Source organism: Arenibacter echinorum (assembly GCF_003259375.1).
Classification (GTDB): domain Bacteria; phylum Bacteroidota; class Bacteroidia; order Flavobacteriales; family Flavobacteriaceae; genus Arenibacter; species Arenibacter echinorum.
In genome coordinates this window covers 57,672-115,342 of the sequence record NZ_QLLN01000006.1, presented here as the reverse complement: position 1 = coordinate 115,342, position 57,671 = coordinate 57,672, and the positions used below count along the sequence as shown (strand labels likewise).

The window sequence follows — 57,671 nt, the reverse complement described above, 5'->3', positions numbered from 1 at the left end:
TGACCTGTGTTTGGTTTCCCACAAGGATTTCCTGTGGTTTAAAACCAAGATAGGAAAATGTTAAGATGGATTGTGGACCTTGTACGTTTATGTAAAAATTACCGTCAAAGTCGGTTTGTGTCCCTGTAGCGGTTCCTTTTACTACGACAGAAGCTCCTGGTAATGGAACTCCATTGTCATCGAAAACGGTTCCTTGGACCGTTATATTTTGAGCATGGGCAAAATGGCCTATGCTCAAAATTAGAATTAGTAAATAAAAAAACGGTTTTTTCATTGATCTAGTTTAAATTAATAATCGGTTGATGTTAAAGTTTGAAAAATTCTTGTGGAGTTAATTTTTTTAAATGCTTCTGTTCATATTCTATTTGGGTTTTATTTTGATGTAGTGTCGGCTACTTTTTAAACCCATTCCATTTTCATGAAATGGGTTTTGAAAAACAACTAACTCAAACAACTCAATGGGTAATTCAATATTCACAACTTAATATGTGTCCTTTATCCAGTTATATGGTTTTCTTTTTATCCAAGTACCTCTGGTAAAATCTGGGAAATCCTGTGGTTCCCCATTGTTTTCTATAGATAGTTCGGAAAGTGGTGTAACCGCACTCCATGCAGCAGCATCATATGCATCCATAGGTGGCGCAATATTTTCTTTGGCCGACTCTATAAAGGCGTTCATTACATAAAAATCTATACCTCCATGACCAGCTTCCGTAGCACTGCTTCCGTATTTTTTCCAAAGTGGATGGTCATATTTTTCGAACCAGGAATCCATATTCTCCCATCCATGGCCCTCAGTGGTGCCCTCAATATGGATTCGTTGCGTGTGGTAGTCGAAGTCTGTAAGTCCTTGAGCTCCCTGAACTTTGAATCCTAAGGAGTAAGGGTGGGGATTATTTACATTATGGGTAACTATGATGGTCTCCCCATTGGAGGTTTCTATAGTAGAGGTAATGATATCTCCCTGCTTAAATTTTAATTTGGCATTGGGGTGATTTTCACCTGCAGTATCTACAATGTATTTATGTAGTCCAACACCTTTGGTGGCATGTGAGGTAAGCGATAGAAAACGATTGCCCCTGTTGATATCTGCCATAACAGCTACTGGTCCAAGACCATGGGTTGGATAGACATCTGCATTTCTCAATAAAGAGTGTTGTGTCCTCCAGGCCGATTCGGAAATACCTTTGGCACCAAATTCGGCACCTTTTCCGTAGGCCGTTTTACCGTCATTGAATTTTACCCCACGCAGATCGTGCTGATATCCACATCTGAAATGCAATAGTTCTCCAAAGACATTCTGTTTAACCATATTTAATACGGCAAGCACATCCCGTCTGTAGTTTACATTTTCCAATATCATGAGGTGGGAACCAGTTTCTTCATGTGTATTCACCAAGTCCCAACATTCCTCAAGCGTATTGGCAGCCGAAACTTCAAGGCCGGTATATTTCCCGGCTTTCATGGAGTCTACCGCCATCTTGGTATGCCATAACCATGGAGTGGCAATGACCACTGCATCAATTTCTGCCAGTGCCAACAGATTTTTGTAATCCTGCTCATTTTTTCCGAAGGCCTTGGCCTTTTTTTGCCCAGCTTTTATAATATGATCTTGTGCTATATCGATGCGGTTTTGGTCTATGTCACAAATGGCAGTTACCACAACATCCGTTCTTTTCAATAGGTTGTCCAAATGATTGGTTCCCCTTAGTCCAACACCAATTACACCCACTCTTATTTTTTGGGTATCTTTTATAAGGCCTTTTCCTAAACTTAGATTAGGCAATAGCGCTATACCAGCTCCTGTAATGGCCGTTTTCTTAATAAAATTTCTTCTTTGGTTCATATTTTACGTAATACAGATACTTGTTGTTAATGTTCCGCAAATATTAATATTGTGTTAATTATTTAAGTGTTCTTTATTGGCGTTCTAGGGGTAAATTTTCGGATTATTTCGATATTTGAAGTTTTTTTCCACCTTTTTGCAAAAAATACCTCCTTTAAGTTGACGCCAATATTGGGTACATTTGTTTCGGAAAGAATTAGGAAGGATTAATTGAAATTTAAGTAGCTTGAACAAGAAGTTAAATAGGAATAAAATTTATGCTCTATATGTATTGGGTCTGTTTTGCTGGTCCTATGTATCAGGACAGCATTCTTCCAATTTTATCCACCTTTCCAGTAAATTGGATAACCGTAATATAAAGGTTACTCATACCGTTCAGGATAGCCTTGGTTTTGTTTGGTTGGCACATGCAGAAGGTATCTCCAAATACGATGGTTATAATTTTGAATTCACTCCCAAGGAGTCAATTTTTGGGGAGGACACTTCTTCAGATGAATTAAAAAAAATATTTAGGGATGCCAAGGGGGTAATTTGGGCCTTATCCATGAATGGGCAAATATCCTATTTGGAGAAAAATGGAAAGTTTTTATCCATAGACTATTCCGTTAAGGGATTTCAGAAGAAGCAAAAGGTCACTATTGTCAACGAGGACAATGGTGTTATTTGGCTGGCCACCGAAAAAGGGTCAATATATTCCTATAACCACAGCAAGGGAATTTTGGATAGCATTACCACGATTCCAGTTAATTCTTTAGGTCTCAATGAAGTTAATTCCCTGGTCGTTAGAAAATCCGACCAACTTATAGTAAGCACCTATAAGGGGCCGCTTTATATTTATTATTTGGGAACCAAACGTCTGGAGACCTTGGAGGTACCCTATGACTATACCTTGGCAGATAACAACCTTCTGCTCCTTGACAAAAAAAATAGACTATGGATCGGTTCGTCCTATGTGGGGCATGGGATAGTGGTTTATGATTTTGATAAAGAATCCTTTGTTCAGGACGAGATTATAAATGAACAATGGCGTAGTCAGCTAAATGAGTTATTTATATCAATGTATTGTGATGTAAATGGTTTTATTTGGTTGGGAACGGATGGGAATGGCCTGTACAGGTTGGACACGGAGTCTGGGGAATTGACTATATATAAACACAATCATCTTAATGGGTTTTCCTTAAGTACCAATACCGTGATCGGTATAAATGAAGATCTGAAGAACAATTTATGGGTACTAACCAATTATGGGGATTTAAACATATTAAGAAATAAGAATAATCAGATAAACTATCATTCTGGGGGGGTAAAGGGAAGCCCTGCACGGGTGTTGTCTTCCTTTAGAGCGAATGATGGAACACTTTGGATAGGGACAGATGGGGACGGTATTACCAAGGTGGCCACAAATGGAGTTGAAGAGCAATTTTTCAACAATTTGGCCCAAAGTAAGGGGTTTTATATCCACTCTATCAATGAGGACAGTAATGGTAATATTTGGATAGGGACCTATAAAAATGGACTGTGGGTGTATAATACCCGTAATGGTAGGTTCTCTAAGCTGCCTTTGAGCAATTCCAAGAACAATATGGTTTTGGACGTTCGATTTATTTTTAAAGACTCCAAAGGTAGATTATGGGTGACGACCGACATGGGAATTTATTTGTTTTCGGAAAGAAACAAATTGTTGGCACGTTTTGAAAATGGGACAGCCGGCTTGGTTGGGTCTATTTCCCAGTCTGTTGTAGAAGATACCTTAGGGACAGTTTGGCTTGCTTACAATGGAGGAGGGTTATTTAGGTTCAATGAGGACGGAATCGATATTGCCAAATCCAATTTTACCCGGTTTAAACATGTTAACGATACTTTAATTACAAATAATAATTATGATATCTGGTCTATTGCGGCAAGTAATGCGGATGCCATATGGTTGGTAATGGTAAGTGGAGAGTTGGTGAAATTCAGTATTGAAAATCAACAAGTTGAAAAAATAAAAATCAAGGGAATATATGATAACACCATTTTTAGGTCCGTAATATTGGAAGACCTTGATAATTTATGGTTGGGTTCAACCACAGGTATTTGGCATATAAATATTAGGGATTCTATATCGCGGGTGTTTCAAAAAATAGATGGACTTCAAGATGATTCCTTTATGCAGCGAAGTGCGTTTTTGGGATGGGATGGAAATATATATTTTGGGGGGCTAAATGGGGTAAGCTACTTTAAACCTAATCAAATCAAAAAAGAAGAAACAGTAGCTAAATTATTCATTGAAGATATTGATATCCTCAACCAGCCTGCAATAAATGTTATTCCGGAACAAATTACCGATGGGGTGGAGGCCTTGGAGGTATTGGAACTAGATCATGATCAATCATCATTTTCCTTTCGTTTTTTGGCAATAGACAATGTGTTGTTTTCCAATTACAATTATGCCTATAGACTTAAAGGGTTTAATGACAACTGGATAGATTCCGAAAAGGAACGTCTGGCAACTTATACCAATATACCTCCCGGGAATTACGTTTTTGAGGTGAAGGCCAGTACTGGTAATGGGGAATGGGATATAAAAGAAACATCGGTTGCTATACGCATTTTACGCCCATTTTGGAGATCAAATCTCGCCCAGATAATTTATTTGTTTTTAATTATTGGCCTACTTTATGGTATGGTCATCTGGATAAGACTTAGGAACAGGGTAATTGCCGATGAGCTGGAACATAAACATGAAAGGGAGCTTTATGCCCTAAAAATGGATTTCTTTGCCAAGATGTCCCACGAAATCCAAACCCCCTTGACCTTGATTTTGATTCCCTTGGAAAACATGTTACAACGTGCTATGAAAAGTGGCAATGTACTGTTGCAACAACGTCTCAGGTTAATTTCCAACAATGCGAATCGGTTGTCGCGAATTGTATTTGAATTGACTTCTCTACGGGACAAGGAATTGGAGAAGCTGGTATTACGAGCGGCGGAACACAATTTAGTTTCCGATCTATCAGAAATAACCAGCTCCTTTGAGGAGCAAGCCTTGTTCAAGGGTATCAATTTTAAATGCAGCTACCCCAGTGATGAGTTGAAAATGTGGTATGATAAAGATAAAATGGAACATATTTTCTTTAACCTTCTATCCAATGCCTTCAAATTTACACCTAAAGGAGGGACTATATTATTGGATGTAATTGTGGAGGACTGGGATAGAAATGTAAAAATATCCGTTACCGATTCGGGACCGGGTATTCCAAATGAGGAGCTAAAAAATATTTTTCAATTGTTTTATCAGGCAGATTCAGGGCAGCAAAAAATGGGAACAGGCATAGGCTTGGCCCTTACCAAAGAACTGGTAGATCTACACCATGGGAAGATCGATGTGAAATCGGACCCGGTTAAGGGAACTTGTTTTAGTGTAAGCTTTCCTATTGATAAAAATAAGAATGAAAGTGTACAAAATGAGTTAAGCTTGGAAGAGGCTATAATGGAAGTTGAGGAGGTTGAATATGAATTGAAGGAGGAGAATATAGGTACTAGTTCAGCTAAACTGGGGAAGACCATATTAGTAGTAGAGGATAATTATGAACTACAAATATCCTTGAAAGATATTTTTAATGATTACTATAATGTTCTCTTGGCAGAAAATGGGGAAGAGGGTTATGCCTTGGCTCTGGAGCACAACCCTGACCTAATCATTAGCGATATTATGATGCCAAAAATAGATGGTATTGAAATGAGCAAAATACTCCAAAGAAACGAGCTTACTACCCATATCCCAATTATACTTCTTACCGCCAAAAAAGCAGCAAAAAATAAAATTTTGGGATTGCGGGCAGGGGCGGTGGAATATATAAATAAACCCTTTAATATCAATGAACTGGTTCTAAAGGTGAATAATATCATTACCCGTAGTGATCGGTTAATTATGAAATATAAGAACGACTTGATTACTACCCCCAAAAAAGGAGGAAGTAGGTCCCAGGATGAAGTTTTTCTTGAAAATCTGGTAAGTCTTGTGGAAAATCAGATTAGTAATCCAGATTTTAAGACCGAGGATCTGTCACACGATCTAAACATGAGCTATTCTGCTATTTATAGAAAATTTCAGGGGTTGACAGGGAAGAAAATAGTGGATTTTGTTAGAACCATGCGTCTTAAAAAGGCGGCTGTTTTAATTAGCGATTGTAATTACTCCGTATCCGAGGCTGCATTCTTGGTGGGGTTTAACGACCCGAAGTATTTCTCGAAATGCTTTAAAAAGGAGTTTGGCAAGAGCCCTAGAAAGTTAAAGGGTAAAGTAGACCATATAGAGGGATTTAAATTAAAGTGAATAGGACAAAAAATTTAAAAATAACCATAACAATTACGATGATTAAAATGATGGCAATAACCAATGTTGGCTCCAAGTTTTTTAAAATGGCTACTAAAAGTAGTATGCTAAGTAGTAAAGGATATAAAAACTTATTAGGATTGGGCCTATTATTTATGGTAGGTTCCTGTACAACCTTGTCCAAGCAGGATAATTCAGAAGAGATATCCTTGGAAAAATTGAGCTTAACCGATAACATAAAGCCAGGAGGCAATAGCTGGGTAGTAAATGAAGTAAGAGATAATCGCCATCTTATTTCTGATGAGGGGATAAGGAATTGGAATGATGCAAATACGGTTATAAGAACTTATTTTAAAACTGATCAAGTAGGGCAATTGAATGTGGGGCTAAACCTTAAGGTTAATGATGGTATTTCCAAAATCAGAGTTTCCTTGGACGGAACCACCAAGGAGATTGAAGTATCCGATAAAGATTTCGAAACAGTTGATGTAGGGGTTTTTAAAATTACCACACCTGGTTATCACTTTGTGGAACTACAGGGAATGGAAAAAACAGCAAGCAATTATGGGGATGTCAATGAGGTACTTATAGGCGGACAGGCAGCCAATGGTAAGCTTACTTATGTAAAGGAAGATTTTTATTGGGGCAGAAGAGGGCCATCTGTACATTTAACCTACACCACTCCTGAAAATACAGACATTCTTTGGTTTTATAATGAAATAACAGTGCCCGAAAATGAGGATGTTATTGGATCCTATTATATGGCCAACGGCTTCGGAGAGGGTTATTTTGGCATGCAGGTAAATTCGGAGACAGAGAGGAGGATCCTGTTTTCAGTCTGGAGTCCGTTTGAAACCCAGGACCCCAAAAGTATTCCGGAAGAGTATAAGATTATTTTGCTAGGCAAAGGGGAAGGAGTAACTACAGGCGAATTTGGCAACGAAGGCTCTGGAGGACAAAGCTATAAGGTGTTCAATTGGAAAGCTGGCAATACCTATAGATTTTTATTAAAAGGCGAACCATCTGTAAATAATTCTACTGATTACACGGCCTATTTCTATGATGTAGAAACGAAAAAATGGAATTTAATAGCTAGTTTTAGAAGACCACATACTTCCACCTATTTAAAAAGACCACATTCTTTTCTAGAAAACTTCAGGACAGAAGTAGGCCATATTTCCAGAATGGGAGAATATACCAACCAATGGATTATGGATAGCAAAGGACAGTGGCACGAACTTACCAAGGCTAAATTTACGGCAGACGCCACCGCTAGGAAAGGTTCTAGGGAAGATTATGCAGGAGGGGCAATTGGAAACAAATTTTTTATGAAGAATTGTGGATTTTTTAATGAACAGACTATTATAGATACCTTTCATGAAAGGACGGCTAACGGTGTAGCACCTGCGATAGATTTTTCACTTCTTGAGAAACCAATACAACAGTAGCATATCAATTTAGAAATGTGTTAATTTGAAATTATTCCAAAGTATTGGCCTAAAGGGAATGTGGGAAGTTGATTGTATGGAGTATCGTTGATTCCTTGGAAGCCAGAATCCTTTACCAAAAACCAAAAACCAGAAATAAACTAAGAATGAAAAAAATAACCTTTTTAATCCTAATTCCATTAGTCCTATTTTCTTGTAAGGATGAAAGTAAAAAGGAAGGCCTTTCCGAGGAATCCCGAAAACCAAATATTATCTACATTCTCGCTGATGATCTGGGCTATGCTGAAGTTGGGGCCTATGGACAGGAAAAAATCGAGACCCCCAATATTGATGCCCTGGCCAAAGAAGGGATGTTGTTTACCCAGCATTATACCAGTGCTCCTGTGTGTGCCCCTGCACGTTATATGTTGTTGACCGGTACCCATTCCGGGCATGCACATATTCGTGGCAATGAGGAATGGGGAGAACGTGGGGAGGTATGGAATTATAGGGCCATGGCCAAAGATTCCGTTTTGGAGGGACAACGCCCTATGCCTGATAGCACCGTTACCATAGCTAAAAAGTTAAAGGAAGTGGGTTACGGTACGGCCATGTTCGGTAAATGGGGATTGGGCGCACCCCATACCAATTCCATTCCCACAAAAATGGGCTTCGATTTCTTTTTCGGATATAATTGTCAGCGACAGGCCCACACCTATTATCCATTGCATTTGTACAAGAATGAAAATAGGGTTCATTTAAACAATGATACCATTGCCCCAAATACCAAATTGCCTAAAGGAGCAGATATCAACGATCCGGAGAGTTATGCGCCCTATACATTGAACGACTATGCACCCGATCTTATGTTTAATGAGCTTAAAGGCTTTGTAGATAGAAATAAGGAGAACCCATTTTTTATCTATTGGGCCACACCAATACCGCATGCGGCCATACAAGCTCCACAAAAATGGGTGGATTATTATAAAAATAAATTTGGGGAAGAAGAACCCTACTTAGGGGAAAGAGGATATTTTCCTCATCAAAACCCCCGAGCCGGTTATGCTGCCATGGTTTCTTACCTGGATGAGAATATAGGAAAACTGGTTGCCAAATTGAAGGAGGACGGACTCTATGACAATACCCTTATTATATTTACTTCGGACAATGGGCCCACTTTTAATGGTGGAACCGACTCGCCTTGGTTTGATAGTGCAAAACCTTTTAGAAGTGAGTATGGTAGAGGTAAAGGCTTTGTTTATGAAGGTGGGATTCGGGTACCTATGATTGCAACTTGGCCAGGACAAATAAAAGCGGCCAGTAAAACGGATCATATTTCTGTACATTATGATGTAATGGCCACTTTGGCCGATGTTGCGGGTTATGAAAAACCAAGCTATACGGATGGGGTAAGTTTTTTACCCACCATGCTTTCTCAAGAGAATCAAAAGAAACACGATTTTCTTTATTGGGAGTTTCCGGAATATGGAGGACAGTTGGCTATTAGAATGGGCGATTGGAAGCTGGTAAAAACCCATCTGAAGGACACAAAGAATAAGCCTACCTTGGAACTGTATAATCTTAGAACAGATATAAAGGAAACAACAAACGTGGCGGATCAACATCCGGAAATACTGGAAAAAGCAGCCAAAATATTGGAAAGCCAGCATACCGAACCCAGCATTGAAAAGTTCAGGATACCAGCCCTCATGGAAGGTCTGTAAATCATTGGGGCCAATTGTGGCACTATTGATCAGTAACGGTGAAATATGTCTGGCGTGCTAATGTAAATATTAAATATCTTAAATTCATCTATAAGGATTATGAATAAAACCAGCATTGTTTTACCACTAGTTTTGCTTTTGGCGATATCCGTCCGAAGCCAAAATACGGGGATTATTCCACAGCCTTTAAAGGCTTATAAGGGAAAAGGTAGCTTTACTATTAAATCAGATACTCCCATTATAGCGGATAGTGCCAACTTGGAGAATGCCAATTATCTTAAAGAATTATTAATAGCTGAACATCAGAAGGAACTGAAGATCAATAAAGGAGGAGGAAACGGAATTATCCTAAACCTGGATCCCCAATTGGCCGAGGAATTGGGAGATGAGGGATATAAATTAAAGGTAGACAATAGTGCCATATCTATTTTTGCAGGAACTAGTAAAGGTGTATTCTATGGTATTATCTCATTGCAACAGTTATTGGAGAAAGATACGCTATCCAAGAAGGCGAATTTATCTGTTGCAGGAATTAACATTGAAGATCGTCCACGATTTGGGTGGCGTGCCTTTATGCTGGATGAAGCACGTTATTTTAAAGGAATGGAGCAGGTTAAAAAGTTGTTGGATGAAATGGCACTTCTAAAAATGAATGTGTTTCATTGGCATTTGACAGATGACCAAGGCTGGAGATTGGAAATTAAAAAGTATCCCAAATTAACACAGGTGGGGTCTAGCAGGTCCAATTCCCAGATTGGGGGTTGGGATAGTGAAGTAAGATCCAATGTTCCACATTCAGGATATTATACCCAGGAGCAGGTTAAGGAAATAATTGCTTACGCAAAAAAAAGACAAATAACAATAATTCCTGAAATTGAAATGCCAGGTCATGCATCAGCTGCTATAGCAGCCTACCCATGGTTGGGTACCATAGGAGAACTATCTGAGGTACCCACAGTATTTGGGAAGCTTCCAGATTCTTTTAATGTGTCAGATCCGAGGGTTTACGATTTTCTTGAAAATGTACTATCTGAGGTTATGGATTTATTCCCGAGTAATATTATCCATATAGGGGGAGATGAAGTAAAGTTCGATGCCTGGAAGTCATCAGGGGAAATTCAAGATTTTATGAAAGAAAATGGATTGGCATCTCCGGCCGATTTGCATATTTTCTTTACGAACAGAATTTCAAACTATTTAAATAAAAATGGACATCGAATGATGGGATGGAATGAAATTCTAGGAGAGAATGTACATGAATGGCAGGAATCTTCTGATATGGAGGCAAAAGAAAGTTTGGCAAAAAACACCTTGGTTCATTTTTGGAAGGGCAACTTGGACTTGGTGTCAAAAGCGGTACAAGAAGGTTATGACATCGTAAATTCTTATCATGAATATACCTATTTGGATTATTCCTACGAATATATTCCTTTGGAGAAAGCATATAGCTTTGACCCCATACCTGACGGATTGGAGGAAAGTTTTCACTCAAAAGTTATAGGAAGCGGGTGTCAAATGTGGGGAGAATGGATACCTGGAGCAAATGACATGGATAAAATGGTTTTCCCAAGATTGGCAGCATATGCAGAAGTTGGTTGGACATCCAAAAGGAAAAAAGACTATTCCGTTTTCCGTAGCAACCTCAATGAATTATTGACAAAATGGAAACATAAAGGGATTACTTTACCAGAAAAATTTGAACGTATAGATTTTAAAGAAAACAGATAAAGACAAATATCAGATGAGATTATTTATTGTTTATATTCTGTTGCAGAGTTGCTTCAATATTTGCATTGCACAGGATGACATTACTACTGATGAACTAAAAGGACATATTACCTATTTAACGGCCGATAAAAATTCGGGGAGATATCCCGGAGGAAAAATTAACAAAAGGATTGTCAGATATATAATAAAGGATTTTAAAAAGGCGGGTATATCTCCCTTTATGAAATCTTATAAGCAGCCCTTTGTGGCCCAATTAAGGGTAAAGAAAGGGGAGGTACCCAAAAATGCCGTTGAGACATGGAATGTTATAGGCTTTATCGAGGGTAATGATCCATTATTGAAGAATGAATATATTGTTTTGGGGGCCCATTATGATCATTTGGGAATGGGGGGTGGACCGTCATCAAAGTCGGATAAAATCAGGATACACCATGGTGCGGATGATAATGCAAGTGGTACTTCGGCATTATTGGAAATAGGGGAGAAGCTAATGGCCCAAAGGTCAGAGTTAAAAAAAAGTATTTTGTTGGTCGCTTTTGGGGCAGAGGAACAGGGACTTTTAGGCAGCAAATATTTTACAGACAATCCTATTGTTCCATTATCACAGATTAAATTAATGATCAATATGGATATGGTAGGCAGGTTAAACGATGCCAAGCAGGTCTATATGGGCGGAGCTGGAACCTTTCCAGGGGGCGTAGACTTAATGAAGGAATTGGGACCTCCATTAGGTTTGTCGCCTGTAGTTCATGCTGGCTCTGTGGGAGGTTCGGATCATGTTTCTTTTTATAAAAAAAATATTTCCGTACTTGGAATCCATACAGGTGGGCATCCACAATACCATACTCCAGAGGATACGGTAGAGCTGATTAACTTTGAGGGACAAAAACAGGTTTGCCAGTATATATTTAATGCCATTATGAAAATGGCGTCAACACCTAATGACATGAAATTTATTCCCCAAGGGGAATAGAATCATTTTGGTTCTTTACATTTGTGAGTATTAAAAACTATAGAATGCAAAAAATTAATGTTTTAGGTGCCCTTTTTATGTTGGCTTTGATGGTTCAATGTAAGGAGGATAAGAAGTCGGTCGATAAAGTTGAAGGTAGTGCTCCAATATCGGAGGTTGCGGAATCAGTGGTCGACACAACTCCTATTTTGATAGAAAAACCGGAAAATATAAAGGCACCCGACGGAATGGTTTGGATTCCGGGAGGTGAGTTTACGCAAGGTGCGGTACCCCAAGATAAAATGGCTATGGATCATGAAAAACCTGCCCACAAAGTTAAGGTCAATGGTTTTTTTATGGATGTTACAGAGGTGACCAATGCCCAATTTGCAAAGTTTGTTAAGGAAACAGGCTATGTTACTGTAGCGGAGCGGGCAATAGATTGGGAGGAAATGAAAACACAGGTCCCAGAGGGTACTCCCAAACCCCATGATTCCATTTTGCAGCCAGGGTCATTGACCTTTAAAAAAACTAAAACTTCTGTCCCCAACCTTTACGACTTTTCACAATGGTGGAACTGGACTATTGGGGCCAATTGGAAACAACCCAACGGACCTGGAAGTTCCATAAAGGGAAAAGATAACGAACCTGTAGTACAAGTTGCCTACGAGGATGCCCTGGCATATTGCCAATGGGCCGGTAGAAGATTGCCTACAGAAGCTGAGTGGGAAAGAGCTGCAAGAGGTAATAAAACGGAAAGTATCTATTTTTGGGGCGATGACGATTCCATTTTATCCCAAATGGCCAATACCTGGGAAGGCGAATTTCCGGTAACCAATGTTAAAGCGGATGGTTTTGAACAACGGGCAAAAGTTAAAACTTACCCTCCCAATGACTTTGGTCTTTACGATATGGCCGGTAATGTTTGGGAATGGACCAGCGATTGGTACAATACCAATTATTACAACGAATTGGGCGCATTGAATGGTCCCGTAGTAAACCCTCAAGGAGCAGCCACTGCATATAATCCCAATATGCCCTATGCCAAGGAGAAGGTAATGAGGGGAGGATCTTTTTTATGTAACGCTTCCTATTGTGCCAGTTACAGAATATCTTCCAGGATGGCCTCTAGCTTGGATTCTTCCTTGGAGCATCTAGGATTCAGGACTGTAGCTACTGTGGACATGCTTACAGAGGAATAACATTGTTTTCTAAAATATTTTAAGTTTTAAATCCCCTTTGGCTTGGCCTGGGGATTTTTTTTTGTTAGGAGGTTATAAGGATAGATTTTGGCAGAATACACGTTTATTATAAACGTAAATTATACATTTATAAAAGTTATTTTTTTATATTTGCAGCTTAATACACTAAAAGTATATGCCGTTTCCTATAAATTTCACCCCTGAGCTGATTGTTGAATCCCCTGGAAGGATCAATTTGATTGGGGAACACACAGATTATAACCTTGGGTATGTATTGCCTACGGCCATAGAGAAGAAAATTACCTTTAAATTCATTAGGAACAATTCGGATAAGGAATGTAACCTTTATAGTTTGGGTTACAATACAGGGTTCTCCCTTCAATTGGATAAAATTGCCCGGAGCAATGTGGAATGGGAGAATTATATTCTTGGCGTTTTAAATGAAATTTTGTTGAGAACTGATAAGTTAAGGGGGTTCGACTGTACCATTGAAAGTAAATTACCAATGGGTTCAGGGCTTAGTTCGTCCGCGGCCTTGGAATGTGGACTGGCATTTGGGCTCAATGAACTGTTTGATCTAGGACTTTCCAAAATGGATATAGTCCAGCTTTCGCAAAAGGCGGAGCATACTTTCGTAGGAACCCAATGTGGAATTATGGACCAATTTGCTTCCGTAATGAGCAAAAAGGGACATGTAATTTTGTTGGATTGCAAGTCGCAGGAGCATCAGCAAATCCCGATACATATTGATCCATATCGGATGATAATGCTGAATACCAAAGTGTCGCACAACCTGGCCTCCAGTGAGTATAATACGAGAAAGCGGGAGTGTGAGGAAGGCGTGGCCATAATTCAGAAACAATATCCGGAAGTAAGGTCGTTAAGGGATGTAACGGCTAATATGATTCAAGAATTTAAGCAGACAATGGATGCAACGCTTTTTAAAAGATGCAGTTTTATTGTTAGTGAAAATGATAGGGTTTTACAAACGGCAAATGCTTTAAAGGCCAATGATTTAAATCTTTTTGGAACCTTACTATACGAGGCACATGAAGGGATCAGCAAACTCTACGAAGTGAGCTGTCCTGAATCTGATTTTTTGGTTGATTTTTCCAAACAGTACGAGGCCGTTTTAGGGGCTAGACAAACGGGTGGTGGATTCGGAGGCTGCACCTTGAACATTGTGCATAAAGACAAGGTGGATGCGTTTGTTCGGGAAGCCACCAAGGCATATAAAGAGGCTTTCAATATTGAATTGGATGCTTTTGAGGTACAACCTAGTGCTGGAACACACATACGAAAAAAAACGAAATGACAAATAGTTTTAATGACAATCCCCATAGAAGGTTAAATATTTTAACGGGAGAATGGATTTTAGTTTCTCCCCATAGGACCAAAAGGCCATGGCAGGGAAAGACCGAAAAAAGTGCTACTAAAGACTTACCCGTGTATGAGCCTTCATGCTATCTTTGCCCCACTAACGAAAGAATGGGAGGGGAGTTTAATCCCAGTTACGAAAAACCATATTCCTTTGTCAACGATTTTTCTGCCCTATTGCCCAATGTAAAAGAAGAGTCTTATAAAAATGGATTATTGTTCGCCGAATCCGAATCAGGTATCTGTAAGGTAGTTTGCTTTTCGCCCAATCACTCCCTGACCTTACCTTTAATGGAAGTTCCGGACATTGCGGAAGTAATTTCACTTTGGCAAAAAGAATATAAAGAACTGGGTGCTAAAGTAGGCATTAATCACGTGCAAATTTTTGAGAATAAAGGGGACATAATGGGGTGTAGTAACCCTCACCCTCACGGACAAATTTGGGCACAAAATAAAATTCCACAGGAAGTCCAAAAGAAAATAGAAAGTCTTAAAGCTTATTGGGAGACCCACAGGAGAAGTATTTTGGAGGATTATATTGAGCAGGAATTAAAGTTGCAGGAGCGTATTATAGTCGAAAACGAGCATTTTGTAGCGCTTATTCCCTATTGGGCAGTATGGCCTTATGAGACTATGATCCTCCCCAAAAGAAAATTGGCACATATAGGTCTGCTTTCGGAATCGGAGAAGATTTCCTACGCCGAAATCCTAAAACAACTTACTATTAAGTACGATAATATATTCAACACTTCCTTTCCATATTCTGCAGGTATACATCAGGCACCTACAGATGGCACGGACCATCCGGAATGGCATTTCCATATGTCATTTTACCCACCTTTATTGCGCTCGGCTACTGTAAAAAAGTTTATGGTAGGTTATGAAATGTTTGCCAATCCACAACGCGATATTACGGCCGAACAGGCAGCTGAAACTATGAAGTCATTATCCAATGAACACTATAGCAGTTTAGGCTGAATTAAGTAAATTATAATACTCAAAAATTATAGAAATCCCCTCCGTGTATAGGAACAAAGGAGTTTAAAGGGGTAGTTGGGTTTCCAGGGAATAGCCCACTCGGCCCAATTCCTTTTTTGCCTTGTCCAATACAAAGGGGTTGTTGTAGACCAGTGATATTGTCTTATTGATAACATCAATATCCAATATTCTTAAATCCAAAATCCGACTTAGGTTTCTGGAAATAATGTTTTTGCTTTCTTCGGAAATAAGCTGTTCAACTTTAAGCAATGTGGTCATGGAATCAAGGTTTTTATTAATCTATACGAAATTAGGCATCCAAGTCCATGTCCAAAATGATTTAAATCAGTTTTGAGCAATTATATTATTATTACATTTTTAATGGCCTGGAGCATATATCTGGTTTGAGATTGATCAAACATTCGTTTTTTTATACCAATGGGAAATACAGCTTTTTGGTTCGTTTAACCCTAACTATATAGGTCCAATTTATTTTTTAGTTGGGTAATTTCATTTTGCATTTTTTCCATCCTATTTAAAAGTCGGGTAATAACCGCAATGCCTTCCAGGTTGATATCGAGATCGGAATGTAGTCTTAGTATTTTTTCCGCTTTCGGCAGTTGTTGAATAGGTATATAGTGTATGTCTTCTTTGACTATGACATCTACCAGTCCGTACTCATAAAGCTCCATTACGAAATGGGTTTCTATATTATGACTCGTACAAAAGTCGGTGATAAGTATATATTCCTGTTCCATAAGGATTACATTTTATGAATGTGATTGTTTGATGCCCTAGTGCGGGTTTCTCTTTTCATAGTTAAATTATTTTCTCAGATTGGCCAATTCCTGAAATAGTCCTTTTTCTTTGGCGGTTAAATTGGTTGGAGTAACAAGATTGTAGGTAATATATAAATCCCCATAAACATCTGGCTTTTTATATACAGGGAAGCCCTTGCCTTTTAATTTAACTTTGGTGCCGTTCTGCGTTTCTGGCTTAACATTTAATTTTACCTGTCCGTCAAAGGTATTCACCATTATTTCACCGCCCAAAAGGGCAGTGTATAAGTCCAGGTTTACCTTAGTATATAAGTTATTCCCATCCCTTTTAAAAGCGGTATCATTTATGATTCCAAAGGTAATATATAGGTCACCCTTTGGCCCCCCCTGATGTCCGGGCCCGCCATGACCACTAATTTTTATGGTTTGCCCATTTTCGATTCCGGCAGGGACGGTGATTCTAATATTTTTACCGTTTACATTAAGTGTTTGCTTATGGGGCGTAAATACATCCCTAAGGTGCAATTTTAACTCGGCGTTGAGATCCTGGCCTCTAAAACCAGCTTTGCTTCTTCCTGAAAAGCCACCAGAACCTCCAAACATAGATTCGAAAAAATCCGAGAAATCTTGTTCCCCATAACTTTGCGAATAACTTTGGCCACCACTTCCATAGGCCGATTGTTGAGATGCCCTAGCTTTTTCAAACTCTTCCGCGTGCTCCCAATCCTTTCCGTACTTGTCGTATTTTTTACGTTTTTCCGGATCGCTAAGTACCTCATTGGCTTCATTGATTTCCTTAAACTTTTTTTCGGCTTCCTTGTCATTGGGGTTAACATCTGGATGATGTTTTCTGGCCAATTTCCGATACGCCTTTTTTATTTCGCTTTGACTGGCGCTTTTGTCCAATCCCAAGATTTTGTAGTAGTCTATAAATTTCACTTAGCAGTTATTTATTTTCTTTATTCTTATCGATTGTCGAACCAAATGTAATGGATACTGGTAATGGGTATTTTAGCAATACATATTCCAAAAATATTGGACACCCTAATAAATATCAAGGTAAAAATATAAAAAACCACAATGTGTGAAACTGATTAAAATCATGAATTAATCGTTTTGTTCTCTTTAATTTTATTGGAAAATTGTTAGGAAAGGGACTTGAAGCTTATTTGGTTATGTGTGGTTCATAGTCCATTGAAGGTAAGTATTATATGAACTGCATAACACGGACTTACTTTTGCCATAATTTATTATAAATAAATAACGAAGAGATGAAAAATATTCTGATTCCCACTGATTTTTCCGACAATGCCTATAAAGCTATTTCCTATGCAGTTCGTTTGCTTAAAGATGAGAATTGTAACTTTTATTTTTTGCACACCTATACTCCTGCTATTTATCAGTCCGAGTATTTATTGCACAGTCCGGGACAATTGGGGTTGGGGGATATTTATCGTACAGATTCCGAAACAAAATTGGATGGTCTAAAATTAAAGGTCATTTCTGAATTCAATAACCCGAAACATCATTTTAAGACCTATAGTGCCTTTAGTGTTCTGATGGAGGCTATTGATGAACTGGTAGAAAGTAAAAAAATAGACCTTTTAATTATGGGAACCCAAGGGGCTACTGGGGCAAAAGAAATATTTTTAGGCAGTAGTACAGTGCATACCATAAAAAGGGCAAAATGCCCTGTATTGGCCGTACCTTTTGATTTTGATGTTAAGATGCCCACAAAAATTCTATTTCCAACCGACTATGAAATAGAATACAATTTTGAATTGATAAAGCAGGTATTGTTCATAGCCAAGGTGCATAAATCAACGTTGGATATTTTGCATGTACGATCCAGTTATGAGCTCAACGAAGAGCAGAAAAAGAACAAGAACACATTGGGTCATTTACTTTCGGAAACGAAACATAAATTTCATGAACTGCCCGATCAAGGTATCATAGAAGCCATTAATAGTATTCAATCCGAGTTGCATCCCCAAATGTTGGTAATGGTAAAGAACAAGCACAGCTTTTTGGAGAATCTTTTTTTAAAACCGGTAATAAATCAAATTGGTTTTCATTCAAGTATCCCTTTTATGGTTTTACCTTATCACTTGTTAGGATAGATAAATTAAGTAATATTAGTGAGCTTATATATTTCCCTTAAGGCAATGACAGGTTTCTTTCTTAAATAAACCTATTCCCAATTTTGCAACAAAAAGGAACATTTCCGTTACAAGGGTAGCATCCATAGTTTAAACAACTAGTTTTATAATAACTTTTTATAACTTTTCACTTAAGTTTTTTATTGAAAATCCTACTTTTGCTTTCTAACAAGTATAATAGAAGCTTTTTATTATGGCAGATAAAGTAGAGCGTTTAAAAACGTTGATTATTGGTTCGGGACCTGCAGGCTATACTGCGGCTATATATGCATCTAGGGCAGATTTAAAGCCGGTGTTGTACACTGGAATGGAACCAGGTGGACAATTGACTACGACAACAGAGGTGGATAACTTTCCTGGATACCCAGAAGGAATTGACGGACCTACAATGATGATTCAACTACAGCAACAGGCCGAAAGATTTGGTACTGAGGTCCGTATTGGTATGGCTACCGCTGTTGATTTTAGCGATGAAGTTGGTGGAATACACAAGGTTACCATAGACGATAGCAAGGTTATAGAAGCGGAAACCGTAATTATTTCCACAGGGGCAACGGCGAAGTATTTAGGTATCCCTAGTGAACAAAAGCTTCGTGGTGGTGGCGTTTCGGCATGTGCCGTATGTGACGGCTTTTTTTATAAAGGACAGGAAGTAGCTATTGTGGGGGCAGGGGATACTGCTGCTGAAGAGGCTTCTTATTTGGCCAATATATGTAAAAAAGTGACTATGTTGGTACGAAGGGACGAAATGCGTGCTTCAAAGGCTATGCAGCATAGGGTGAACAGCTTGGACAATATTGAAATTCGTTATAATACGGAAGTAGATACCGTTTTGGGTGATCAGGTAGTGGAAGGTTTAAGAATGGTGAATAATGTTACCGGAGAAAAAGAAGACATCGCCATTACAGGATTGTTTATTGCAATTGGGCATAAACCAAATACCGATATTTTTAAGGGACAACTGGAAATGGATGAAACTGGGTATTTAATTACCCAAGGTAAAACTACCAAAACTAGTAAGCCTGGCGTTTTTGCGAGCGGCGATGTCCAGGACAAGGAATATAGACAGGCTGTTACTGCTGCCGGTACCGGCTGTATGGCAGCACTTGATGCGGAACGATATTTGGCGACCATTGAAAGTCATCAAGAAGTTTCGTCCTAGACGATATTTGAAATAGGAGGTCTAAAATTCAATAAATCACTTGAATTATGGGCAATGGAAAAAGATCTGTGCACGGAACTAAGTTCCAAGTACAGATCGTTTTTTTAGTCATGGGGCGTAAATTTTTTATACCTCACTAGAAAGTCATACTAGAACCTAATTCTAGTTTAGACGTTTGTAGTTTTCAGAATTTATTCGGTTTCCATCCGCGTCTACAAAGATCTGGCTGTATTTATCCCCCTCCAATTGGAGCTCCATATGCCATTCCATATTTTCATTGGCAACTTTTTTCATGGATGCGGACATATACTCCAATTTTTCGGTCAAGGTACTATCTGTGGCTTTATAAGAGCCATAACCAAACCATTCAATGGAATCTGTAGGGACATATCGGGTCCACATTACCTTTCCATTATAATACATTTTAATTTGACGGTAGCCATCGGTTGGTGGTATGGTCTTTACAACATCGTTACCATCGTAATTGTTAAAACTTACTAATTCCCAAGTACCTTCCAGGGTTTTGGGGTTTTGAATTTTTGTGGATGCAATTTCGGTCGCGGATACCAAAAACAACATCAAGAAAACTATTCCAAGTATTTTTTTCATGGCGATTCTGTTTATGAGTTTAGATACTAATAAGTTACGACTTTTTTAGAATATTAACATATGAAACTGAGAATATGTTAAAAAAATCTTATTAAAAAGAATTAAATAATAGCAGTTAATAGTCTTGGTTTTGTGACAAAAACTTTGAGAAGTAGGGTTATTATTGTATAAATCACATTTCGTTCGGACATTGTTTGATTTTTATGATTTTTTTATGACTTTTAGCTCAGATTAATAAAAACAAACTAATATGATACAAAAACTATTGTTGTTGTGTACCTTCATGCTCACTTGGCATGGCTTTGCACAAAATGTTTCCGGTAACGTAATAGATGAAAGTGGTTTGCCACTTCCAGGAGTTACCGTTTTAATTGTTGGGACCAATACAGGTACCACCACTGACTTTGATGGTAATTTTGTAATTGCTGCCAAGCAGGGCGATATTGTGCGTTTCTCCTACTTAGGAATGAAATCGCAGGATATCACGGTTACATCAAATGCCGAATTAAGTATTGTCTTATCGGAAGACGCCAGTGCTTTGGACGAAGTAGTGGTCACGGCCTTTGGTGTGGAGAAGAAACAAAAATCCCTGGGATACTCCGTAACCCAAGTTAACACCGCAGACCTAAACCTGGCAGGGCAATCAAACCCCATGGAGAGTTTACAAGGTAGGGTTGCAGGGGTTCAAATCAATAGAACCTCCGGATCCTCAGGTGGTGGTGTGGATATCTTGATAAGGGGTATTACTTCCGTTAACCCAAGTAGGAGCAATCAACCGTTAATTGTTGTTGACGGGATTGCCCTGAACAACGATACCTTTTCTGGAGAGGTAAGACCCAGTGCAGGGTCCAATTCCGCTAGTAGTTCCGAACAATTTGCTTTTTCCAATAGGGCCGGGGATATCAACCCTGAGGACATTGAAAGTTTCAACGTACTTAAAGGAGCTGCCGCAACCGCATTGTACGGTGTAAGGGCGTCCAATGGGGCCATTATTATTACAACAAAAAAAGGTAAACAAGGGAAGGCCAAAATTAATGTAACTGCTTCAACAACCTTTAGGGATATACAAACAACACCTTCATTGCAAACTACCTATAGGGAAGGATTTAGTGGTGCTCCTAGGACACTTTACGATCCAGATTCAGAAACCGGTTTCAATAGGGTACAGAATGCTACCTCTTTTTATAGCTGGGGACCCAGATATTCTGATGATTCCTATACGCTGTCCAACGGTACAGTGGTCGATTTAACAGGAGATAAATTTTACAGTCCCTACGATATTTTTAGGACTGGCTTTAATTCCCAAGTAAACGTAAGTATTAGTGGCGCCAATGAAAAGTTGGATTATTTCTTTTCTATGGGAAAAGACCAAGAGGATGGGGTTCTTCCAAACACAGATTACGGCAAGAATAATTTTAGGTTAAAGGCAGGCTATAAGATTTCTGATAAATTGACATTAAATTCTTCTATAGCCTACACAAAATCTGGCGGACGTAGGGCCAATGGAGGGGATAAATCTGTTATGAGTGCTCTTTCCTATTACTCAGGGACCTTTCCAATAAACGACTATATGAATGCCGATGGTACCGAAAGGGATTATTCTTTTGGGATAATTGACAACCCTAGGTATTTAATGGAAACAAGTAGCCTTATTGATAATGTAAATAGATGGATAGGTAATGCCACCCTGAACTGGAAACCTAAGGAATGGGTAAACGTTACCTACGCTGCCCAAATAGATAATTATTCCGACCAAAGAAATAGATATGTCGGTGCAGATCTTGATGGTGGTTCACAGGTTGGTGGATTTGTTTTAAATCAAAACATCAATTTTACCGGTTTGGAATCTAACCTTTTGGTTGCATTTACCAAGGATTGGTCGGACGATTTTACTACAGACCTAACATTGGGGCATCAGATTTCCGATTCTAAAAGGGACTATGCCCAAGCTAGAGGTGAAGGTTTGAACGTTCCCGGAATTAACGAAATAGGAAACACCATTAATTATTTCGTGGATAACAGTATTACACAATTGCGTAACGTTGGTGCTTTTGGAGAATTGAAATTAGGTTACAAGGATAAATTGTTCTTGACGGTAACAGGCAGAAATGACTGGTTGTCTACCTTGCCCAAAGAGAATAGATCGTTCTTTTATCCATCCGCAAGTTTGGCCTATGATGTTTCCGATGTATTTGGAGATAATGATGTCTTTACTTTTGGTAAACTTAGAGCTTCCTGGGCCGAGGTTGGTAAAGGACCCGGTTTTGGGGATGTTGGCCAATATTTTGTAGTGGATGGGGACTTTCCTTTTGGTGGTGCCGGTGGATATAGAAGAAGTAGCTTATTGGGAGATTTGGATATAGTTCCGGAACGTAACCAATCCACAGAATTTGGTGCGGATCTTAGATTTATGAAAGATAGGATCAGATTGGATTATGCCTACTACAAAACACGTGTTAAAGATCAAATATTCACCGTTGGAACCGCTTATTCTTCCGGACTTTCAGGAATTACAAGGAATGCAGGGGATTACGAGGTATTTGGACATGAATTGTTGGTTAGTGCGGACATCATTAGAAGTAAGGATTTTAGATGGGAATTGATTCTTAACTGGTCTACTAGTGAAGGAAAGGTGTTGGAAATCCCCGAGGATATTGAGTCCATCATTTTTGCTGATTCTGGGTTTGCCGGAATTACTTCGGAAATAAGGGCCGGTGACAAAATGGGGAATCTTTACGGATATAAATGGAGGTACGAAGATGGTCAACGGTATTTGGATGCCAATGGATTTCCAGAAATAGTGACCGATGAGAGGGTAAAGGTAGGCAATGCCTTTCCAGACTTCATTTCTTCCTTGGGCAGTAATTTAAAATGGAAGGGAATTGGATTCAATTTCTTATTGGAATATAAGGAAGGAGGCGATCTGTATGATTCAGGACTTAGAAATTCTATTAGAAACGGTAATCCCTTAAGTACTTTGGTCAGGGATGAAGAGGTGGTCTTGGAAGGAGTAATGGACAATGGCAGTGGAGGTTATACTAATAATACCACACCAGCTTTGATAGATGAAAATTACTATAGGAATTCAAATGTCTATAACAGGGCGTCAGAAGTATTGGTACAGGATGCATCTTGGGTTAAATTGCGCAATGTTAGTTTGTCTTATGACATGGACAATAAATTTACCAGGGACCTTAAAATGGAGAAGCTAAGTCTTTCTGTTAGTGCATCCAATATTCTTGTATGGACCCCATTTGATGGTTATGACCCAGAAGGAAACCAGTATAGTGCTGGTAGCAACGTTTATGGTTTTACAGGACTTAGTGTTCCGTTGAGCCAAAGCTACTCTTTCGGTCTAAATATTTCATTCTAAATATGATAAACATGAAAAACAATATTATAAAAACAGGAATTTTATCACTTCTATTAGTTGCGCAGATTTCGTGTAGTGATGATTATTTTGATGTAAATACTCCTTCCAATACAGCAACTTTGGAGGAGTTGAGAATGCAGGATCTAATCGCGCCGGTGATTCATAGCACCATGGAAGGTCAGCGATCTGCCGAATTGGCTTTTGGAAATTATGTGCAGAATTTTGTATCTACCGGGGGTGGAGCTGCCGGACAGACAGAAGCAAGTGGTTTATGGAGTCAGGTTTACCTTTATATTTTACCTAATCTTAAGGCGGTTAAAGAGAAGGCTGCTGAGAGCAACGCCGCACATATTGGTGCTATATCGGATATTCTAATTGCAGTAAATCTTGGAATAGCTACCGATACTTGGGATAATATACCCTATTCGGATGCTACGGACGGCCCGGACAATAATTTTCCAACTTTTGATACCCAAGAGTCGATTTACACGGAAATATTCACACTACTAAATTCGGCTATCAGTGCATTGGAAGGTCCTGATAACTCAGGCTTTAATTTGGGAAGCTCGGACCTTATTTACGGGGGTGATTCCGATCAATGGTTAAGGGCTGCCTACACCATTAAAGCAAGATATCAGTTGCATTTGGTAAATAAAGGTACTGTTACTGCCAATGAAGTTTTAACTTCAATTGCCAATGGTTTTACTTCAAATGACGATAATTTTGAGATGTCGTACAATGAGAAAAACATCAACCCTTGGTATTCTGCAGAAATTTTGGCAAGGTCTACAGGTAACTTAAGCAACGATATTGCCAGTCAGTTGGTGAGTTCTATGAACGGGGATTATTACCCATTTGAAAGCGCAGCGCTTACCATAGACCCTAGACTGCCTTTGTTCGCCGAAAATGATGACGAAGCAGAGTGGAAAGGTTTTGTGAGTGGTGGAGCCGGAGTAGCTCCAGACGGTAGCGATGCCAACACCGGTTTTAAAACCGATGGTTATTATACCAGCGTAGATTCACCTCTATTACTGATCAGTTATGCCGAAGCCAAATTTATTGAGGCAGAGGCGGCTTTTTTGGCTAACGGAGGCAACACCACAAGTACAGGTTCTAGTGCCGAAGCGTATACCGCCTATTTGGAAGGTATCCAGGCAAGTATGGATATGTATGATGTGGATGGCTCCGATTATTTGGCCGATGGGGCCATAGCTGTGGGTGAAGCAGGTCTAATGTTGCATCATATCATGAAGGAAAAATACATAAATAACTTTTTAAATCCAGAGACTTTCGTGGATTATAGAAGATATGATTTTTCTGCGGATGTATTCACTGGTCTACAAATGAGATTGGAGGAAGCAAGTGATGACAGCGAGTATTTTGGACAGTGGTTCAGAAGGGCCATTTACCCTTCAACCGAGTTAAATAGAAACGAGGCCAATGTTGTGGCCAACCAGCAATCCCCAGTTACCCCAGTATGGTGGGATAATTAATTTTTTAAAAGGGACCTATAAAACAGAACGGCCATCCAATTGGATGGCCGTTTCGTTTTATAAATAGGAATTAATAATATTACATAATAAAAGGATATCCTCCTTTTTATGATGGGCACTTATTACAATTCTGCTCATAAGGTGGGAATCCTCATCTGGATAACGAAAACTGGTCACCAAAACATTTTGCCGTTCCAGGTAATTGACAAGCTTTTCATCTGTGAAGCTGAAGGCAGGGTGACCCTCCATGAATTTAAATCTATCCAAAGTTTTAACATTGGACTTGAATAAGTTTATATTATTGATTAGGGTTTCTCTTTTTTCAAGAAAGAGTGCGTTTCCGTCCATAAGACAGGCAACAGCCGCAGGTGATGCCGGACTTGCCCCGCCAAAAAAAGGAGTGTCCGTGAACTTCTCAATTCTTTTTACAGTTCCAAAAATGGACCCTGCTTGAATCCCGAACCCTTTTCCCAACGAACAACAAACAATAAGTTCCTTAGGATTTAATTTCATTAACCTACGAAAAACACCTCCACCATTTTCACCTACAATTCCAATTCCATGGGAATCGTCTACCACCAGAATAATCCTTTCCAAAGGCAGTGTTCGTAATCCCTCAAAATCGGGATAATTGGCACCGGAAAAATCAATGGCATCCAAAAATACCACCGGTGTAATTTCTTGATTCGTTTCCAAATGGGCTCTAATAGCTATGTTCAAGGCCGTGAAAGTGATATATGGTTTTAGCTTTGTGGATGGAGTAGGGGAATAGAGGGCAGAATGGGTATTGGGGGCATAGAACATTCTATGTTCCTTGGTGTCCATAGTTTGCCTCACCAGTTGCCCTGCCAAATAACCAGAAGATAAAATGGTACTAGATTCACAACCGACCAATTGGGATAAATATTCTTCTGCTTTTTCAAAAACGGAAATTCTTACGTTCGATTTTCTGGAAGCTCCATAATTGGTGCCGTATTTCCTGATATTGGAAATAAAGATTTCCTGAAAAGTTTCGTCGGTCTGCAGCCCTAGATAAGAAGTGCCTCCAAAATACAAAAACTTCTTACGGTCCACCTCCAATTCCCTTCCCGGGAAACCATCTGTATAAATAGTCATCAACGTAAAGTTATTCCGCTTCCTCCTATAGTAGGAAAGATTACTTTGCCCTTTTCCTGAATGATCACCCCGTCGGCAATATCTTCTTTCAACAACATGGCGCCATCCATATCCACATAATCCAATTGTGGAATTAGTTGTGCAATGGCCGAAATACCAACAGTGGATTCGGTCATACAGCCCACCATTACCTGTAGATTCAATTCCTTGGCTCTTTTGATCATTCGCCTTGCCGGGGTAAGGCCACCACATTTTGTTAATTTTATGTTGATTCCATTAAAATGAAGCGCGCATTTCTCCACATCACTTTCCACTATGCAGCTTTCATCGGCTATTACGGGTAGGACGCTTTGGTGCATTACCGCTTCCATTCCTGTCCAATCATCCGCTTTAAGAGGTTGCTCCAAAAACTCAACTCCCAAATCTTTCAATAAGGGGGCGTTGGCAATGGTTTCCTCCGCCGTCCATGCACAATTGGCATCTACTCTGAAAATGGCATCGGTATGTTTGCGCAATTCCCTTATAATCTCGACATCATTATCGGTGCCCAGTTTAATTTTATATATAGGCCAGGGCATTTCTTTCATCTTGTCCACCATTTTCTCAATGGTATCCAGTCCAATGGTATAATTGGTGATGGGATAACTGCTGTTGTCCGTATTCCATATTTCATATAATGGTTTGCCCAGTATTTTTCCATACAGATCGTTGGCGGCAAGATCCAATGCACAAATAGCAAAATTGCTCAAGTTTTTGGATACCAAGAACGCATGGAAGGCCTCTGGTTCCTTAAAATTGAAACCTTCTATTTCCTCCCTGACCTTTTCAATCTCCGACTGCATGGTTTCGAAGGTTATTTTATAGTAGGGATTGGATGTTGCTTCGCCATAGCCCGTTTTACCATCCAGTTCCAGGGCAACGATCATAGAATCTTGAAAATCATGGGATTCCCTGGAAATACTGAAAGTATGTTTTAACGGAAGTACATATTTTTTGATCTTTATTTTCATAACAATATTTATTGAACGAATATAAAGAAAGATGATGTATTGGAAAATGAAAACCCACTGAAATCTCAATGGGTTTTACAAATTTTAGGACAGTTGATTTTTTATTAAAACAAGGTCTGGCTTTTATAAGGCACTGACACTTCCTGAGCTCGATTTTGTATGTTCTACTTTCGCATTTCCGGTGTAGCGTATGTCACCCCCGCTACTGGCTTTTGCAATTAAGGATTCGGATGCATTTACGGTAATTCCGGCCCCACTACTGGCATTGGCACTACATTTGGCAGAGCTTAAATTTTCGGCTTTTATTCCCGAGCCACTACTGGCATTACCGTTAAATATTTCTGTTTCTCCTGCCACTCTTATATGGGCTCCACTACTGGATTCCGCAATGACATTGTATGCCTTGAGTTCTTCAATTTGAAGATTGGAACCACTGCTGGAGCTCAATTCAATATTTTCGGCCTCTATGGCATTCATGGTAGATAGGCCGGCACCGCTAGAAGTTTCCATGGCTGTGATGACAGGTAGTGTAACATAAACTTTTTTGGTAGCCCTACCAATATTTTCAATGGCATGAATCCTTAAGGTTCCATTTTTGATATCGGTCCCGATCAGGTCTATAATATTTTCGTCTGCCTCAACTACAATTGCGAAATCACAGCCTTGGGTGATAAATGCATCCAAGCCTTCAGATACAGAAATAGCAGTGAAATCGGAAGTCACCCTGCGGTTGTCTTCTTCAACAATTCCATTTCCTTTTTTGCCAGATCCGATATTGATATCGAAGCCGCAGGAAGAAAATAGGATTGCCAAGATTAGTGTGATGGTAATTCTTGCTAGTGTTGTCATGATTGTTGTTTTTTGAGTCTTGTAATGAACTCTTGGGGGGCTGAGTATTTCAAGGATTGATTAATGTTACTGTTTTATGGTTTGCTTAAAATTATTATTTATGATTCTATGGCCACATTATAAATTACTGAGTTGTTAAAAGAACCTACTGAACAGTATCCTTTTTTAAATCGGTACTTTTGGTTTCGTTGGTTTTGAACTGTACGCCCTTGTCGTCTATTTTAAGTTTAAAATTGTCTCCATTGCCTTTGAAGTCAATATCCACCCCATCTTCATTAATTATAATTTTGCCATCATTATCGTCATCGACTTCTTCAATTTCAGGACAGTTTTCACATTTCAACTCACCATCCTTATTCAGCATCCAAGCATACTTCGTTATTTCACAACCGTTCATATTCTGGTCATTATTGGCCCTGATTGTCCAACAGTTTTCTGGAGATTTTCCGAATTCCACTTGGGTTCCCATAGGGAGGTATAAATACACCCTAACATCTTGATCTCTAAATTTGTTCTCTCTACCAGTTGTTAAAAAATCGTCTAAGAGAATGGTGTTGCCTTGGACCATATAACTGTAGTTGATCTTTGCAGCTGTCTCTGTAGCATTTTTAAAGGAATTGCCATTGGCGTTTTTCCTCACTTCAATACGCGCTATTGAATCGTGCGACATTTTTATGTACATACGAAAATCGCGTGAAATGAGAATTTCCTCCCCATTTTCAGTATAATCCAATACTATCCCATTAATGTGCATGTTATTTTCCTGTTTGTCCCTGTCCGTTGACCTTAAGTTTAACGTAATCGGTTCTGAAGGTTGGGCAAAAATCAGCTCATTTTCAGTGGCTACATTACCCGAGTAAGCATGCGCAGCGGCTTGGTGTATACCAAAAACTGTCAATAAGATTATAGAGATCAGCCACAACCCCAACAGTGTAAATTTTACAATATTGCCGATAGATTTTAAATTGTTCACCAAAATCTTTAGGCCTAGGTACATTAGGAAGAAAAAGGGAATTCCAATAGCGAAAAAAGCGAGTATTGAAACAACCCATACTGGAGTACTGGTGGAGTTGACAAGATTATAAAAGTCTACTCCGGGCAGATGTATTATATCCAATATACCTACAGTAAAAAGGCCTATCAATAGCGCAACTATTCCGGCAGCACCAGTAATTATTAAGATTATTCCGATAAATTTACCAATGATCTTAAAAAAGAACATAATAATATCGGCAATGGCATTGAAGAAACCACGGCTACCATTTTTCACCTTATTTCCCACTTTTTCATAGTCCACATTCTTAACCTTTTCCGCTACATCGTCAAAACCTTCCTTTACTTTTTTTTCAATATTACTAATGTTAACCGCTTCTCCGCGCATATCCAATTTCTGGGCTGTGGTTACAGCCTCGGGAATTAAAATCCATAGAAGTATATATATAAATACAAATCCTCCCCAGCTAAATATGGTCAGTAGAATCCACAATAATCTAACCCAAAGGGCATCTATTCCAAAATAATGTCCTAGACCGGCAGAAACACCCCCTATATACTTATTGTCTATGTCCCTGTATAATTTTCTTACCCTACCCGATTTTTTTGTTGAGTGGGGTTGGTCTTCAAAAATGTCCTCGTCAACCATGTAATCCTCTGGTTGTCCCATTATCCCAATTACCTCGTCCACTTCCTTTTCGGTAATTACCTGTCTTTCGTTCTCCATTTTTTCATGGAACAGTTCGGCAATTCTGGCCTCGATATCCGCTATGATCTCTTCGCTACCATTGGTATTGGCAAAGGATCGTTTTATGGCCTCTAAATACCGTTGTAATTTAGTGTAGGCTACTTCATCTATGTGAAAAAATAAATTGGCCAGATTTATATTTATTGTCTTGTTCATTTTTTAACTTTTTTTTGTTTTGGTAACAAGGTTCGTTGCATTTCTTAGTTCATCCCAGGTGGTATCCAATTCCTTTAGGAATAGTTTTCCCGTTTCTGTTAATGTATAATACTTTCTTGGGGGTCCAGAAGTGGATTCTTCCCAGCGATAGTTGAGCAATCCTGCATTTTTTAGTCTTGTGAGCAAGGGATAAATGGTCCCCTCTACCACCAGCATTTTAGCATCTTTTAAGGTGTCCAGGATTTCGGAGGTGTACTTGTCCTCCCCATTGAGAACGGAAAGTATGCAGTACTCCAAGACTCCCTTGCGCATTTGCGCTTTTGTGTTTTCAATATTCATAATTACATGATTATAATAATTTTACTGTTCGTTTTTTTGATGATCGCATTGCAGCATTTTAATTTTGATCTGATTGATGAATAAACTCTCGAAATTAGTGTGATGAGTACTAATTGTATTATGCATTATTTAATAAATGGTATGCTTATCGGATATTTAAAATCTATGCCTTCACTGGTACGAATAGTAGCCAAGATGGTATAAACTATATTTACCAAGAACAGTCCCAACTGTCCAGCACCGGCTATTCCCAATGGCCAAAGCCATTTTCCCAGTTGGAATGGATGAAAGTCGAAGTCGAAATTAAGACCGTTAAATTCGTTAAAACTGGCAAAGTTGAAATTGCCCAAATGAAATATTTCCGGTATAATACCTATAAAAAAAGGAATAGTGAAAATACCCAGGATGATGGAATATAGTAGCAGACTGATTTGAAAATTCAAAGCCTGTTTGCCATTTTGGTCCACGAAGTCATGATTCTTTTTATTCGCTGTCCAAAGTATCAAGGGTAGTAGGAAATTCCCAAAAGGGATAAAATATTTGGAAAAGGTGGAGGCGTGTATTACTGCCGCCAAATTTTTTTCGTGTTTGCTAAGTGTTTCGGTCATTGCTTTGTAATTAGTGTTCCCAATGGAGGATTTTATTGGTCTTGGTTAAAACAGTTTTCGGTCGGATTTAAAACTATATTTCGGTGCTAAACCGGACCATTTTTATAGACTGATCTTATTAAGCCTAATAACTTCTTATGCAAATATATATCTAAAAGAAGGTACTATGCAAAACAAAGTACTAAAAATTAACAATATATTAACAATTGTCGGTTCGTGCATTTTATATACTTTTGATATAAATTAAACCACAGCTATGGCTTCCGATGCAAGTAAAATTAACATGTTCAGCTTTTTTAAACTCCCCTCCGTATGGTGGACAGGAGTACGATTAAGGTACATTGATGAAAAAAAGGCAATTGTAACCGTTAGGCATAGATGGATCAATCAAAATCCGTTTAAATCTTTGTTTTGGGCAGTTCAAGGGATGGCAGCTGAGTTGACCACCGGAGCTATGGTCATGAATCAGATCAGAAAAAGCGGAAGGAATATTTCCATGCTTGTAGCCAATAACAATGCTAATTTTTCAAAAAAAGCGACTGGTAAAATCACCTTCACCTGCGAGGAGGGCCACCTTATAGTGGATGCTATTAAAAAAACCATAGAAACCGGTGAAGGGCAGACCGTTTGGATGAAATCGGTCGGGGTCAACGAAGATGGTATTGTAGTTTCTACCTTTAATTTTGAATGGACCCTTAAAGTGAAGGGGTAAGGTATTAATTGTTTAATGTACCCAATAATTAATGTAAAGATGTACCAATAGATCAATTTACCAATTACTCAATGCACCATTGTAACAAAACTGTTTTTTTTGATACTTATGGTCTGAAAAAAAAAGATTAAGGTTATAGCAAAAACCACGAAATTAACTAACGAATAACATTTGATTTTGAAGCAGATTTGTTCTAGGTAAGTGACTCCGATAATGTTCTAATGAAAAAAACAGTATTTGAAATAACTAAAATGGATTGTCCTTCGGAGGAAAATCTTATCCGAATGAAATTAGATGCAATTCCCAGTATAAAACATCTCGACTTTGACATTCCGAATCGAAAATTGGCTGTTTTTCATGATGGACAAGCTGACCAAATAGAGACATTAATACTTGAACTGAATTTAGGTGGGCAAAAGTTAAAGACCGAAGAAACCGATCAAACACAATTTGAAGAAAATTCAAATCAAAAAATATTACTGTGGACAGTTCTTTCCATAAACTTTCTTTTTTTTATTATCGAAATGACTACCGGGTTAATTTCCAAATCCATGGGACTTGTAGCCGATAGTTTGGATATGCTTGCAGACTCATTTGTTTATGGAATTAGTCTTTTTGCGGTGGGCGGTACTTTTATAAGAAAAAGACGAATTGCCAAACTTGCCGGTTATTTTCAAATTCTGCTTGCGGTTATAGGATTTGGGGAAGTTTTGAGGCGTTTTTTCGGGGCGGAACAACTTCCTAATTTCACGACAATGATAATGGTTTCGGTTTTTGCTTTAATTGCAAACGGAATTTGTCTTTACTTACTTCAAAAATCAAAAAGTAAAGAAGAAGCACACATGAAAGCAAGTATGATTTTTACTTCAAATGATGTAATTATCAATTTAGGGGTTATTGTGGCTGGACTTTTGGTTAACGTGCTAAACTCCAACAAACCCGACTTGATTATCGGAACTATTGTTTTTATTTTGGTAATACAAGGCGCAAGACGAATATTAAAACTCTGAAACTAGTAATATAAACAATAAGATGAATAGTATGAACGCACACGAAATAGACTATGTAATTTACGGGGAGGAAATGCAATATGTGGAAATAGAATTGGATCCACAGGAGGCCGTTGTGGCCGAAGCAGGCAGTTTTATGATGATGGATTCCGATATTAAAATGGATACCATTTTTGGTGATGGTTCCAATCAGGATACTGGGGTCTTGGGTAAACTATTCTCGGCCGGAAAACGTTTGCTTACAGGCGAAAGCCTATTTATGACGGCATTTTTAAACATAGGTCAAGGTAAAAAGCAGGTAAGCTTTGCTTCGCCTTATCCCGGAAAAATTATTCCGATAGACCTTAGTGAGTTTCAGGGAAAATTCATTTGTCAGAAGGATGCTTTTTTGTGTGCGGCAAAAGGTGTTTCTGTGGGAATTGAATTTTCAAAGAGATTGGGCCGCGGTCTATTTGGAGGTGAGGGATTTATCATGCAAAAATTGGAGGGTGACGGAATGGCCTTTGTACATGCTGGAGGAACGACCGCAAAAAAGGTACTTGGCCCGGGCGAAACCTTAAAAGTGGATACTGGCTGTATCATTGGTTTTACCAAGGACGTGGATTATGATATAGAATTTATAGGGGGAATCAAAAACACCATCTTTGGGGGGGAGGGGCTTTTTTATGCCACCCTACGTGGTCCTGGTACGGTATATATTCAATCCTTACCTTTTAGCAGATTGGCGGGTAGGGTCCTGGCTTCAATCCCAAGAGGAGGAAAAGATAAAGGGGAAGGTAGTATTTTGGGCGGCCTTGGTGACCTTTTGGACGGGGATAATCGATTTTAATCAATATATAGCCTTCTTCATTTATACATTACAATCTATACTCGAGAATGAATTTTCAAGCCTTATTTCAATTTCTTACAGAACTTAATCAGAATAACTCTAAGGAGTGGATGGATAACAACCGAAAATGGTACAAGGAGGTAAGGAAAGATTATATAGCATGGTTGGATGAATTGGATCTGGCCCTTGCGGCTGTGGACAATGAATATTTTGGGACTCCAGGTAAAAAGGGAATAAATCGTATTAATAATAATTTGATGTTCCATCCCCAAAAACCCATTTATAAGGACCATTTTGGAGCAGGGTTGGACAAGGCACCCAATACGGCTGACTTTTATATTGAGATAGGGCTTGGTCAGTCCATGTTGGCCGGCGGCTTTTGGAGGCCGGACCCAAAAACTCTGCGCAGTATACGCGAGGCCATTGATTACGATGGAGAGGAGTTTAAAAAAATTCTGAACAAAAAGTCATTTAAGGATACTTTTGGGAAATTGGTGGTGGATGAAACTCTAAAGAATGCGCCCAAAGGATTTTCTAAGGACCATCCACATGTAGAACTGTTACGACATAAAACCTTTGCTGTTATGCATCCCCTTTCACTAAAAGAAATATTACAAGATGATTTTAAGGAGAAGGTGATCTCGGTTTATATGGAAATGCTTCCCTTTAGACGGTATTTGAACAAGGCGGTTACTGTTTAAGGTCTAGTCATAACTTACATCATGTAACTATAAATTTTGTTGGGGATATTAAATCCTATTTTTTTACCGATTACAAGGGTCTAAAAATCCCTAGCTTTGTATATAAACAAGAACCTCCCAGTAATGAACAACAAAAAAGTAAGAAACATAAACAAGCAGTTACTGTCGGATAACTGGTACAAACTTGAAAAGATAACTTTTGAATATCAAAGAGAGGACGGAAGCTGGGAGGCGCAATCCCGAGAAGCCTATGATCGAGGAAATGGTGCTGCCATTTTGTTGTACAACAAAAAGAACAAAACGGTCATACTTACCAGACAGTTTAGGATGCCCACCTATATAAATGGCAATGACTCCGGGATGATGATAGAAGTTTGCGCTGGATTATTGGATGGTGACCATCCCGAAGACTGTATAAAAAAGGAAACTGAGGAAGAGACAGGTTATAAATTGGAGAAGGTAGAGAAAGTATTTGAATCCTATATGTCGCCTGGTTCCGTAACCGAGATCCTTTATTTCTTTATTGGATCATATGAAGAAAAAATGAAGATAGGCGAGGGGGGTGGTGCCGAGGAAGAGACGGAAAATATTGAAGTCTTGGAGTTGGACTTTGAAAAAGCTATGGAAATGATACGTACCGGTAAAATTAAAGATGCCAAGACCATTATGCTATTGCAATACGCTAAAATTAATGGGTTATTTTCCAACAACTAATACGACCAACCAATTATGGAGACTAATCAGAGAATTGCCTTTGGTGGTGGCTGCCACTGGTGTACCGAAGCCGTTTATAAGTCCTTAAAGGGGATAATAAGCGTAGAACAGGGTTTTGTAGCTTCGGATGGGGAGGAGTCATCCTTTTCAGAAGCTGTAATAGTTAGTTATGAGCCAAGTGACATAAGTCTGGAGGATTTGATTTTGATACACCTTTATACCCATAAATCGACTTCTGACCATAGCATGCGTAAAAAATATCGCTCTGCCATTTATACTTTTGAGCCTCTGGATGGCGAAAGATCTGTCATGGCATTACAAAAATTTCAGGAGAATTTCAAAGATTCCTTGGTAACCAAAGTCCTGTCGTTCAGGGAATTTAAAATTTCCGATAAAGCCTTTCAAGATTATTATTATAAAAATCCATATAAGCCATTTTGCAAAACCCATATTGCCCCAAAAATCGAGTTGTTATTGTTGAAATTTGCGGATAAAGTAGATCATAGTAAGGTCTTGAATCAATAATTGTCCCTGATCATTTCAAAAATAGATTCCATATGCTGTTTTACCTCACTATTGCTCTTGGTAAAATGGTTGTTCATAAAACTAAATATTAAAGTTTTTCCAGACCGCGTTATTAGATATCCACTAAGGCAATAATTATTGCCAAGTGATCCGGTTTTAGCGTAAATATATGGGCGGTCATCACCATCAAACCTTCCTTTTAAAGTCCCGGTAAGGCCCCCAACGGGGAAAAAGTTGAATAAGCGTTCCCTTGGTATTTCTTGGTACATTTTATTCAATACATAGACCATTGTTCCAGGTGTAAACAAATTGTATCGTGAAAGCCCGGAACCATCTACCCATCGTGGTGGTTGTTCAAGTTCCTGTAAATAATTGTCCAAAATATTTTTTCTGGCCTTAGCACTATTTAGGGTGTCCGAAAGGGTAGAGGAGCTTAAAATTAATAATTGTTCTGCTAGAAAATTATCACTTACCTCCATCATTCTCTTATACAGGGAATCCGAAGAAACACTGTACAATTGCTGTTTTTCCACATTAGGCATCTTTTGTACAATATTGACCTTTTTAAGTAAGACTTCTTCCAATAGGCTTTTTGTAAGTGTGCTATCTATCATAAAAGGACTCTCCAAGGTATCATTTCTCTGAGGGTCATAATAAAAGGTGTTGCTGTACAATTCCCTATTTACTCCATAACTAATGGGCACTACTTGGTTTTTGAAATGTTCTGGGGTAACCTCCAAGTTCCCGTTATTGGTAATGGTTACAACATTGCCGTATAAGGGAAAACTATTTCTTTCTGGACTAAAATAGAGGTCATAATCCTCCCATGCCCAACCTGGACCGTACCTACTTTCTTCAAAATTATTTAGATAAAGGGATACGTTCTTATAGTTCGTGGCAAATTGTATTGCGGTACTGTCACCAAAATAGGGATGCAACAAAGTTGGGTCGCCCGTGCCTTCCATATATAAGGTGTCATTTTTAACAATATATTTTAGGGCAGGGATTTTATCGGGCAAGGTTTTAAGGGAAGTATACAGGGTAATTATCTTGGTATTGCTTGCAGGAGTAAAATATTTTTGGCTATTATGGCTATACAAGGTGTCTTTTGTTACAGGGTCATAAACTAATAGGCCCTGAAAGTAATTGTTGGTGGTTTGTGAGCTTATTTGCTGGTTAATACTCTTATTTAACCTACTGTTGTTTAGTGTTTTACATCCTATTAAGCTTATTGAGGCGCCAACCAAAATTAGCTGTCCAAGAATCCTCTTTTTTTTTGAAAAAGGCTTTTGAAATGGTACGTTCATCGACTTTAACATCATTTTATCTATTATTTAACGGAAAGACGGCAATAATATATACCTTTTATTGGTTATCTTAGTCCAAGCAACCTAAAATTATTTTGAAATATGGCAAGAGCTATGTTAGAGTACACCAAAACCGTACTGCAAAAGGTTAGTTTCGATACAAAGTTATTTTGCAAAGAACTAGAAAAAGCAGTAACTAGACTATTACCATTTGAAATAGAAGAATTAAAACTCTGGTTAAAGCAATTTATTAATGACAAACCAGAACTACAACAAAGCCTTCTTTATTTAAAAGCATAGATATAAGCCACCTTCATAAGGTGGCTTTTTTTTATGCTTTAATGAGTGTAACTTTGTTTTTTAAGACTTCTTACCTTTAAGGACAACTATTTAGGCTTTTTCAACCGTATATAATGGCGGACCCCCAATATTATATATAATGAAACAATTAACCTACGTATTTGTCCTATTCCTCCTCAGTTGTGGGAAGGATGAAGATACCCTACCTCTTATTACCAATGAACTTTTAGGAAAATGGCAATTGGAAGCCACCAAAATTAGCCCTGGCGATATAGTTGAAAATTGGACCGCAGTAATGAACGGACCCATTTTTGAATTTAAGGCCAATGGTTCCTATACTCACAATGAGAAGGCTTGTGGCGGTATTGTTAATGGAATTTACAGTACCAATGAAAGTGTTTTAACCTTGCGATATCACTGTGAAAATAATGCAATAGAAACCAATTTTAATATGACTTTTGCTGACGGGCGATTAGTACTATCCAATGTGGGCTGTATTGAGGAATGTTCCTATAAATATCGAAAAATGGAATAATTATTTGTTTAACGGACTAATAATTTTTACATCCTGAAAAGCAATAGCACCTCTTACTACACTGGCAATAACATCATATAAGGCTTCTGTTATTTGTATTTTCAGCTCGCTTTTATGGTAAATAAGACTTACTTCCCGAGCAGGTGAGGGATTTTTAAAGAATTTTAGGTTCTGCTTCTTTTTGTCATCCAGTTCAATGGTGTTAAGGAAGGGTAGGAGAGTCATGCCCAATCCTTCATTGGATAGGTTGATTAAAGTTTCGAAACTACCGCTCTGCAATTGAAAGTGCTCTTCCTCATAATTTTTAGAGGCATTACACAAATTTATGACTCCATCCCTAAAACAATGTCCGTCCCTTAAAAGTAGAACATCTGCAATTTCCAAATCTTCAGGTACTAATTCCGATATTTTACCCAGTCTATGATTAGGAGGTACATACCCCACAAAAGGTTCGTAATATAGTGGACGTTCCTTAATGAATTCGATTTCCAAGGGCGTAGCCGCAATTGCTGCGTCAATATGGCCATCTTGCAGGTTACGGATCAAATTTTCCGTGTTCTGCTCTTTAATGATCAGGTTTACTTTGGGATATTTTTTTATAAAGGTCCTCAGGAACATGGGCAATAAGGTGGGCATAATGGTAGGAATGATTCCAAGGGTAAACTCACCGCCTATAAAACCTTTTTCCTGATCTACTATATCCTTTATGCGATTGGCCTCGTTGACAATATTCTTGGCCTGGGCAACTATTTTGGCCCCCACCTCTGTTATGGTAATGGGCTTTTTACTCCTATCAAAAATTAATATGTCCAACTCGTCCTCCAATTTTTGGACCTGCATACTCAATGTAGGTTGGGTAACAAAGCTTTTTTCGGCCGCCAGGGTAAAATTCTGGTACTCGGCAACGGCTAGTACATATTGCAACTGTGTAATGGTCATGAAGTATTATTTAAAGTGATAAAATTATGAAAACTATAAACAAAACCTATAAAGTTTGAACCTTAGTTGTAAAATCTTATGAGAATGCCATATTTGGACGGGACTATATAAAATAAGTTATTGCCATTAAGGTCTTAATCGAAAATAATCTTTTCCGGTTCTATCTTTTTGTCATTGATAAAATCATAGAGCGTTAGTTTTCTTAAAGTATAGTAATCCGTCCAGAAATTTTGCAAAGAATTCAGGTAATCAAGTTCTGCCTTGTCTTTTTCCTGTTGCGCCAAATTTAGATCCGTAATTGTGATTTTCCCTAGTATATATCGCTCTTTAGTAATTTGATAGCGCTTTATGGCGATCTCTTTCGCTTTTTCCGAAGTAGCTAGAAAATCCCTTTTGCTGGACCAATTTAAAATATGTAGGTATATTTCCTGTTCAAAGGCCTGTTGTTCCTGCTCAATATTTGTTTCTACCAGACCTAGATCGGCCTCTCCCATTTTTCTTCTGGACTTGGATACTCCCCAATCGAAAATGGGAATGCCCAGGGATACGGAGACATTCTGTTGTCTATCGAAGTCTTGGAAAAGGGCGTCATAATCATCTGCACGTTTATTTAATCCAAAATTGGCATTGACATTAATTTCCAATCTATTGGTACCTTTTATTTCTGCAAGGTTTCTTTCTGCTTCCAAACGCCTCCTTCTAAATTCTATAACGGATTTTCTGTTATTGGTAGCCTCATCCAGGGCAGTCTGCACACTTACTTCAAAATCTACCAATTTCTCTGGAATGAACAGTTCTATATCTTCAGTTTCTAGTTCCAGATAGCGGGCCAAATTTTGTGAAGTCCTTTTTAGGGAAATGGTGTTGCTAGTAACTTCATTTTTTGAATTTAGATGCCCAAGTTCCATTTGTAACAATTCGTTCTCAGCTATTTTTCCAATCTCAAACCTTCCTTTGGCAATCTGCAATAAGGTATCTTGGGTTGCTAAATTATTCTGGGAATTTTTTAATCTCATTTGCGCGGTTAAAAGACCAAAATAACGTAGGCAACTACTTAAGGAAATATCTTCCATACGTTCTATGAATTCGCGTTTGGATTCCTCAAACTTTAAAGGTTCTATTTGCCGGTCCCATTTATACGGATTAAAGAACAGGGAATTCTGATAGTAATTTATGGAAAATGGTGTTAGGGAGTAATTACTGGATTCAATGTCACCATAACGATCCACTCGTTGTAATCTGGAAATTAGGGAAAAGTCTCCACCTGTAAATGGCACTTGCTGGGTAATGGCAAGTTGCACATCAATCCTGGACTGATTTTGATTTACGAAAATATCCTGTCCCTCATCATTGGTAATCCTTTGAATGGAATTGGAGTAATCCGGTACAGTAGCAATTAATCTAAATTGGGGCAGAAATTCGGCCATATAGGTCCTGTATTTCCAATAGCTGGCTTGGGATTGGTTTAGGACGGCTTGGTATTCGGGGGAGTTTTTTTTCGCCATTTCTATGGCCTCCGTTAGTGTTAGCTTTTTGGACTGTCCCAGGACAATAAGGTTTGAACATAGGAATAACAACACAATACATTTTTTCATTTTGGACTATTTTGATTGATAAAATGGGGGAGGGTAAAGGTTATAGATGTTATCTGGAAAATTTTCTATTCACGTCTTATGGCTTCTATTGGATTTTTGTTGGCAGCTGATTTTGCAGGTAGCACTCCAAACGCAAGCCCTATAAAAGTGGCTACAAAAAAGGATAAAATTATGGAGTTCAATGAAAGGATGGTTTCTATGCCCGTGGCCAGTTCCAATCCATATGATGCTACAATTCCCAATATTATTCCTATTATACCTCCGCCCAAACTAATGAGGACGGATTCTGACAAAAATTGTAGAATTACGTCTTGCTTGGTGGCGCCAATGGCCCTCATGATGCCTATTTCCTTTGTCCGTTCCAATACAGAGGCCAACATAATATTCATTATGCCAATACCACCTATTAGAAGGGATATCCCGGCAATTACGCTGAGTACAATATTGAATATCTGCTTCGTTTTCTGCTGCTGTTTTAGTAGTTGTATAGGGATGGTAATTTCAAAATCCAAAACGTCGTTATGTTTCCTTTTAAGAAGTTTGCTCAATACTTCTGCGGTTGATTTAAGTTCGTTGGAATTGTTCACCTGTACGGTCAATTTGTCCAATTGATGGTAATTGCCCCTAGGTATCCTCTTCTTAGGTCCATTATTCTCCCCACCTATGTAAATCATGCCTCCACCACTAAAGTCGATAGGTTCGTCCGATATGATCTTTCTATCCTTATACCTGACCAAGAAGGTCTTTACGGGAACATAAATATCTTGATTCAAATCTCTGATGCCCAGGTTTTCCTGTGCTTTTTCCGAAATAAGTTTTTCTTCGATTATTCCTATTACCTGTAGCCAAACGTCCTTTACCTTTATTTGCTTGCCAATGGCACTCTCCCCCGGAAATAATTTCTTTTCCACTTTCTCTCCTATTATGCAGACCGATGCGGCATTTATAACATGTTCCTCTGAGAAGTTACTGCCTTTTCCTATATGAATATTGGAAGTCTCAAAAAAGGAATTGGTGACTCCTATTAATTTCACCGAATTCTGCCTTCCTTTATTGATTACATAGGTCTCCAGGATTATTTCTGGACTGATGGCTTTTATGGTAGGAATATTATTTGCTATACTGGCTACATCCAAGAGATCCAATCCTTTTGAAAATCTAGTTATTTCTTTGGTCCCTTCGTCTTCTTCGCTGGCGTTTTCGTCTTCCTCGTCGGGTATGGGTGTGACCACAATGTTGTTGACGCCGACCAGTTCCAATTGCGCCAAAATTTCCTTTTCGGCCCCATTCCCAATAGAGAGCATAGTAATTACGGCTGCAACGCCAAATATGATTCCTAAAGCCGTTAAAAAAGTTCTAACCTTGTTGATTGTTACCACGCGAATGGCTTCCCTGAAATTAGAGACAATCTGTTCTAGAAGTATCTTGTCTATCATGAATCTAGTTTAAAGACAAAATACCTTTTTCTTCCAGTCCTTCGGGTTTGCTCAGATATACAACTTCATTCTCATTTAAACCTTTTTTGATAATTACTACGTCCAAATTGGATTCACCCATTTCAATTTCCTTTTTATCGATGGATAAGCCGGATTTGGCGTATACAAAACTTATTGAATCCTGGGAGAAAACGGCTTCTAAGGGTACCATAAGGACTTCTTCTTCTTTATGGATCAGTATTCTGTTGGAGGTGGTCATTCCAGGTCTAACATTTTCATTGTTCTCATCAAAGTTTACCAATACCTGAAAAAGTTTAATATCCGAACCTCGTTTTTCTTCCCCCACATTGGCCACATTGGTGATGGTTCCTTTTACGGTTACATCCGGAAAGGCATCAAAACCAATAACAACCGGAAGATCTTTTTTAATCTTTCTGATGTCGACCTCATTGGCATAGGTCTTGGATTCCATTTTTGTTAGGTCAGGTAAGGTGGCAATTGCCGGGTCCCACATACTAATGGACGACCCCACCTTTCTTTTGGAACCATCCCAGTTTTTAGCGTAAGTTACCATTCCATTGGCATCGGAATGAATAGTGAAGGATTTCTGAAGATTTCTGAGTTCCTCCAACATTTTGCTGATTTTGGATACTTCAGTTCCGACCTCCACCATCTTGGCCTTGGCCTTCTGTTCCTTAATTTTGTAATCCTCGGTTTTCTCCTTTAGATCCCGTTCCAGGCGCTCAATATTTATTTCCAATTTTTTGATGGTGGCAGGTGGTTCATAAATAGACTGTTTAAGCTCCAGCTTATTTTCTTGGATATCAAATAGCAAATCTTTTATCGCTGTCCGCTCCTGTTTCAAGGTAAGGGTAGTGTCCAACTGTTCTTGGGTGTATTTGGACTGGGCAGTTTCCAAATTTAATTGTGCATCCAAAATCTGTTCATTCACCTCAGAGGGATCCAAACGCCCCACATAGTCGCCCTCTTTAACCAATGAACCTTCAGGAATTAGATCTTGAATTTTTACATCCCGCAGTTTAAATTTACGGATGTCATCCGGGCCATTAATTTTTTTTAAACTGGTAGATTGGGCCTCTCCGGAAATAATGACTTCATTTACAAAATCGCCCTTTACCACTTTAGTGGTAATGGCTACATCTTCATCGGCGGTGTTCCCGAACAAGGTGTAACCTACTAGAATTAGGACAATGGGAATACCAAATAGGAGTAGTTTTTTCTTATTCATTATTAGGTGGTTTAGTTGAGGGGGAGTAAATCAAATTTAAGCTAGTACCTTTATATACAAGTGAAATTTTTGTTATTGTTTTCTTAATTAATCAGCAAAATGGATATAAAAAGGTTAATTATTAAATTTTCTATAATTTTTCATGTTAATTATTAGTATTGTAACCAATAATTATATCACTGCTTAAACTTACTTTTTTCCTATCGTATATTACTATGCGATCATAAAATCTATCAATAAATTAAGGCCTCTTTAGGAAAGGGATTTCTCTAATTTCGGGGTATAATTAAAAAGACACATTATGCAATTAAACAGTATAGGTTTGGATGTTACCAAATCAAAATCGTTAAGTAAGGATTTAAATCAATTATTGGCAAATTTCCAGCGCTACTATCAAAGCCTTAGGGGTATTCATTGGAATATAAAGGGTAAAAGGTTTTTTGATCTTCATTTAAAATTTGAGGAATTGTATACCGATGCCAATCTTAAAGTAGATGAAATAGCTGAGCGCATACTTACGCTGGGGGGTGTTCCCTTACATACTTTTGAGGATTATATTGAAAATTCGAAAGTTCCGGTAGGTAAAAATATAACCAAAGATGAAGATGCGATTCGTTTGATCGTAGAATCACTTTCAGAATTATTGGTAATTGAAAGGGCTATCTTGGATGCTTCGGACGAAGCTTCCGATGAAGGTACCAATTCTATGATGAGCGAGTTTATTACACAGCAAGAAAAAACAGTCTGGATGATGAAAGCTTGGTTGGCCGAGGAAATCTAATCCAAAAAATTCGGACCTTTTTAGTACTAGTTATAGTCTTTAAATGGATTATTAATTTTACAGATCATACCCAATACGGACAATGTTTTGGCAATCAAACACCATAACTATTCCTATTGGGGATGATTCTTGTTTTAAGAGGTTCAATCCAAAAAACCTCTATCGAATGCAAAGGGGTAATCAAGATCGGTATTCACCGTTATCTTTACGGCAGTGTCTCGGCCATCTATTTGTAGACGGGTAATATTCTGTTCTTCCCATGGCTTATTTTTTATCCAAAAATGGCCATCGCCTTGGACCATGAGCACTGGCTTACCAAAAGATTTGGCAGCGGCACGAAACAGATCTGTAAAGGGCTTAAACTTAACGGGGCCTGCTTCCACTATGTTGGCATGTCCAAAAACTACCATGGCTTCTACCTTGCTCACTTGTTCTTCCAAAAGTTTTTTGATCCACAGGCCATTTTGGGTTAATCGGTTATTCCATTCCAAGGAATCATGAACTTGACTTCCTACGAGATTAAGTCCTATGAATAAAACTTTATTATCTATCCAACTAAAATTTTCCGTTCGCTCTGGCTGATAGGTTACAACTGGTTCAAAAACCCAATTTTCATTAAAATGAAGAAAGTACTTGTTCCAATATTCCAATCCTTGTATTGGGTCAGTACAGTCGTTATATTCATTGTCACCCAACACGATAAAGGTGGGCGCCTCAAACGTTTTTAATATGCCAGAAACATCCTGATAGACCGATTCGTCACACTCCATGGCACCTGGTTTTATGTCCCCTACATGGATAACAAATTCCGAAGGATCAAGTGCATTGTGCCTGGATATCATATTGATAAGGCCATCGCGCTGTTCGTTGTTGTAGGGAACGTCCCCAATAGCCGTAAAGGATATGGTGGTTGTCTCCTCATTCAACTCATTGTCTATGGATTTGGAATGTTGGTCATCCCTGCAAGAAAAAAGTAACAAGGTCACTCCTATAAAAACCCAATGTGTAAAATTGGACTTCTTGAATTTAAGAATTGTAGTTGTATAGGGCATGATAAAGTATGACCGTAAATAATTAGATTTTAAATATAATTTAATTACGGGGTTTATTACCTTATTTCTGCATTTTTAAATAATAATCTGTGGAATGTTTACCCGAACCATAAAACATAAAGAATATACATGCCAATAAGGTAATAGAAGCCAGAACTAGATTTCTAGTATTCATTTCCCCTAAAAAATTTACCAACACTGCACCAATAAGAATTGGTAATTGTGCTACTACTGCCCATCGGGTCAATAAGCCTATTACCAATAAAAAGCCACCTACAAAATGAGCTGGCGCTACGTAATGCATAATCAACATACCTCCAGGAATGTTCTGGAAGGGTTTAATAATTTCTGCCATTTGTTGATGATTGGACATAAAATCGACTCCCTTCATAAAAAGAAAAACTCCCAATGCAACTCTTAATAAATCCAAGGGATAATAAGTATGGGCATTGGCCCATTTGTTTAAAGATTTAATTGTTGCCATAATTGTTATTTTAAAAGTTACCTACCCTAAGGTACTCATTTTTAGTGAAATGTGAAAATTTTAGGGGGTCCTATTTAATCCATATGACAACTATTGGTACAGTCCCTTTAATCCATATTGGACCTATTTAGGAGGGACTGATGGCGGCATGTTGTACTTTAAAAGGAGAGCTGGTTTTTCTATACCAATACATTTTCAAAATCGGAGTCGGAACAAAAAACGGCCGATATTCTGGAATCATTCACAATTTTGACCATGTCATCAATGGTCACTCCTTGCTCAATATTAAAAATATTGACATCCGCATTTTTCTCTTTAGAAACATTTTCGAGTAGATTTCCCTGATGTATTTTAATAATGGTCCGCTTTGGGAACCTGACCATTGTCTTTAAATCTTCTATATCATTCTCTTCAAAAATCAAATTGGGATTATTATTAAGGATATGTACATCTATGTTCCCTTTCCAATTACGGCAAATAAGAAGGGAGGTCAAAGCAGACAGGTTATTGTTATTTACGCTAAACGTTTCCTTCCAATCCACGGGAATATCGGTCATCCACAAATTGATGCTTTTTTCAATGGCCAGACTTGCCGTGGCAAAGGGAATGTAAATTACCATCCCAAAATTATTCTTCTTGGTATCGGCTATTAGTTTGTTGTAATAGGCCAAATTAGAAGTGGCGGAATCTATACTTACAAAAATGATGTTGGGCTTAAAAAAAGCAGCATTTAGGGATTGCATACTTACATTTACGGTGGTATTAAAATCTGTGTTATCTATTACGGAATAGGAAACGGACAGATCACTCTCCTTAAATTTCTTCACAGCGTTCTTAAGGAAATTCTCCATGTTTCTCTGTTCGGTCTCATTTTCGTTTCTTAGGGCCAATATCTTTACGGATCCTTTGGGGTAAATAATGGAATGGATTAGTTTAAAGGAACTTCTTAGTTCTTTGGGCATGGTGACCGGAATCAACAAATCCGGCCGCCATGATCTTACTTCCCGTTCCTGTCTTAGGCTATTTGTCTTTTTGGTGGCCCACTCTGCCAAGGCAGTAAACAAACCACTTCTGGAGTCTCCTGCAGCCGATTTAATGTTCATTTTAACCAGATAGAGGTAGAAAAGCACTATAAAGATTAAGGAAAATAATGCTACTATCACATTTAGAACAAACATAATGGCAATGGAACCAAAGGCCCCGATTGCGGGAATAATTATGGGAATTTTTAGGGTAGGCCTATAACTCGGTAATCCCAAAGTCTGTTCTACAAGTGCTACTATATTTACCATGGCATAGGTGATCATAAAGAACATGGTAAGTAAAGGGGCAATGGTATTTAAATTTCGAAGCGAAATACCAAATAGTACCAATCCTGCTGTAATTAACATGGCATTGACAGGCTCTCCTTTTTTTGACTTTTTGGCGAGTTCCTTGCTTTTGGGCAGTATGTTTTTTTCTCCCAAGGCCAATAATATTCTTGGGGCACCAACAAAAGACCCTAGGGCAGAGGACAAGGTGGCCCCCAAAAGGCCTGCTAGGACAATGGGTCCAAAAAGAGCTTTATCTATAAATACGTTATAATTTTTGGCCAATTCATCAGGGGATGCAATAACGGCTGCAACAAAAATTAAGCTGATATAAATTATTGTGGTAATTATTACGGAAGATATGGTACCAACAGGAATACTCTTTCTTGGATTGGTGAGATCGCCGGACATGTTTGCCCCTGCCATAACCCCAGTGACCGCGGGGAAAAAGACGGCAAAAACCGTCCAAAACGAGGATCCGCTAAAATCGTTCTCCACAGAACCCGGATACTGTCCGATCCATTGAATATTAAAATTTAACTCGTTTACAAATAAGGCCCCGTAGATGGAAACCAAGGATAAAACGATGACACCTAAAATTACGAATTGAATTTTAAAGGCAAAACTGGTACTGATAAAGGCAATGCCCATAACCACTGCAAAAATGGCCAAATCCAGTATCACAGGGTTAATGTCCGGCGTCAAGGTTTGCAAACCTTCCCTGAAACCGAAAATATACATGGCAACGGCTATGGATTGTGCAAAATAAAATGGAATCCCAATCGCACCTCCAATTTCCAGGCCAAGGGATTGTGAAATTAAACTAAATGCACCACCACTGCCTATTCTAATGTTGGTGGTGATGGAAGATAGGCTAAGGGCCGTAGTCAAGGTGATAGCGACGGACAATAAAACTATGCCCAAGGCTCCCATAACCCCTGCATTGCCAACAACCCACGGTTGGCGTATATACATAATGACCCCCAATATGGTCAGGGTGGTAGGTGTAAAGACCCCTGCAAAGGTCCCAAAAGTTTTCTTGGTCATCTATTTTCTATTAAAAGGGCTGAAATGAATTGGCTTAAAGCCTTAAGGTAAGAGCAACTTCGAACATGCTATTTGCACTATATGCAAACGAATAAATTTATTGGCATTTTATGATTGTGCAATCTCTTAAGGCTCTTACCTACCTATAAGATATTCATTTATTTTTGATTTAGCACAAATTCTGCTCTTTGGTTTTAACATTTTTGATGTGCCGTAGTTTTAGATGGGATTTTAGGTTCTACAGGTACACCATCTATAAATGTAAAAGCTGAAATTTAAGGTTACATTAAAATAGTAAGGGTATTGTCTAAAATTTGGATACATCTATTTTAAAAAGATCGGCAGCATTTTTCCATAGGATAAGTTCTTTTTTTTCATCGGGAAGATCCAATTGTTTCATAAAGTTGAGATAGGAGTGCATGTTGGAAATTGGCCAGTCCGTGCCGTATAAAAGGTACTGTGGATTTCCGGCATAGGTAATCATTTCCTCCAATTCCTTTTTCATGAATTTTTCAAATTTATATGAAAAATCACCCAAAACCAGACCGGAAATATCGCTATATACATTTTTGTTTTTGTACACTACTTCCATACAATCTTTGATCCAAGGATTACCCACATGGCAGATAACAATTTTAAGCTCAGGAAAATCCACTGCTACATCGTCTATATGAATGGGATGGGAGTATTTGATTCTTCCCGTTGGCGAATAGGTGTCTCCGGAATGAAACATTACCGGTACACCGTATTCCGCCGCCATGTCATAAACTACCTGTAGCCTTTTATCATTGGGGTAAAAGGGCTCATAGCCTGGATAAAGTTTTAGGCCTTTGATCAGGCCCTCATCCAAAAATTCACTTATTTCCTTTAAGTCCCTATGGGTGTAATTCAAATAACTGATGCCCGCAACCACGCCAAGATTATCTCGTCCACTAATGGCTTCCACCACCTTCTTGGTACTGGGTCTATGTTCGTTTACCTTATAGGAAGATAGTACCAAAGAATAATCTACCTTATTTTCCTGCATAGTCTCAGTTAGAAGGTTTAGGCATTCTTCCAAGGAAACTACCCGGTCTTCATGGTAGTTGTTGATATGTGTGTGGACGTCTATGATCATAAATTTTTAGTTATATGTTTTGTGGTAATATGCAATATTTTTTTCATTGGGTGCTATGTGCAACAGGTTGTTTTTTAGTATTCAACAAAGCTGATATACTTGGACTTTTTTTTATTTGTTCGACTTCTTGGCCCCATTTTTTTTTCGATTCTTTTTATTATCGCGAATTGTAATTACCATTGCAAGGATCAATAGTATTAATGAGATGACCCGTCCCCAAAATCCGAAATCCATTTTGTCCCAGCAGCTAATGAAGCTTACAATGATCCATATGGCACTTGCAATTATTAAGAGTAGGGGGTAGTTTATTTTTCGCATATGATTATCAATTTTTATTGGTATTATGGAGACTAAGGCTAGTGACCTTTAAACTTTCATTTTTGAACTCCACATGGTATTGTTTACCATTTTCCTGCAATACAAGTTCAAAGTCGGAGGCAAAGGCCCTGTCATTGGTGGGGTACCATTTTTTATGTTCCCTGTCAATGCAGATGAACAATCCGTTTTCATCCCCTATGGCACAAAAATTTCCAAACCCTCCATCATAGATCTCGATTCTCATAGCATCCTTTAAGATACTAAATTCGCTTTCAATATTCCTTGTGGGGACTCCAATTTCGGATATTTCCAGAAATTGTTCCGGACCAAAATTTTGTTCCGATTCATTTTTTAGGTTTTTACGCGCTATTAGTTCCAAAATATTTTTGTCCGGGTCATAAAAGTAGATGGCTTTGGCATTCCAGGCCCTAAAGTCTATAATTTCGTCTTGGTCGTCTTTCAATATAGTAAGTCTGCATTTAAGCCATTGAAATGCTTCTACCTCTTTATTGGCGGGGATATTGATAGCGAAATGATATGGGGTAGCGGAGTTATTTAGTTCAAAATGGAGCAGGGTATTGCCAATATTAAAAGAAACATTTTTCGGAGATTTCTTCACTATTTCCAATCCCAAAACTTGAGAGTAAAACTCCGCTTGCCGCTCTATATTGGATGTGTAAAGTGTCAATTCCTGAATCTTCATGCCTGGGTAATATTAGCCTGCAAATTAATTTGATAATAGTCAAACGCTGCTTCCTCTAAGATAGCAAATATTGAACATTCAACCCGCAATATAGGGTATGGAAAATGGGAGAGCCTAATTACAAATACTGCAGTTGGAATCCCCAATGAGTTTGCCCTCATTGTTTATTTCAAATTTACAGCAAGCATTAAAATTATGGATAAGAAGTGATTTAGCGCGCCTAATTCTTGCTTTTACGTTGGCCAAGCTAATTCCCATCATTTCTGCTGCCTGGCCCTGGGTCTTGCCCTGTAGGTAAACCAAATGAACCACTTCCTTATATGGTTTGGGTAAATTGGTTACAAATCGATCAAAGCAACAGAAATCCTGGTAGCTGTCATAAGTTGATGAAATTTCATTCAAAGGGCTTTGCAAGGTTTTGATGGCAAGGTTGTAATAATTGGCAATTTCATTTCTAACAATAGTAAATACCCAAGCCCTAACCTTTTCCGAGTCCTTTAAGGTGTCAATTTTTTGATGGATTTTAAGGAAGGCATTCTGAATTATTTCCCTGGTAGCTTCTTCATCCTTCACTTTTTTCAGAATAAAAAAGTATATTTCACTATGGTGCTTTTTCCAAATGGCTGCCGTTTCAATCTTCATACCCATAATATACAAGGTTGGCCTTGAAAGACCAACCTTTTTTTAACAACATTCACATTTATTACAATCGCATTTGCTGCAAGGACAGTTTTTTTCCAAACAGTTGACACAATTACATTTGGTGCATTCGCACTGGGTACATTTACAATTATTCATTCCTAAAAGATTTTAAGTTTATTAAGTAGACCAAAACTTGCCTAAAAGGATACAAAAAAAGGTTTGTTTTTTTTTGCATTATTTCAGCATGTGGAAAAAGTTACTGGTTTATGGAGCCCAAAAAATATAATTTTCACGGGAATGCTCTCTAAAAATTTATTCAACTGCTAAGCCCACCTTCTTTGGGTATGCTGCCATAAACGGTAACACCAAGGCTCAGAATATTTTCTGTGTTATTCCCTTGGGTTGCAACGAATCACTGGTTATCACTTCAAAGTCTATTATGCCCAGAACCAGTTCTTCCTGGGTAAGAACCTCCACTTTCCACAAACCTTCCACTAAATTGTTTTTAAAGGTATAACCGCGATAACCGCCATCGCGGCCTCCAGTAATATCATAGCCGATATCCTCGATAATTTCCCATTCCTGGGTTGCTTGATTATACCATTTCCAACGATGAAATACCGATTTCTTTAAACTGGTCGGGGCAAATATGGACGAAAACACATAGACATTCTCATTGGGTTTCTGTATAAATTTTAGTCGGTGCTTTCTCCAAAATACATACCATTCATCAGTTTCATAGGTAACAAGGTAGTTGTTGTTATCTACCTTAACTTGATGCGCAACAATGCCATTGCTCAAGGCAAGGGGTACTGGTGGGATTAACCTAAAAAAATAGAATATGTTGATTATTAGGTAAATGGAAAACACTATTCCGATGAGTTTTCCCAGATGAATTTCCGACCTTGTACTTGGACTTGCACGATAAATAATAGCAATTAGCGCTAAGGTGGAAAACAAACTCAGGAGACCTGAGAGTATAAAAATATTGGGACTCATTTCCTTGATCAACACCGGAACCATAAAGGTGAAGAAAGTAAAACTGATAAAGAAATATACACTGAACTGTAAGTACTTATTGGAAATTCTTTTTTTTAAAATTTCATTGGCAAATAGTAATACAAGGAGTATGATCAGGAAGAAAACGGTTTTGGACATGGATACACTACGCGAGTAATATATTACATAGGCACTGGAAAGCCCGCCGAAGAAAAATTGTATGGCCAAAGGATAATATTCTTTAAACCTTTCCAGAACGGTATTGTTCCATTTCCCATCATCGGCTAGATTATAGAGGTACAACGTAATGGTCAAGGATGTCATGTGCAGGCACAGAACACTAAGGTCATATAGCCTATCTATGCGCCCAAGGGTAAGGGTGTCAAATATAAATCCACCAATGAAAAATAGGATGGGAGCATATTTTTCATGTTTTCTTATAAACCCCCGTAAACGGCTATTCCTAAACTGTACTAAGGTTCTTTTCATCTCAATGTTAAGTACCTAAAATTATGGCATTAAAAGGCATTGCAATGACCCGTATCAACAAGTTTTTGCTTCTACTACTTTATTAAATAACGAAAAAAAATTTCTAAACTATATTTAGGATTCCTTATTTTCCACCATACAACTTATACACTTCCGAACCGGCGCTTAGAAAGGCTCCCGTGCCATAAACTTCCGTTTTGTCTGCCCAAGCATTCCCAGGTGCGGCTCCAATAGGCTGAACATAGCCCAACATACCATCACTGGTAACATGGCCCACCAAGGCGTACCATCCCTTTTTTACCGCAGGGGTGTAGGTGGCCTTATCCAATATGCCTTGGTTTATACCCCAGGCCAAACCGTAAACATTAAAAGCGGTTCCACTGGTTTCTGGAGTGGGGTAAAATTTCTGCCCCAATAAACTCATAGCCCAATGGCCTTCCGGAGTTTGGATCTCCAGCAGTTTGGCAGCCATTTTTTTGTAAATATTCAGGAAATATTTGTATTCCTTGCTCTGTGGATCCAATTCGTTCATGACATTAACGAGTCCGGCAAATACCCAGCCGTTGCCCCTTGCCCAAAATATTTTGGTACCGTTGTCCAATTTGCCCATATAACTTTCGTCCCTGTAGTATAGGCTTTCTTTTTTATCAAACAGGAAATCGGTAGTGGCCTTGAATTCGGTCATCATGAAATCGAGATATTTTTTTTCACCTGTAACATTGTACAATTTAGCCCAGACCGGTGGGGACATAAAAAGGGCATCGCACCAATTCCAACGGTCCTGGTGATAGGGAGTTTTCCAATGAAGCGAGCTAAGCGAAGGATGGTACATGATAAAATTAAACTGTTCTATGGTGGGTTCTATCATTACTTTGTCCTGATACTTTCTATAAAGATCTATATATAACTGTCCAACGGTATGATCATCGGCATGGTATTTTCTACGGTGTAATTGCCATTCATGCTTTTGTCCAATATCTTTAAGCCACTCATAATATTTGTCACTATCGGTCATGGCGGCCCATTTTACCATACCTACATACAAGGCGCCATTGGTCCAGTCCAACGGGTGGTGTGGCTTATCGTGTCCACTGTACAACCCTTGGTAATTGTCTATCTGCCAGTCGGCCACTTTCTCCATGACCTTTATAACTTCAGTCGGCTTTATATCCTGGGCTTGGGTAATGGTGGTAAACGCAAATACTGATAACGCTGTAAAAATGGCTGCTCTTCTCATTGATGGGTTAAATTTTCATAGATGATTATTGGTGTATTAGAATAATAAAAAACCTCCAATTTAGTATTTCCAAAGGCTTTGGATATTTAAGGACACCTATTATTACTGATAACAGTTATCAATAATAGTAAATATTCAGTTAAAATCTTTTCAATTGAATGAATAATATGGCTGTATTATGATAATGATGCAATATTAGATAAAATATAGTCTTGGCTTTATAAGTGGGAAGAGCAGGAATAGGGGGGATGCTGCAACCATTGAATCATGGGTGCCTGTTATTCAGACTCGTCTGATAGGGCCGTTAAAACCAGCATTGCCTTTTCCGAATCCTTTGTATCCACAAAAATATGGTCGTGATAATAGCCGGCTATTACATTACAGCTTATATCATTTTTGGCCAATGCTGTTGAAAATACAGCGGTTAGACCTACCGCTTCCAGCGAAGAATGAATTTTTAGGGTAATCCAAGAGGCTACATATTCATAGGGCAGTTTTAAGTGGTCCGCTTTGTGCTTCTCGATTATTATAGTAGTTCCTTCTTTTTCCTTGAATTCACAGATGGTATCCTCTCTGTCAATATAATCCATGTTTTCTACCGTAGAAAATACGTATTCCCCTTGGTTCAGTTCAGGGGACATTTCATGTATTAACTTAGATATGTCGGTTTCTCCACTCATTTAATTATTCATATTTAATAAAGCTTACACATTTAGTTTATGGGCCATTTTTTGACCTTTCAGCGCTAATTCCGTAGCAAGGAAACAATGTTCCTGTGTCATGGCCGTTTCGGTGCGGTGCACCACATCGTTTACCAATTGTTCGCCATAAGGCATGTAGATATTGGAACAATCGTAATATTTGGTTTCTTTTTGGTTCACTAAAAAAAGGTGATTACCACCTTCTCGACCTGCAATGTCGATGTATTTCCGCATTTCTATATAGCCTTCCGTTCCCAAAATAAAGGTGCGGCCATCTCCCCATGTACCTAGACCTTCCGGTGTAAACCAGTCGATTCTAATGTAGCCAGTAGCGTGTGCACTTCTAACACTCATATCCCCAAAATCTTGATAAATTGGATTATGCGAATTTTTAAAATTTCCTATTTGGGAAAAATTTACATCTGCTTGTTTGGAGTTGGTATAAAATAGAAATTGGTCACACTGGTGCGAGCCAATGTCACATAGAATACCCCCTGCCTTGTTGGGATCGAAAAACCAGTCGGGACGGGATTCTGGTCGCATTCGGTGCGGTCCCAGTCCGATGGTCTGTACCACTTTTCCTATGGCACCGGCACTGACCAGTTCCCCAGCTTTTATAGAGGCCGGATTACCTAAACGCTCGCTATACATTATTGAATAAATTCGCTTCGTCTCCTTTTGTACTTTTTTTACTTCTTTCAACTGTTCCAGTGTAAGAATGCCAGGCTTGTCCGCCATAAAATCCTTTCCGGACTGCATTACACGAATTCCTATCGGTGCCCTTTCTATAGGAATTGCCGCGCTGGCCACCAGCTGGATAGTATTGTCCACAATAATTTCATTTTCGCTTTTCGCAATCTTAACCTTGGGATAGCGTTTGGTAAATTGCTGCAACAATTCAGGCTCCTTGGCGTAAACGGCGACCATAGTTCCACCGCCTGTCAGTAAGGAATCGACCATTCCATAAATATGGCTATGGTTCAAACCTATTACGGAAAATCTTATGGATTCCTTGATGCTATTGGATTTGTTGACTGGTAATATAATTTCTTCAGGCCTTGAAGTATTATGTAAGTTGTGGCCAAAAATGTGGTTAGGGATCATGCCAATGGCTGCTATTCCGGCTACGGAGGCAAAGGATTGGCCTATAAATTTACGTCTGTTGGTTGGCATTTGTTTCAGTTTTAGGTGTCATGTAATATAGCAATAAACTTTTGTTAATCGGAGTAAAAGAGAATTCCATTACCCAATAAAATGCCCGCTTTTTATTTTGAGGGAGACCATTTATAATAGTAGAATTCAAAGTTCTCTTCTACTATTTTGTTCATTAATTGCATCCAAAACCTTTTGGAATTAGACTCTTAATAAGCCCCTAAAACCTCTAGCAGCATAATAGGAATCGGCTCCATTGTGATAAACAAAAACATGGCCGTACCTAAAATCGGCGAACAGTGCCCCTCCTAGTTGTCTAATATCGGGCGGAGTCTGTATCCAACTCGATGTTTTTGTATCGAACTTCCCCAGTTTTTGTAGTTTTCTATAGTCCTCTTCGGTCATTAAATCCACTCCCATGGCCAGGGCCATAGAACAGGCGTTGTGTTTGGGTTTGAACTTTATTCTGGATTCCTGTGCCTCTTGGTCATAGCAGGCACTTCTTCTACCTGTAGGACTTTCCACCGAGCAATCGAAAAAGATATACGCACCACTTTTCACATCAAAATAGACCACATCCGGTTCCCCTCCGGTCTTTTCCATTTCGTTAAGGGACCATAGTTTTTCCGGGCTGTTATTTAATTTATTTTCAATAGCATGCCATTCAAGGCCCGTATGCCTATTCATGTTCTGGTGAAATCTGGCTTTTAAAACTTCCAGAATAGCGGTCTGATCTTTTGAGGTTAATTTCGTTTTGAACATAAATGGACATATTTTTTAATGCCTTTGACGATAGGGGAGTCTGAACTTCTTTCCATGTAGAATAAAACTAACTCATCTAAATCAATTTCGGTGAGTTTATGATAAATTTTCACCCGTGTGTTTTTAGCAAAGGCTATCTCCCATAATCGCCCTTTGCAAACGAGGCCACAATACTACTGTTCGGAGTTTTGCAGTTCGTGGGAAAGTCAAAAAAATAAATGCATTTTGGCAAACCATTGCTAAAGTCAATTTGCACCCAACCTTGACTACTGCTACCAAAACCTGAATAGCTATAATTGGCCCTTACTGATTTAGGTCTCCCTTCGCTGTCTTTGGAAAGTACGGAAAAAGCTGAAATACTTCCAGCAGTATAACGATTGAACGACCAGGTTTTGGATTGGTTGGCTACAAGGTCATCTATCAACTTATTATAATCCTGGGATCCTGTAGGTCCCCCGGATTTTTTCATGACGGCATATTTACTACTTCCCTCCATGCGGATCGAAGGTTTGTTCAGGGCAAACAGTTTTAGGTTTTCTTCAAATCTTTGCACACCGGGACTATTGCAGCTGTTTATCTTAAAAATTTGAAGCATATCATTTTTTAATCCTTTGGCCTGATGCATTAAATCAACGGAATTGCCCATAGAATGTGGGTCCAATATCATTTCCATAGTAGTACGTACAGCATCGGCCCTTTGTATATTTTCGACTTCTATTTTGGCATTATACAGATCTCTGCGAGCAAAAAGGCCGGTGCCTACCCATTTATATTCAATACATACCCTACTAAGCTCATCTCCATATACATTTCGGGATACCTCTTCCACGGCGCATACCTGTTCCATAATCTCTACCCTGTCTTCCGGCAGGTAACTGGGACATTCCCTTCCGAAGGCTCTGAGGTATTGTTCAAAAATCATAAGGAATCGCATGTCCTCACGTTTTAAATCAATATTTTCAAAATGACCTCTAAAGATATAATCGAAAAACTCGGCGTTGTACAAGCCGTCGGTATTAAATACCAACGATTGTGGAGGCGAGCTCTCTTTTTCTGAAGGGTGCGGAATTGAATGTTTAAAGGAAGAAATAATAACAAATAGAAAACTTACGAACAAAATCCGAATAAAGTAATTGCTTTTCCACATGTGAAACTTAGGTTGTTTTTAGACGAAAAGTCTGGATTAAATGACTGATTACATGATAAATATACAAATTATCATAAATTTAGAAAATCCTACAAGCTATTGTTTCCCTATGGATTTTTCCATTACATATATTTCTAATATTTTATGCGCTGGAACATAGTTTTTCTGCAACTGTAAAGGTGTACTGGCCCCCTTTAAATCACAAATTGGAAAATATGGTATTTAAATAAAATATACTCCCCTTCTTTGGAAATTCCTTCGGATGCTGCCACCCATCCCGATTTCAAATAGAAATGGATGCCTAATTTATTTTTCTTCAAGCACTTTAGTGCAAGGTCAGAATTGGACTTTTCAATGACTTTGTTCAATAGCATGGTGCCAATGCCTTTACCTTGAAAATTATTAGAGATATACAGATGGTGAAGAAAGCTGTCCTGAAGCCATACAGAGGCAAAACCTACGATTTCATTTTCCATTTTCGCCACCAAAATATATTCTCCTTTGGTGTCCTGGTTAAACGAAGATTTGTCGATAGAATCTTTGGGTAGCCATGTAAAGGTAGAAATCCGAACTTCAAAATAAATTTCTTGAAGCCGTGTTCTATCGTTTTCCTCAAAATCTGTTATCTCTATTTTCAAACCAATTAGCAGTATGGTTTATTTACAATTATAGCCTTTAGTCCTAGATTACCCAACACTCCTTAAAGAACTAGTTTTGTTTTCTTTTTCTTTCTTTAAAAAATGAATTAACAACAACATAAATGCCGCACTTGATATGGCCACTAGGGTAATTATATGCCAGGTAGATTTATATCCCAAATTCGCCACTAAATTCATTCCGATGCTGTGCCCAAAAATGTGGGCTATGGAGAAGGAAATGGAGTAATAGGCCATGTATTGCCCTTGGTTTCCTTTTATAGATCTATTTAGGGC

52 protein-coding genes (2 of these 52 cut by a window edge) are annotated in these 57,671 nt (G+C 38.6%); 21 read left to right on the top strand and 31 right to left on the bottom strand.

Translation table 11 applies throughout. The features are described 5' to 3' along the window. Both LV92_RS16105 and LV92_RS16100 read right to left on the bottom strand, forming a co-directional pair. A protein-coding gene (locus LV92_RS16105; RefSeq protein WP_111624640.1) for a SusC/RagA family TonB-linked outer membrane protein crosses the window boundary here: on the bottom strand, positions 1–274 show its start. 2,918 nt of this gene lie to the left of the window's left edge; 274 of the gene's 3,192 nt are visible here — the first part of the coding sequence; the start codon lies at positions 272–274; the stop codon falls past the left edge of the window. Between the two features lie 207 nt (positions 275–481). Continuing rightward, a complete protein-coding gene (locus tag LV92_RS16100; protein WP_111624639.1) occupies positions 482–1,846 on the bottom strand; it encodes a Gfo/Idh/MocA family protein in 1,365 nt (454 codons plus the stop codon). A gap of 226 nt (positions 1,847–2,072) precedes the next feature. On the opposite strand from LV92_RS16100, the gene LV92_RS16095 reads away from it, so the two are divergent. The 8 genes from LV92_RS16095 (at position 2,073) to LV92_RS16060 (ending at position 15,552) form a co-directional block, all read left to right on the top strand. Continuing rightward, positions 2,073–6,164 carry a hybrid sensor histidine kinase/response regulator transcription factor gene (locus LV92_RS16095; protein ID WP_111624638.1) on the top strand — a complete coding sequence of 1,364 codons (4,092 nt, stop codon included), beginning with the start codon at positions 2,073–2,075 and terminating at the stop codon, positions 6,162–6,164. Positions 6,165–6,250: 86 nt separating this feature from the next. Then, positions 6,251–7,612, top strand: a complete 1,362-nt coding sequence (locus tag LV92_RS16090; RefSeq protein ID WP_245946408.1) for a DUF3472 domain-containing protein — start codon at positions 6,251–6,253, stop codon at positions 7,610–7,612. A gap of 146 nt (positions 7,613–7,758) precedes the next feature. Continuing rightward, positions 7,759–9,315 carry an arylsulfatase gene (locus LV92_RS16085; protein ID WP_111624840.1) on the top strand — a complete coding sequence of 519 codons (1,557 nt, stop codon included), beginning with the start codon at positions 7,759–7,761 and terminating at the stop codon, positions 9,313–9,315. 99 nt (positions 9,316–9,414) lie between these two features. Further along, positions 9,415–11,043 (top strand): beta-N-acetylhexosaminidase, encoded by a 1,629-nt coding sequence (locus LV92_RS16080; RefSeq protein ID WP_111624637.1) that lies wholly within the window; start codon positions 9,415–9,417, stop codon positions 11,041–11,043. Between the two features lie 13 nt (positions 11,044–11,056). Next, the gene (locus LV92_RS16075) at positions 11,057–12,016 is read left to right on the top strand and encodes a M28 family metallopeptidase (protein ID WP_111624636.1); all 960 of its coding nucleotides are present in this window, start codon (positions 11,057–11,059) and stop codon (positions 12,014–12,016) included. Positions 12,017–12,060: 44 nt separating this feature from the next. Continuing rightward, a complete protein-coding gene (locus LV92_RS16070) occupies positions 12,061–13,197 on the top strand; it encodes a formylglycine-generating enzyme family protein (RefSeq protein ID WP_245946407.1) in 1,137 nt (378 codons plus the stop codon). Positions 13,198–13,372: 175 nt separating this feature from the next. Next, positions 13,373–14,512 carry a galactokinase gene (gene galK, locus LV92_RS16065; protein WP_111624635.1) on the top strand — a complete coding sequence of 380 codons (1,140 nt, stop codon included), beginning with the start codon at positions 13,373–13,375 and terminating at the stop codon, positions 14,510–14,512. Next, the gene (locus LV92_RS16060) at positions 14,509–15,552 is read left to right on the top strand and encodes a UDP-glucose--hexose-1-phosphate uridylyltransferase (protein WP_111624634.1); all 1,044 of its coding nucleotides are present in this window, start codon (positions 14,509–14,511) and stop codon (positions 15,550–15,552) included. Before galK ends, LV92_RS16060 begins: the two co-directional genes overlap by 4 nt. 63 nt (positions 15,553–15,615) lie before the next feature. On the opposite strand, the gene LV92_RS16055 is transcribed toward LV92_RS16060, so the two are convergent. From LV92_RS16055 to LV92_RS16045, 3 genes are all read right to left on the bottom strand, one after another. Beyond that, positions 15,616–15,831, bottom strand: a complete 216-nt coding sequence (locus tag LV92_RS16055; RefSeq protein ID WP_111624633.1) for a hypothetical protein — start codon at positions 15,829–15,831, stop codon at positions 15,616–15,618. Between the two features lie 191 nt (positions 15,832–16,022). Beyond that, positions 16,023–16,310: a chaperone modulator CbpM gene (locus LV92_RS16050; protein WP_111624632.1), complete on the bottom strand. Its 288-nt coding sequence runs from the start codon at positions 16,308–16,310 to the stop codon at positions 16,023–16,025. Between the two features lie 66 nt (positions 16,311–16,376). After that, complete coding sequence (locus tag LV92_RS16045) at positions 16,377–17,270, bottom strand: DnaJ C-terminal domain-containing protein (RefSeq protein ID WP_111624631.1); 894 nt, start codon at positions 17,268–17,270, stop codon at positions 16,377–16,379. A gap of 332 nt (positions 17,271–17,602) precedes the next feature. Between LV92_RS16045 and LV92_RS16040 the strand changes: the two genes are divergently transcribed. Both LV92_RS16040 and trxB read left to right on the top strand, forming a co-directional pair. After that, complete coding sequence (locus LV92_RS16040; RefSeq protein WP_111624630.1) at positions 17,603–18,451, top strand: universal stress protein; 849 nt, start codon at positions 17,603–17,605, stop codon at positions 18,449–18,451. A 232-nt stretch (positions 18,452–18,683) separates the two neighbouring features. Further along, positions 18,684–19,652 carry a thioredoxin-disulfide reductase gene (gene trxB, locus LV92_RS16035; protein ID WP_111624629.1) on the top strand — a complete coding sequence of 323 codons (969 nt, stop codon included), beginning with the start codon at positions 18,684–18,686 and terminating at the stop codon, positions 19,650–19,652. A 162-nt stretch (positions 19,653–19,814) separates the two neighbouring features. Here the strand turns inward: trxB and LV92_RS16030 are convergent, their stop codons facing one another. Next, a complete protein-coding gene (locus tag LV92_RS16030) occupies positions 19,815–20,261 on the bottom strand; it encodes a hypothetical protein (protein ID WP_111624628.1) in 447 nt (148 codons plus the stop codon). Positions 20,262–20,511: 250 nt separating this feature from the next. On the opposite strand from LV92_RS16030, the gene LV92_RS16025 reads away from it, so the two are divergent. Beyond that, positions 20,512–23,634, top strand: a complete 3,123-nt coding sequence (locus tag LV92_RS16025; RefSeq protein WP_111624627.1) for a SusC/RagA family TonB-linked outer membrane protein — start codon at positions 20,512–20,514, stop codon at positions 23,632–23,634. Positions 23,635–23,645: 11 nt separating this feature from the next. Then, a complete protein-coding gene (locus LV92_RS16020; RefSeq protein ID WP_111624838.1) occupies positions 23,646–25,127 on the top strand; it encodes a SusD/RagB family nutrient-binding outer membrane lipoprotein in 1,482 nt (493 codons plus the stop codon). Positions 25,128–25,184: 57 nt separating this feature from the next. Here LV92_RS16020 and LV92_RS16015 read toward each other — a convergent pair whose 3' ends face one another. The 6 genes from LV92_RS16015 to LV92_RS15990 form a co-directional block, all read right to left on the bottom strand. Continuing rightward, positions 25,185–26,243, bottom strand: a complete 1,059-nt coding sequence (locus LV92_RS16015; RefSeq protein ID WP_111624626.1) for a PLP-dependent aminotransferase family protein — start codon at positions 26,241–26,243, stop codon at positions 25,185–25,187. Continuing rightward, positions 26,243–27,253, bottom strand: coding sequence for a dipeptide epimerase (locus LV92_RS16010; RefSeq protein ID WP_111624625.1), 1,011 nt, complete (start codon positions 27,251–27,253; stop codon positions 26,243–26,245). Before LV92_RS16010 ends, LV92_RS16015 begins: the two co-directional genes overlap by 1 nt. A 123-nt stretch (positions 27,254–27,376) precedes the next feature. Next, positions 27,377–28,102, bottom strand: coding sequence for a head GIN domain-containing protein (locus LV92_RS16005; protein WP_111624624.1), 726 nt, complete (start codon positions 28,100–28,102; stop codon positions 27,377–27,379). Positions 28,103–28,247: 145 nt separating this feature from the next. Then, positions 28,248–29,999, bottom strand: a complete 1,752-nt coding sequence (locus LV92_RS16000) for a PspC domain-containing protein (protein ID WP_111624623.1) — start codon at positions 29,997–29,999, stop codon at positions 28,248–28,250. Between the two features lie 3 nt (positions 30,000–30,002). Continuing rightward, positions 30,003–30,338, bottom strand: a complete 336-nt coding sequence (locus tag LV92_RS15995) for a PadR family transcriptional regulator (RefSeq protein WP_111624622.1) — start codon at positions 30,336–30,338, stop codon at positions 30,003–30,005. A 125-nt stretch (positions 30,339–30,463) separates the two neighbouring features. After that, positions 30,464–30,946 carry a DUF4870 domain-containing protein gene (locus LV92_RS15990; protein ID WP_111624621.1) on the bottom strand — a complete coding sequence of 161 codons (483 nt, stop codon included), beginning with the start codon at positions 30,944–30,946 and terminating at the stop codon, positions 30,464–30,466. 256 nt (positions 30,947–31,202) lie between these two features. On the opposite strand from LV92_RS15990, the gene LV92_RS15985 reads away from it, so the two are divergent. The 6 genes from LV92_RS15985 (at position 31,203) to LV92_RS15960 (ending at position 35,437) form a co-directional block, all read left to right on the top strand. Continuing rightward, positions 31,203–31,658: a DUF4442 domain-containing protein gene (locus tag LV92_RS15985; protein WP_111624620.1), complete on the top strand. Its 456-nt coding sequence runs from the start codon at positions 31,203–31,205 to the stop codon at positions 31,656–31,658. 221 nt (positions 31,659–31,879) lie between these two features. Next, on the top strand, positions 31,880–32,668 hold the full coding sequence (locus tag LV92_RS15980) for a cation transporter (protein WP_111624619.1): 789 nt from the start codon (positions 31,880–31,882) through the stop codon (positions 32,666–32,668). Positions 32,669–32,699: 31 nt separating this feature from the next. Then, complete coding sequence (locus tag LV92_RS15975) at positions 32,700–33,497, top strand: TIGR00266 family protein (protein ID WP_111624837.1); 798 nt, start codon at positions 32,700–32,702, stop codon at positions 33,495–33,497. 47 nt (positions 33,498–33,544) lie between these two features. Beyond that, positions 33,545–34,198, top strand: coding sequence for a DUF2461 domain-containing protein (locus tag LV92_RS15970; protein WP_111624618.1), 654 nt, complete (start codon positions 33,545–33,547; stop codon positions 34,196–34,198). A gap of 123 nt (positions 34,199–34,321) precedes the next feature. Further along, positions 34,322–34,912 (top strand): GDP-mannose pyrophosphatase NudK, encoded by a 591-nt coding sequence (gene nudK / locus LV92_RS15965; protein WP_111624617.1) that lies wholly within the window; start codon positions 34,322–34,324, stop codon positions 34,910–34,912. A 15-nt stretch (positions 34,913–34,927) separates the two neighbouring features. After that, the gene (locus LV92_RS15960; protein ID WP_111624616.1) at positions 34,928–35,437 is read left to right on the top strand and encodes a peptide-methionine (S)-S-oxide reductase; all 510 of its coding nucleotides are present in this window, start codon (positions 34,928–34,930) and stop codon (positions 35,435–35,437) included. On the opposite strand, the gene LV92_RS15955 is transcribed toward LV92_RS15960, so the two are convergent. Beyond that, on the bottom strand, positions 35,431–36,759 hold the full coding sequence (locus LV92_RS15955; RefSeq protein ID WP_245946406.1) for a D-alanyl-D-alanine carboxypeptidase/D-alanyl-D-alanine-endopeptidase: 1,329 nt from the start codon (positions 36,757–36,759) through the stop codon (positions 35,431–35,433). The genes LV92_RS15960 and LV92_RS15955 overlap by 7 nt on opposite strands. Before the next feature lie 87 nt (positions 36,760–36,846). Between LV92_RS15955 and LV92_RS15950 the strand changes: the two genes are divergently transcribed. Together LV92_RS15950 and LV92_RS15945 are read left to right on the top strand one after the other, a co-directional pair. Next, the gene (locus LV92_RS15950) at positions 36,847–37,044 is read left to right on the top strand and encodes a hypothetical protein (RefSeq protein WP_031443636.1); all 198 of its coding nucleotides are present in this window, start codon (positions 36,847–36,849) and stop codon (positions 37,042–37,044) included. A 139-nt stretch (positions 37,045–37,183) separates the two neighbouring features. Further along, positions 37,184–37,579 (top strand): lipocalin family protein, encoded by a 396-nt coding sequence (locus LV92_RS15945; RefSeq protein WP_111624614.1) that lies wholly within the window; start codon positions 37,184–37,186, stop codon positions 37,577–37,579. Here the strand turns inward: LV92_RS15945 and LV92_RS15940 are convergent, their stop codons facing one another. From LV92_RS15940 to LV92_RS15925, 4 genes are all read right to left on the bottom strand, one after another. Then, positions 37,580–38,518 carry a LysR substrate-binding domain-containing protein gene (locus LV92_RS15940; protein ID WP_111624613.1) on the bottom strand — a complete coding sequence of 313 codons (939 nt, stop codon included), beginning with the start codon at positions 38,516–38,518 and terminating at the stop codon, positions 37,580–37,582. 134 nt (positions 38,519–38,652) lie between these two features. Then, positions 38,653–40,113 carry a TolC family protein gene (locus tag LV92_RS15935; protein WP_111624612.1) on the bottom strand — a complete coding sequence of 487 codons (1,461 nt, stop codon included), beginning with the start codon at positions 40,111–40,113 and terminating at the stop codon, positions 38,653–38,655. Positions 40,114–40,178: 65 nt separating this feature from the next. After that, complete coding sequence (locus LV92_RS15930) at positions 40,179–41,549, bottom strand: ABC transporter permease (RefSeq protein ID WP_111624611.1); 1,371 nt, start codon at positions 41,547–41,549, stop codon at positions 40,179–40,181. Between the two features lie 4 nt (positions 41,550–41,553). Beyond that, positions 41,554–42,798 (bottom strand): efflux RND transporter periplasmic adaptor subunit, encoded by a 1,245-nt coding sequence (locus LV92_RS15925; RefSeq protein WP_111624610.1) that lies wholly within the window; start codon positions 42,796–42,798, stop codon positions 41,554–41,556. A gap of 301 nt (positions 42,799–43,099) precedes the next feature. Here LV92_RS15925 and LV92_RS15920 point away from each other — a divergent pair, with 301 nt between their 5' ends. Further along, positions 43,100–43,579 carry a Dps family protein gene (locus tag LV92_RS15920; protein WP_111624609.1) on the top strand — a complete coding sequence of 160 codons (480 nt, stop codon included), beginning with the start codon at positions 43,100–43,102 and terminating at the stop codon, positions 43,577–43,579. Positions 43,580–43,722: 143 nt separating this feature from the next. On the opposite strand, the gene LV92_RS15915 is transcribed toward LV92_RS15920, so the two are convergent. The 14 genes from LV92_RS15915 to LV92_RS15845 form a co-directional block, all read right to left on the bottom strand. After that, positions 43,723–44,631 (bottom strand): metallophosphoesterase, encoded by a 909-nt coding sequence (locus LV92_RS15915; RefSeq protein WP_111624608.1) that lies wholly within the window; start codon positions 44,629–44,631, stop codon positions 43,723–43,725. Between the two features lie 61 nt (positions 44,632–44,692). Further along, complete coding sequence (locus tag LV92_RS15910) at positions 44,693–45,115, bottom strand: DoxX family protein (protein ID WP_111624607.1); 423 nt, start codon at positions 45,113–45,115, stop codon at positions 44,693–44,695. 179 nt (positions 45,116–45,294) lie between these two features. Then, positions 45,295–47,472, bottom strand: coding sequence for an amino acid permease (locus LV92_RS15905; protein ID WP_111624606.1), 2,178 nt, complete (start codon positions 47,470–47,472; stop codon positions 45,295–45,297). Between the two features lie 307 nt (positions 47,473–47,779). Then, positions 47,780–48,589, bottom strand: coding sequence for an amidohydrolase family protein (locus LV92_RS15900; RefSeq protein WP_111624605.1), 810 nt, complete (start codon positions 48,587–48,589; stop codon positions 47,780–47,782). A gap of 325 nt (positions 48,590–48,914) precedes the next feature. Beyond that, positions 48,915–49,610: a VOC family protein gene (locus LV92_RS15890; protein ID WP_111624603.1), complete on the bottom strand. Its 696-nt coding sequence runs from the start codon at positions 49,608–49,610 to the stop codon at positions 48,915–48,917. A gap of 114 nt (positions 49,611–49,724) precedes the next feature. Further along, complete coding sequence (locus LV92_RS15885) at positions 49,725–50,258, bottom strand: sigma-70 family RNA polymerase sigma factor (protein ID WP_317046771.1); 534 nt, start codon at positions 50,256–50,258, stop codon at positions 49,725–49,727. 366 nt (positions 50,259–50,624) lie between these two features. Further along, positions 50,625–51,740 carry a DUF2914 domain-containing protein gene (locus LV92_RS15880; RefSeq protein WP_111624602.1) on the bottom strand — a complete coding sequence of 372 codons (1,116 nt, stop codon included), beginning with the start codon at positions 51,738–51,740 and terminating at the stop codon, positions 50,625–50,627. A gap of 124 nt (positions 51,741–51,864) precedes the next feature. Then, positions 51,865–52,977, bottom strand: a complete 1,113-nt coding sequence (locus tag LV92_RS15875; RefSeq protein WP_111624601.1) for a glycoside hydrolase family 88/105 protein — start codon at positions 52,975–52,977, stop codon at positions 51,865–51,867. Between the two features lie 278 nt (positions 52,978–53,255). Beyond that, the gene (locus LV92_RS15870) at positions 53,256–53,657 is read right to left on the bottom strand and encodes an ACT domain-containing protein (RefSeq protein ID WP_111624600.1); all 402 of its coding nucleotides are present in this window, start codon (positions 53,655–53,657) and stop codon (positions 53,256–53,258) included. A gap of 24 nt (positions 53,658–53,681) precedes the next feature. Continuing rightward, the gene (locus LV92_RS15865; RefSeq protein ID WP_111624599.1) at positions 53,682–54,851 is read right to left on the bottom strand and encodes a Gfo/Idh/MocA family protein; all 1,170 of its coding nucleotides are present in this window, start codon (positions 54,849–54,851) and stop codon (positions 53,682–53,684) included. A gap of 180 nt (positions 54,852–55,031) precedes the next feature. Then, positions 55,032–55,592: a DUF4256 domain-containing protein gene (locus tag LV92_RS15860; protein ID WP_111624598.1), complete on the bottom strand. Its 561-nt coding sequence runs from the start codon at positions 55,590–55,592 to the stop codon at positions 55,032–55,034. Positions 55,593–55,725: 133 nt separating this feature from the next. Next, positions 55,726–56,739, bottom strand: a complete 1,014-nt coding sequence (locus tag LV92_RS15855; RefSeq protein ID WP_111624597.1) for a hypothetical protein — start codon at positions 56,737–56,739, stop codon at positions 55,726–55,728. A gap of 194 nt (positions 56,740–56,933) precedes the next feature. Then, positions 56,934–57,377 (bottom strand): GNAT family N-acetyltransferase, encoded by a 444-nt coding sequence (locus tag LV92_RS15850; protein WP_170126345.1) that lies wholly within the window; start codon positions 57,375–57,377, stop codon positions 56,934–56,936. Between the two features lie 48 nt (positions 57,378–57,425). Next, positions 57,426–57,671: the final stretch of an MDR family MFS transporter gene (locus tag LV92_RS15845; RefSeq protein WP_111624595.1), read on the bottom strand. The gene runs 990 nt beyond the window's last position; the window shows 246 of its 1,236 coding nt (coding positions 991–1,236); its start codon lies off the right edge, out of view; its stop codon occupies positions 57,426–57,428.

Excerpts from the sequence above, each read along its gene's own strand:
- LV92_RS16040 (WP_111624630.1), top strand. The coding sequence starts at position 17,603 with ATGAAAAATATTCTGATTCCCACTGATTTTTCCGACAATGCCTATAAA.
- LV92_RS16075 (WP_111624636.1), top strand. The coding sequence starts at position 11,057 with ATGAGATTATTTATTGTTTATATTCTGTTGCAGAGTTGCTTCAATATT.
- LV92_RS16085 (WP_111624840.1), top strand. The coding sequence starts at position 7,759 with ATGAAAAAAATAACCTTTTTAATCCTAATTCCATTAGTCCTATTTTCT.
- LV92_RS16050 (WP_111624632.1), bottom strand. The coding sequence starts at position 16,310 with ATGGAACAGGAATATATACTTATCACCGACTTTTGTACGAGTCATAAT.
- LV92_RS15925 (WP_111624610.1), bottom strand. The coding sequence starts at position 42,798 with ATGAATAAGAAAAAACTACTCCTATTTGGTATTCCCATTGTCCTAATT.
- LV92_RS16090 (WP_245946408.1), top strand. The coding sequence starts at position 6,251 with ATGGCTACTAAAAGTAGTATGCTAAGTAGTAAAGGATATAAAAACTTA.
- LV92_RS15885 (WP_317046771.1), bottom strand. The coding sequence starts at position 50,258 with ATGGGTATGAAGATTGAAACGGCAGCCATTTGGAAAAAGCACCATAGT.
- LV92_RS15930 (WP_111624611.1), bottom strand. The coding sequence starts at position 41,549 with ATGATAGACAAGATACTTCTAGAACAGATTGTCTCTAATTTCAGGGAA.
- LV92_RS15900 (WP_111624605.1), bottom strand. The coding sequence starts at position 48,589 with ATGATCATAGACGTCCACACACATATCAACAACTACCATGAAGACCGG.
- LV92_RS15940 (WP_111624613.1), bottom strand. The coding sequence starts at position 38,518 with ATGACCATTACACAGTTGCAATATGTACTAGCCGTTGCCGAGTACCAG.
- LV92_RS15990 (WP_111624621.1), bottom strand. The coding sequence starts at position 30,946 with ATGACCGAAACACTTAGCAAACACGAAAAAAATTTGGCGGCAGTAATA.
- LV92_RS15985 (WP_111624620.1), top strand. The coding sequence starts at position 31,203 with ATGGCTTCCGATGCAAGTAAAATTAACATGTTCAGCTTTTTTAAACTC.
- LV92_RS15945 (WP_111624614.1), top strand. The coding sequence starts at position 37,184 with ATGAAACAATTAACCTACGTATTTGTCCTATTCCTCCTCAGTTGTGGG.
- LV92_RS15875 (WP_111624601.1), bottom strand. The coding sequence starts at position 52,977 with ATGAGAAGAGCAGCCATTTTTACAGCGTTATCAGTATTTGCGTTTACC.
- LV92_RS16060 (WP_111624634.1), top strand. The coding sequence starts at position 14,509 with ATGACAAATAGTTTTAATGACAATCCCCATAGAAGGTTAAATATTTTA.
- LV92_RS16100 (WP_111624639.1), bottom strand. The coding sequence starts at position 1,846 with ATGAACCAAAGAAGAAATTTTATTAAGAAAACGGCCATTACAGGAGCT.
- nudK (WP_111624617.1), top strand. The coding sequence starts at position 34,322 with ATGAACAACAAAAAAGTAAGAAACATAAACAAGCAGTTACTGTCGGAT.
- LV92_RS15995 (WP_111624622.1), bottom strand. The coding sequence starts at position 30,338 with ATGAATATTGAAAACACAAAAGCGCAAATGCGCAAGGGAGTCTTGGAG.
- LV92_RS15915 (WP_111624608.1), bottom strand. The coding sequence starts at position 44,631 with ATGCCCTATACAACTACAATTCTTAAATTCAAGAAGTCCAATTTTACA.
- LV92_RS15950 (WP_031443636.1), top strand. The coding sequence starts at position 36,847 with ATGGCAAGAGCTATGTTAGAGTACACCAAAACCGTACTGCAAAAGGTT.
- LV92_RS15880 (WP_111624602.1), bottom strand. The coding sequence starts at position 51,740 with ATGAAAAGAACCTTAGTACAGTTTAGGAATAGCCGTTTACGGGGGTTT.
- LV92_RS15960 (WP_111624616.1), top strand. The coding sequence starts at position 34,928 with ATGGAGACTAATCAGAGAATTGCCTTTGGTGGTGGCTGCCACTGGTGT.
- trxB (WP_111624629.1), top strand. The coding sequence starts at position 18,684 with ATGGCAGATAAAGTAGAGCGTTTAAAAACGTTGATTATTGGTTCGGGA.
- galK (WP_111624635.1), top strand. The coding sequence starts at position 13,373 with ATGCCGTTTCCTATAAATTTCACCCCTGAGCTGATTGTTGAATCCCCT.
- LV92_RS15855 (WP_111624597.1), bottom strand. The coding sequence starts at position 56,739 with ATGTGGAAAAGCAATTACTTTATTCGGATTTTGTTCGTAAGTTTTCTA.
- LV92_RS15865 (WP_111624599.1), bottom strand. The coding sequence starts at position 54,851 with ATGCCAACCAACAGACGTAAATTTATAGGCCAATCCTTTGCCTCCGTA.
- LV92_RS15980 (WP_111624619.1), top strand. The coding sequence starts at position 31,880 with ATGAAAAAAACAGTATTTGAAATAACTAAAATGGATTGTCCTTCGGAG.
- LV92_RS16080 (WP_111624637.1), top strand. The coding sequence starts at position 9,415 with ATGAATAAAACCAGCATTGTTTTACCACTAGTTTTGCTTTTGGCGATA.
- LV92_RS15920 (WP_111624609.1), top strand. The coding sequence starts at position 43,100 with ATGCAATTAAACAGTATAGGTTTGGATGTTACCAAATCAAAATCGTTA.
- LV92_RS15890 (WP_111624603.1), bottom strand. The coding sequence starts at position 49,610 with ATGAAGATTCAGGAATTGACACTTTACACATCCAATATAGAGCGGCAA.
- LV92_RS15935 (WP_111624612.1), bottom strand. The coding sequence starts at position 40,113 with ATGAAAAAATGTATTGTGTTGTTATTCCTATGTTCAAACCTTATTGTC.
- LV92_RS15870 (WP_111624600.1), bottom strand. The coding sequence starts at position 53,657 with ATGAGTGGAGAAACCGACATATCTAAGTTAATACATGAAATGTCCCCT.
- LV92_RS15975 (WP_111624837.1), top strand. The coding sequence starts at position 32,700 with ATGAACGCACACGAAATAGACTATGTAATTTACGGGGAGGAAATGCAA.
- LV92_RS16070 (WP_245946407.1), top strand. The coding sequence starts at position 12,061 with ATGCAAAAAATTAATGTTTTAGGTGCCCTTTTTATGTTGGCTTTGATG.
- LV92_RS16000 (WP_111624623.1), bottom strand. The coding sequence starts at position 29,999 with ATGAACAAGACAATAAATATAAATCTGGCCAATTTATTTTTTCACATA.
- LV92_RS16030 (WP_111624628.1), bottom strand. The coding sequence starts at position 20,261 with ATGAAAAAAATACTTGGAATAGTTTTCTTGATGTTGTTTTTGGTATCC.
- LV92_RS15905 (WP_111624606.1), bottom strand. The coding sequence starts at position 47,472 with ATGACCAAGAAAACTTTTGGGACCTTTGCAGGGGTCTTTACACCTACC.
- LV92_RS16010 (WP_111624625.1), bottom strand. The coding sequence starts at position 27,253 with ATGAAAATAAAGATCAAAAAATATGTACTTCCGTTAAAACATACTTTC.
- LV92_RS15970 (WP_111624618.1), top strand. The coding sequence starts at position 33,545 with ATGAATTTTCAAGCCTTATTTCAATTTCTTACAGAACTTAATCAGAAT.
- LV92_RS16020 (WP_111624838.1), top strand. The coding sequence starts at position 23,646 with ATGAAAAACAATATTATAAAAACAGGAATTTTATCACTTCTATTAGTT.
- LV92_RS16015 (WP_111624626.1), bottom strand. The coding sequence starts at position 26,243 with ATGACTATTTATACAGATGGTTTCCCGGGAAGGGAATTGGAGGTGGAC.
- LV92_RS15955 (WP_245946406.1), bottom strand. The coding sequence starts at position 36,759 with ATGATGTTAAAGTCGATGAACGTACCATTTCAAAAGCCTTTTTCAAAA.
- LV92_RS16025 (WP_111624627.1), top strand. The coding sequence starts at position 20,512 with ATGATACAAAAACTATTGTTGTTGTGTACCTTCATGCTCACTTGGCAT.
- LV92_RS16005 (WP_111624624.1), bottom strand. The coding sequence starts at position 28,102 with ATGACAACACTAGCAAGAATTACCATCACACTAATCTTGGCAATCCTA.
- LV92_RS15910 (WP_111624607.1), bottom strand. The coding sequence starts at position 45,115 with ATGGCAACAATTAAATCTTTAAACAAATGGGCCAATGCCCATACTTAT.
- LV92_RS16055 (WP_111624633.1), bottom strand. The coding sequence starts at position 15,831 with ATGACCACATTGCTTAAAGTTGAACAGCTTATTTCCGAAGAAAGCAAA.
- LV92_RS15860 (WP_111624598.1), bottom strand. The coding sequence starts at position 55,592 with ATGTTCAAAACGAAATTAACCTCAAAAGATCAGACCGCTATTCTGGAA.